General features: G+C 46.3%; 50 protein-coding genes (2 of these 50 only partly in view). 20 read left to right on the top strand and 30 right to left on the bottom strand.

What is annotated here, in order from left to right:
* The 3 genes from U2F10_RS20345 to U2F10_RS20335 form a co-directional block, all read left to right on the top strand.
* Nucleotides 1–501 carry the 3' portion of a DUF1995 family protein gene (locus tag U2F10_RS20345; protein ID WP_163662560.1) on the top strand. It extends 213 nt beyond the left edge of the window, so only the last 501 of its 714 coding nucleotides appear in the window; its start codon lies off the left edge, out of view; the stop codon is at nucleotides 499–501.
* A gap of 119 nt (nucleotides 502–620) precedes the next feature.
* Entirely contained in the window at nucleotides 621–1,160 is a 540-nt protein-coding gene (locus U2F10_RS20340) for a DUF456 domain-containing protein (protein WP_499873143.1), read from the top strand.
* 31 nt (nucleotides 1,161–1,191) lie between these two features.
* The gene (locus tag U2F10_RS20335) at nucleotides 1,192–1,719 is read left to right on the top strand and encodes a pentapeptide repeat-containing protein (protein WP_163662562.1); all 528 of its coding nucleotides are present in this window, start codon (nucleotides 1,192–1,194) and stop codon (nucleotides 1,717–1,719) included.
* 223 nt (nucleotides 1,720–1,942) lie between these two features.
* On the opposite strand, the gene U2F10_RS20330 is transcribed toward U2F10_RS20335, so the two are convergent.
* The 3 genes from U2F10_RS20330 to U2F10_RS20320 form a co-directional block, all read right to left on the bottom strand.
* Nucleotides 1,943–3,142 carry an aspartate aminotransferase gene (locus tag U2F10_RS20330; protein ID WP_163662564.1) on the bottom strand — a complete coding sequence of 400 codons (1,200 nt, stop codon included), beginning with the start codon at nucleotides 3,140–3,142 and terminating at the stop codon, nucleotides 1,943–1,945.
* A gap of 11 nt (nucleotides 3,143–3,153) precedes the next feature.
* A complete protein-coding gene (locus U2F10_RS20325) occupies nucleotides 3,154–4,308 on the bottom strand; it encodes an iron-containing alcohol dehydrogenase family protein (protein WP_499873142.1) in 1,155 nt (384 codons plus the stop codon).
* A gap of 135 nt (nucleotides 4,309–4,443) precedes the next feature.
* Nucleotides 4,444–4,959: a DUF2518 family protein gene (locus U2F10_RS20320; RefSeq protein WP_163662568.1), complete on the bottom strand. Its 516-nt coding sequence runs from the start codon at nucleotides 4,957–4,959 to the stop codon at nucleotides 4,444–4,446.
* A gap of 153 nt (nucleotides 4,960–5,112) precedes the next feature.
* Here U2F10_RS20320 and U2F10_RS20315 point away from each other — a divergent pair, with 153 nt between their 5' ends.
* On the top strand, nucleotides 5,113–6,531 hold the full coding sequence (locus U2F10_RS20315) for a phospholipase D-like domain-containing protein (protein ID WP_499873141.1): 1,419 nt from the start codon (nucleotides 5,113–5,115) through the stop codon (nucleotides 6,529–6,531).
* A gap of 77 nt (nucleotides 6,532–6,608) precedes the next feature.
* Here the strand turns inward: U2F10_RS20315 and U2F10_RS20310 are convergent, their stop codons facing one another.
* A complete protein-coding gene (locus U2F10_RS20310) occupies nucleotides 6,609–7,607 on the bottom strand; it encodes a glycosyltransferase (RefSeq protein ID WP_499873308.1) in 999 nt (332 codons plus the stop codon).
* Nucleotides 7,608–7,823: 216 nt separating this feature from the next.
* On the opposite strand from U2F10_RS20310, the gene U2F10_RS20305 reads away from it, so the two are divergent.
* From U2F10_RS20305 to tatA, 3 genes are all read left to right on the top strand, one after another.
* Nucleotides 7,824–8,117, top strand: coding sequence for a hypothetical protein (locus tag U2F10_RS20305; RefSeq protein ID WP_163662572.1), 294 nt, complete (start codon nucleotides 7,824–7,826; stop codon nucleotides 8,115–8,117).
* A gap of 169 nt (nucleotides 8,118–8,286) precedes the next feature.
* A complete protein-coding gene (locus tag U2F10_RS20300) occupies nucleotides 8,287–8,652 on the top strand; it encodes a hypothetical protein (RefSeq protein WP_499867618.1) in 366 nt (121 codons plus the stop codon).
* 67 nt (nucleotides 8,653–8,719) lie between these two features.
* Nucleotides 8,720–8,908: a twin-arginine translocase TatA/TatE family subunit gene (gene tatA, locus U2F10_RS20295; protein ID WP_163662576.1), complete on the top strand. Its 189-nt coding sequence runs from the start codon at nucleotides 8,720–8,722 to the stop codon at nucleotides 8,906–8,908.
* Between the two features lie 183 nt (nucleotides 8,909–9,091).
* Here tatA and purB read toward each other — a convergent pair whose 3' ends face one another.
* The gene (purB, locus tag U2F10_RS20290) at nucleotides 9,092–10,387 is read right to left on the bottom strand and encodes an adenylosuccinate lyase (protein ID WP_163662578.1); all 1,296 of its coding nucleotides are present in this window, start codon (nucleotides 10,385–10,387) and stop codon (nucleotides 9,092–9,094) included.
* 559 nt (nucleotides 10,388–10,946) lie between these two features.
* Complete coding sequence (gene pdxR, locus U2F10_RS20285; protein WP_163662580.1) at nucleotides 10,947–12,404, bottom strand: MocR-like pyridoxine biosynthesis transcription factor PdxR; 1,458 nt, start codon at nucleotides 12,402–12,404, stop codon at nucleotides 10,947–10,949.
* 321 nt (nucleotides 12,405–12,725) lie between these two features.
* Here pdxR and U2F10_RS20280 point away from each other — a divergent pair, with 321 nt between their 5' ends.
* Nucleotides 12,726–13,391 carry a pyridoxamine 5'-phosphate oxidase family protein gene (locus U2F10_RS20280; protein WP_163697591.1) on the top strand — a complete coding sequence of 222 codons (666 nt, stop codon included), beginning with the start codon at nucleotides 12,726–12,728 and terminating at the stop codon, nucleotides 13,389–13,391.
* A 106-nt stretch (nucleotides 13,392–13,497) separates the two neighbouring features.
* Here U2F10_RS20280 and U2F10_RS20275 read toward each other — a convergent pair whose 3' ends face one another.
* From U2F10_RS20275 to U2F10_RS20260, 4 genes are all read right to left on the bottom strand, one after another.
* Nucleotides 13,498–14,664: a class I SAM-dependent methyltransferase gene (locus U2F10_RS20275; protein ID WP_163662583.1), complete on the bottom strand. Its 1,167-nt coding sequence runs from the start codon at nucleotides 14,662–14,664 to the stop codon at nucleotides 13,498–13,500.
* Between the two features lie 30 nt (nucleotides 14,665–14,694).
* Nucleotides 14,695–15,840, bottom strand: a complete 1,146-nt coding sequence (locus U2F10_RS20270) for an HTTM domain-containing protein (protein WP_163662585.1) — start codon at nucleotides 15,838–15,840, stop codon at nucleotides 14,695–14,697.
* A complete protein-coding gene (locus U2F10_RS20265; protein WP_499060496.1) occupies nucleotides 15,824–16,345 on the bottom strand; it encodes a hypothetical protein in 522 nt (173 codons plus the stop codon). The genes U2F10_RS20270 and U2F10_RS20265 overlap by 17 nt, the downstream gene beginning before the upstream one ends.
* Nucleotides 16,346–16,512: 167 nt before the next feature.
* On the bottom strand, nucleotides 16,513–17,709 hold the full coding sequence (locus tag U2F10_RS20260) for a response regulator (RefSeq protein ID WP_163662589.1): 1,197 nt from the start codon (nucleotides 17,707–17,709) through the stop codon (nucleotides 16,513–16,515).
* A gap of 791 nt (nucleotides 17,710–18,500) precedes the next feature.
* Between U2F10_RS20260 and U2F10_RS20255 the strand changes: the two genes are divergently transcribed.
* Nucleotides 18,501–18,992: a hypothetical protein gene (locus U2F10_RS20255; protein WP_163662591.1), complete on the top strand. Its 492-nt coding sequence runs from the start codon at nucleotides 18,501–18,503 to the stop codon at nucleotides 18,990–18,992.
* Here U2F10_RS20255 and U2F10_RS20250 read toward each other — a convergent pair.
* Both U2F10_RS20250 and U2F10_RS20245 read right to left on the bottom strand, forming a co-directional pair.
* Entirely contained in the window at nucleotides 18,925–19,656 is a 732-nt protein-coding gene (locus U2F10_RS20250; protein ID WP_163697588.1) for a ComF family protein, read from the bottom strand. The genes U2F10_RS20255 and U2F10_RS20250 overlap by 68 nt on opposite strands.
* A 193-nt stretch (nucleotides 19,657–19,849) precedes the next feature.
* Nucleotides 19,850–19,999: a hypothetical protein gene (locus tag U2F10_RS20245; protein WP_499873140.1), complete on the bottom strand. Its 150-nt coding sequence runs from the start codon at nucleotides 19,997–19,999 to the stop codon at nucleotides 19,850–19,852.
* A gap of 407 nt (nucleotides 20,000–20,406) precedes the next feature.
* Here U2F10_RS20245 and U2F10_RS20240 point away from each other — a divergent pair, with 407 nt between their 5' ends.
* Nucleotides 20,407–21,756, top strand: a complete 1,350-nt coding sequence (locus U2F10_RS20240; RefSeq protein WP_499873139.1) for a histidine phosphatase family protein — start codon at nucleotides 20,407–20,409, stop codon at nucleotides 21,754–21,756.
* 28 nt (nucleotides 21,757–21,784) lie between these two features.
* Nucleotides 21,785–23,044 carry a dihydroorotase gene (locus U2F10_RS20235; RefSeq protein WP_499060498.1) on the top strand — a complete coding sequence of 420 codons (1,260 nt, stop codon included), beginning with the start codon at nucleotides 21,785–21,787 and terminating at the stop codon, nucleotides 23,042–23,044.
* Nucleotides 23,045–23,105: 61 nt separating this feature from the next.
* On the opposite strand, the gene lepB (U2F10_RS20230) is transcribed toward U2F10_RS20235, so the two are convergent.
* The 6 genes from lepB (U2F10_RS20230) to U2F10_RS20205 all read right to left on the bottom strand — a co-directional run bounded on the left by lepB (U2F10_RS20230) (nucleotide 23,106) and on the right by U2F10_RS20205 (nucleotide 30,455).
* Nucleotides 23,106–23,657 carry a signal peptidase I gene (lepB, locus tag U2F10_RS20230; RefSeq protein WP_163662601.1) on the bottom strand — a complete coding sequence of 184 codons (552 nt, stop codon included), beginning with the start codon at nucleotides 23,655–23,657 and terminating at the stop codon, nucleotides 23,106–23,108.
* Between the two features lie 59 nt (nucleotides 23,658–23,716).
* Nucleotides 23,717–24,265, bottom strand: a complete 549-nt coding sequence (gene lepB, locus U2F10_RS20225) for a signal peptidase I (protein WP_499873138.1) — start codon at nucleotides 24,263–24,265, stop codon at nucleotides 23,717–23,719.
* 273 nt (nucleotides 24,266–24,538) lie between these two features.
* Entirely contained in the window at nucleotides 24,539–25,216 is a 678-nt protein-coding gene (locus U2F10_RS20220) for an HAD-IA family hydrolase (RefSeq protein WP_499873137.1), read from the bottom strand.
* A 157-nt stretch (nucleotides 25,217–25,373) separates the two neighbouring features.
* On the bottom strand, nucleotides 25,374–26,570 hold the full coding sequence (locus tag U2F10_RS20215) for an NAD(P)/FAD-dependent oxidoreductase (protein ID WP_163662610.1): 1,197 nt from the start codon (nucleotides 26,568–26,570) through the stop codon (nucleotides 25,374–25,376).
* A 117-nt stretch (nucleotides 26,571–26,687) separates the two neighbouring features.
* Nucleotides 26,688–27,809 (bottom strand): family 10 glycosylhydrolase, encoded by a 1,122-nt coding sequence (locus U2F10_RS20210; RefSeq protein WP_499873136.1) that lies wholly within the window; start codon nucleotides 27,807–27,809, stop codon nucleotides 26,688–26,690.
* Nucleotides 27,810–28,499: 690 nt separating this feature from the next.
* Nucleotides 28,500–30,455 carry a tetratricopeptide repeat protein gene (locus U2F10_RS20205; protein WP_499873135.1) on the bottom strand — a complete coding sequence of 652 codons (1,956 nt, stop codon included), beginning with the start codon at nucleotides 30,453–30,455 and terminating at the stop codon, nucleotides 28,500–28,502.
* Between the two features lie 278 nt (nucleotides 30,456–30,733).
* Here U2F10_RS20205 and U2F10_RS20200 point away from each other — a divergent pair, with 278 nt between their 5' ends.
* Together U2F10_RS20200 and U2F10_RS20195 are read left to right on the top strand one after the other, a co-directional pair.
* Entirely contained in the window at nucleotides 30,734–31,486 is a 753-nt protein-coding gene (locus U2F10_RS20200; RefSeq protein ID WP_163662618.1) for a 5-formyltetrahydrofolate cyclo-ligase, read from the top strand.
* A gap of 71 nt (nucleotides 31,487–31,557) precedes the next feature.
* Nucleotides 31,558–32,541, top strand: coding sequence for a glutathione S-transferase family protein (locus U2F10_RS20195; RefSeq protein ID WP_163697578.1), 984 nt, complete (start codon nucleotides 31,558–31,560; stop codon nucleotides 32,539–32,541).
* 3 nt (nucleotides 32,542–32,544) lie between these two features.
* Here U2F10_RS20195 and U2F10_RS20190 read toward each other — a convergent pair whose 3' ends face one another.
* Entirely contained in the window at nucleotides 32,545–33,063 is a 519-nt protein-coding gene (locus tag U2F10_RS20190) for a LabA-like NYN domain-containing protein (RefSeq protein WP_006516329.1), read from the bottom strand.
* Nucleotides 33,064–33,916: 853 nt separating this feature from the next.
* Between U2F10_RS20190 and U2F10_RS20185 the strand changes: the two genes are divergently transcribed.
* A complete protein-coding gene (locus U2F10_RS20185) occupies nucleotides 33,917–36,337 on the top strand; it encodes a CHASE2 domain-containing protein (RefSeq protein WP_163662623.1) in 2,421 nt (806 codons plus the stop codon).
* 169 nt (nucleotides 36,338–36,506) lie between these two features.
* Here the strand turns inward: U2F10_RS20185 and U2F10_RS20180 are convergent, their stop codons facing one another.
* Nucleotides 36,507–37,952 (bottom strand): FecR domain-containing protein, encoded by a 1,446-nt coding sequence (locus tag U2F10_RS20180; RefSeq protein ID WP_499873134.1) that lies wholly within the window; start codon nucleotides 37,950–37,952, stop codon nucleotides 36,507–36,509.
* Nucleotides 37,953–38,323: 371 nt separating this feature from the next.
* Here U2F10_RS20180 and U2F10_RS20175 point away from each other — a divergent pair, with 371 nt between their 5' ends.
* Nucleotides 38,324–39,562 (top strand): hypothetical protein, encoded by a 1,239-nt coding sequence (locus U2F10_RS20175; protein WP_163662628.1) that lies wholly within the window; start codon nucleotides 38,324–38,326, stop codon nucleotides 39,560–39,562.
* On the opposite strand, the gene U2F10_RS20170 is transcribed toward U2F10_RS20175, so the two are convergent.
* The 4 genes from U2F10_RS20170 to U2F10_RS20155 form a co-directional block, all read right to left on the bottom strand.
* Nucleotides 39,559–40,626 carry a 3-deoxy-7-phosphoheptulonate synthase gene (locus U2F10_RS20170; protein WP_163662631.1) on the bottom strand — a complete coding sequence of 356 codons (1,068 nt, stop codon included), beginning with the start codon at nucleotides 40,624–40,626 and terminating at the stop codon, nucleotides 39,559–39,561. The genes U2F10_RS20175 and U2F10_RS20170 overlap by 4 nt on opposite strands.
* A 133-nt stretch (nucleotides 40,627–40,759) precedes the next feature.
* Complete coding sequence (locus tag U2F10_RS20165) at nucleotides 40,760–41,053, bottom strand: DUF7734 family protein (RefSeq protein ID WP_499873133.1); 294 nt, start codon at nucleotides 41,051–41,053, stop codon at nucleotides 40,760–40,762.
* Nucleotides 41,054–41,056: 3 nt separating this feature from the next.
* Nucleotides 41,057–41,653, bottom strand: coding sequence for a DUF3177 family protein (locus U2F10_RS20160; RefSeq protein ID WP_163662634.1), 597 nt, complete (start codon nucleotides 41,651–41,653; stop codon nucleotides 41,057–41,059).
* A 196-nt stretch (nucleotides 41,654–41,849) separates the two neighbouring features.
* Nucleotides 41,850–42,074, bottom strand: a complete 225-nt coding sequence (locus tag U2F10_RS20155) for a Calvin cycle protein CP12 (RefSeq protein WP_006516336.1) — start codon at nucleotides 42,072–42,074, stop codon at nucleotides 41,850–41,852.
* Nucleotides 42,075–42,523: 449 nt separating this feature from the next.
* Here U2F10_RS20155 and U2F10_RS20150 point away from each other — a divergent pair, with 449 nt between their 5' ends.
* The gene (locus U2F10_RS20150) at nucleotides 42,524–43,753 is read left to right on the top strand and encodes an FIST signal transduction protein (protein WP_499873132.1); all 1,230 of its coding nucleotides are present in this window, start codon (nucleotides 42,524–42,526) and stop codon (nucleotides 43,751–43,753) included.
* A 48-nt stretch (nucleotides 43,754–43,801) separates the two neighbouring features.
* Here U2F10_RS20150 and U2F10_RS20145 read toward each other — a convergent pair whose 3' ends face one another.
* Nucleotides 43,802–44,365, bottom strand: a complete 564-nt coding sequence (locus U2F10_RS20145) for an anti-sigma factor family protein (protein ID WP_490796312.1) — start codon at nucleotides 44,363–44,365, stop codon at nucleotides 43,802–43,804.
* 487 nt (nucleotides 44,366–44,852) lie between these two features.
* Between U2F10_RS20145 and U2F10_RS20140 the strand changes: the two genes are divergently transcribed.
* The gene (locus U2F10_RS20140; protein WP_006516339.1) at nucleotides 44,853–45,302 is read left to right on the top strand and encodes an HmpF-related protein; all 450 of its coding nucleotides are present in this window, start codon (nucleotides 44,853–44,855) and stop codon (nucleotides 45,300–45,302) included.
* 63 nt (nucleotides 45,303–45,365) lie between these two features.
* Here U2F10_RS20140 and U2F10_RS20135 read toward each other — a convergent pair whose 3' ends face one another.
* Nucleotides 45,366–47,291 carry an ABC1 kinase family protein gene (locus U2F10_RS20135; protein ID WP_163662643.1) on the bottom strand — a complete coding sequence of 642 codons (1,926 nt, stop codon included), beginning with the start codon at nucleotides 47,289–47,291 and terminating at the stop codon, nucleotides 45,366–45,368.
* Between the two features lie 459 nt (nucleotides 47,292–47,750).
* Between U2F10_RS20135 and recN the strand changes: the two genes are divergently transcribed.
* Both recN and U2F10_RS20125 read left to right on the top strand, forming a co-directional pair.
* Nucleotides 47,751–49,469: a DNA repair protein RecN gene (recN, locus tag U2F10_RS20130; protein WP_163662646.1), complete on the top strand. Its 1,719-nt coding sequence runs from the start codon at nucleotides 47,751–47,753 to the stop codon at nucleotides 49,467–49,469.
* Between the two features lie 373 nt (nucleotides 49,470–49,842).
* Nucleotides 49,843–51,855: an EAL domain-containing protein gene (locus tag U2F10_RS20125; RefSeq protein WP_163697556.1), complete on the top strand. Its 2,013-nt coding sequence runs from the start codon at nucleotides 49,843–49,845 to the stop codon at nucleotides 51,853–51,855.
* Between the two features lie 116 nt (nucleotides 51,856–51,971).
* Here the strand turns inward: U2F10_RS20125 and ftsH are convergent, their stop codons facing one another.
* The 3 genes from ftsH to petJ all read right to left on the bottom strand — a co-directional run bounded on the left by ftsH (nucleotide 51,972) and on the right by petJ (nucleotide 56,205).
* Complete coding sequence (ftsH, locus tag U2F10_RS20120) at nucleotides 51,972–53,825, bottom strand: ATP-dependent zinc metalloprotease FtsH (RefSeq protein WP_163662652.1); 1,854 nt, start codon at nucleotides 53,823–53,825, stop codon at nucleotides 51,972–51,974.
* Nucleotides 53,826–53,969: 144 nt separating this feature from the next.
* The gene (locus tag U2F10_RS20115) at nucleotides 53,970–55,544 is read right to left on the bottom strand and encodes an alpha amylase C-terminal domain-containing protein (protein ID WP_163662654.1); all 1,575 of its coding nucleotides are present in this window, start codon (nucleotides 55,542–55,544) and stop codon (nucleotides 53,970–53,972) included.
* Between the two features lie 328 nt (nucleotides 55,545–55,872).
* The gene (gene petJ / locus U2F10_RS20110) at nucleotides 55,873–56,205 is read right to left on the bottom strand and encodes a cytochrome c6 PetJ (RefSeq protein WP_163662658.1); all 333 of its coding nucleotides are present in this window, start codon (nucleotides 56,203–56,205) and stop codon (nucleotides 55,873–55,875) included.
* Between the two features lie 438 nt (nucleotides 56,206–56,643).
* Between petJ and petE the strand changes: the two genes are divergently transcribed.
* Complete coding sequence (petE, locus tag U2F10_RS20105) at nucleotides 56,644–57,048, top strand: plastocyanin (RefSeq protein WP_006516346.1); 405 nt, start codon at nucleotides 56,644–56,646, stop codon at nucleotides 57,046–57,048.
* Between the two features lie 124 nt (nucleotides 57,049–57,172).
* On the opposite strand, the gene U2F10_RS20100 is transcribed toward petE, so the two are convergent.
* Nucleotides 57,173–57,671, bottom strand: partial view of a dipeptide ABC transporter ATP-binding protein gene (locus U2F10_RS20100; protein WP_163662661.1) — the 3' end only. It continues 1,133 nt past the right edge of the window; the window shows 499 of its 1,632 coding nt (coding positions 1,134–1,632); its start codon lies off the right edge, out of view; its stop codon occupies nucleotides 57,173–57,175.

Here is a 57,671-nt window from a genome sequence, read left to right as displayed (position 1 = left end):
GCTAGACGTGACTGGGACAATCCAGACTTCACCATCCGTGGCATCAACGAAATTCAAGCCGCTATTACGCCCGATGATGAAGCCTTTCTAATTGTCAATCCGTCAGCGGTGGAAGTTCAGGATGTGGAAAAACTCTGTAATGAGGCGCAAGATCGTCCTGTTGTTCTGCTTAATCCTCAGTTAGAAGATGTCAGTATTGTCGGCATTGGCTATGCTGCGCGTCAGTTACGCGAACGATTTTTAAGCACCCTGACCTCGTGCTATTACTACCGACCCATGACCGATTCTGCTGTACTGCGTCGCCATCCCCAAGGTTGGCAAGTTTGGCAAGACGTCGGGGATGACTACGAGCTTAAAGCTGAATTGCCTGAACGCCCCTCTAGCGAGGCCTTAGAAAAAATTCTCTACGGTAGCGAAGACACCGAAGGGAAGGCGGCTCCCAAACCCAAGAAGAGTTTACTGGGTGAAGTGCAAAAATTCCTGCGTGCTTTGAGTCAATAGAGAACAACACATTACGGTATCCCCGAAACAAAAACCGTTGTCATGTCTATCAATCGACCGCTAGAGTAAAAAGTAGGCGTGCACTTTTGAATAGATAAGCAAATATGACTATAGGGCTGATGGTTCTTTATTGGGTCCTTCTCATTGTCATGGTAGCTGGCATTGTCGGTGCATTTGTTCCTGCATTTCCTGGCATTGGGTTAATTGTCGCGGCTATTGCAATTTGGGGTGCTGTTTCAGGCTTCAGTCAAGCTGTGCTCCTTGCCCTGGGCGTTGCGATCGCGATTTTTCTAATGACTACCGCCATTGACTACTTGGCCGGCTACCTAGGGGCCAAAAAGGTTGGAGCCAGTAATTGGGGTCAAATTGGAGCCATCATCGGTATGATTCTCGGGCTGGTGGGGCCGCTACCTGCCATTCTTGTAGGCGGTCCTATCTTTGGTCTTCTTTTTGGCTCCATGATCGGGGCTTTTATTGGCGAAATGTTATACCGCCGTGATTTAGCCTTAGCCGCACGCTGCAAATTGGGTGCAAAGGTAAGTTTGGCAATCGTGGTCAGCTCTCTGCTGGGAAACGTGATTGCTGGGGTTTTGTCTATCATTGCAACGGTAGTGTTCCTAATAACAACCTGGCCGACAGCCATGTCACCAGCGTTGTAATCAGTTATGAGCCGTCTACACTGTCACAGATATGGCCCACCCAGAACACCTAGACATCTTGAAAAGCGGTGTCAGAGCGTGGAACCGCTGGCGTCAGCAAAATGCCCAAATCCGACCAAATTTGAGAGCCGCTGACTTACAAGGAGTTGATTTAGCAGGGTTTAACCTACGACTCACCTACCTGAGTGGTGCCAATTTAAGTCGCGCCTATCTTTTTGAAGCCAATCTATGTGAAACCAATTTTCAGGGAGCTAATCTTAGCCACTGCTGCTTGATTGGTGCTGATCTCACCCAGGCCTATTTTGCGAATGCCAATTTGTACCATGCCTATCTGTCCCAGGCAAACCTGACGGAGGCCTATTTTGGGCATGCAAACCTAGAAAAAGCGAACTTAACGAACAGTCTGATTAATCAGACGTATTTTGGTCAAGCCGATGTCAAAGAAACTGACTTTAGTCAAGCTCAAGATTTGGCAAATATACACCTAAGGCTAGCTCGAAATTTTGAGCTAGCCATTTTGGAAACAACAGCAGATCCTCAAAAACGCTTGGTTGCTTAGAGAAGAGGTAAATTTCTTCGAGCTTGAAAGGACCGTTGTATTAGTTCTTGGTTCTTGGTTCTTCGGTTTAAGTTTCAGAAGTTCCTTGTTGTCAAGCTTTTGGAACCGGGATCTGAAGATAAAGGTTTCAGGAATTGGTCTTACCAAGACATAGGCTGCGACGGATTTAGAGCCCAACACAGCCTATATCTGTTGAAGTAACACAACACTTGTGAGGCTAGTGCTAGACAGTCACTGACGATGGGTAACGTACACCCGCATCCTTCAAGCGTTGGAGTGCCTCCTTCAGGCGATCTTCTTCTGCAATCAGGCTAATGCGGACAAATCCTTCTCCACCCTCACCAAAGGCACTACCAGGGGTGACGACTACGCCAGTATTTTGCAACACATAGAACGCAAAATCTGCGGCGGTCATATCGGGAGGGCACGGCACCCATAGATACATGGTAGCTTTGGTTTTAGGTACATCCCACCCCAATTCTGCCAAACCTGAGATCAGGCAGTCTCGCCGGGTACAGTAGCGATGCCGAACTTCTTCCAAGTAGGAGTCAGGCAGATTAAGGGCCGTTTCCGCAGCAGTTTGAATGGCGGAGAAAATACCGTAGTCGAGGTTGGTTTTGAGGGTACGTAATCCTTGAATAATGTGGCGATTACCGACAACAAAACCTACACGCCAACCTGCCATGTTGTAGGTCTTAGATAACGTATGGAATTCGACACTGAATTCTTTAGCACCGGGAATTTCAAGAACGCTGGTGGGCTGATACCCATCAAAAGCTAGCTCGGCGTAGCATAGATCATGCACCAACATAATTTCGTAGTGCTTGGCAAAGGCTACGATCTCTTCAAAAAAGGCGCGGGGAGCGGTAGCTCCTGTTGGGTTATTGGGATAGTTGAAATACAGAACTTTGGCCCGACGGGCAACCGCTTCTGGAATGGTGGAGATATCGATCAGCCAGTCATTTTCTGGCGTTAGCATCAGGGGATGGATAGATGCGTTTGCGATCGCAGGTCCCCGAAAATGAGCCGGATACGAAGGTGTCGGCACTAGCACCGTATCGCCGGGATCAAGATAAGCCAACGCCAAGTGTGTCAAACCTTCTTTAGAACCCAACAGGGGCAGCGCTTCTCCCTCGGGATCAAGGTTCACACCATAACGACGACGGTACCAAGCTGTAATGGCATTTCGAAAACTGGCAGTCCCCTCAAAGGGAGGATAGCCGTGCTGGCTAGCATCAGCCAGGGCCTGCTGAGCCGCCTCTACCACTGGAGCAGGTGTGGGACCACCAGGATTTCCCATCCCGAGATCAATTAAATCAAGGCCCTGGGCTCGCGCATTGGCCTTCAGCTCATCCAGACGCGCAAAGGCGTAGGGAGGTAACTGCTCAAGTCTCTGTGCTTTTTTCATCCAAGCTAGGGTCATGGCCTACCTCCTCATGACTTGCGTGACGGTGATTGGGCTTTGCTGGGCAATGGGGATACGGACGCCTCGGGCGGACTGCGGCGACAGGGGGCCGTGGTTGAAACCATGGCAGCCATTACCTGCTGAGGGCTGACAGCAAATGGCAAATGGTGAATATCTGATTGGGGCTGACAAGCAAACTCGGCAGCCTGCCGTAGCTCCATGACAGACATTTCTTCTAAACCCAGATCGTTTAAGGTCATTGGTAACCCAATTTGGGTATAAAACCGAAGCAATTGCTGGCGAGCAGCTACGGCCAGGGCATTGTTCGCTGCCATTTCCTCTAAGCGCAGTTGCACTAAGATACCATAGGCTACTTTTTCGCCATGGAGCATACTATGGCTCGATGGGATCTGGGTTAAACCGTTATGAACCGCATGGGCAGCAACGGTTCTACATTGAGCACCCCCCATACCACCAATCACACCAGCCATCAGCACCGAAGCATCGACCACCTCACGCCAATCGTCTCCACCAGGATTTTCTAAAGCAGCCGCTGATTTTTGGAAAAGGATATCTCGCAGGACCCGAGCCTGTTGCACTGCACCAATAATTAAGGTTTGAGAAGAATGGCCACTGCTGACAGAGGCTTCGTACCATTTTGCGATCGCATCCCCAATCCCCGCAATAAGTGTGCGTTTAGGTGCGGTTGCAACGAGTTCATAGTCCAACAACAATAGATTAGGACAAACCGGCAGCCCGACATCATAACGGAAGGCCCCCTGGTCAGAATACACATTAGATAGTGCAGTCCAAGCAGCACAGGTCGCCGCCGAAGTGGGGATCGTGATCACGGGTAACTGTGTTTGATGGGCCAACAGTTTAGCTGCATCAAGGGCTTTACCACCACCGACACCAATGATTAGGTCAGCTCCATGATCCGTCACTGCCTGACGCAATTGGGCCAATGATGTTTCACAACAGTCATTTCGGTAGGACGCTTGGACTACCTTCAGACCATGAAGCATCTCAGTCAAAAAGGGAGCTGCCGCCTGTAGAGTGCGATCACCCCCTACTAATAATGGTCGTTGCCCCAATCTGGCCACCAGTGGCCCACTGCCAGATAAAATCCCGGAGCCACGCACCACCTGAGACGGTGCCACCATCAGCGTCGATATCGTAGACATAATTGATTCTCAGCAAATCGATAAAAGTCCTAAGAGATTTAGCAGCAGCTACAAAAATAATCTGTAACGGAGAGCTACATACCAGGGATCAAATTCAGTTATTCCAGAACAGCAGCGACGGCATCCCAATTCAAGCTAACTGTTCTGGAGTGCCGCTCGCGCCCTAGCCAAATCAGAACGAGAAAGGGTAATGGCATAGCCAGATTCTGATTTAACATCTGGCTGAATCTTACCCAGATACAACAAGTCTGAGATACCTGGGTCACGATGCACAATCGTACGAGCCCGGATCATCGGAGTTTGTCCACCACCTAAACGACTAGGGTTAAACGAATTGACCGCCGCCTGCCGCAAAGTCGCTTCCAACTCAGGTTCTGTAATATCTACAGGAACTGAAATAACAAGCTGAGCTGCCCCAGAATCATAAACAGTTGTGTAGGAGACCGAGCCTTCAATCGTAGTCGACACTAAGGGCTGAAAACTCAGACCAAACAGACCTGCTGTCAGCACACCACAAAACCCAGTAACCCCTACTAGTCTGAATCGAATACCCCACTGGACTATAAACGCCAGCGCTGCCAGAGCCGCAAAGGCTAACGTAGTGAGGCCCATCCACTTGGTTGCCTCTAGGAAAAATTCGGGAGTTGGCATAGCAAACTAGCGCTTTTTGTGTGTAATCAGCATAACGTGATTAATCGTATCAGTGGACACGTTTTTGAGCGTGGGCATTAGGCAGCAATCTGCTGCTAATTGGTCAGCTTGGCAGGGCTCACTAAAGACTGTCTAAAGAATTCATCAGGTGCAATGCTCAACCGATTTCAAGTGGGACATTTTGGCCTACTTGCCCTTGCCCTTGGCAGCCTTGGATTAGCTTATCTAGGCTGGAAAAAAAGTAATAGAGATCCCAGCCCTTTACCGCAAGACCCCTATGTTCAAGTTTTTTTTAATCAAGCAGAAACCCATAGATATAAGGATCCCTATCGTCAAATTCGACGGTCTGGTGAAAACTTAGAACAAGTATTGCTTGATGCCATTGACCAGGCAAATATCTCGGTTGATGTGGCTGTACAAGAACTAAACCTGCCATATGTGGCAAATGCCTTGATCAATAAGGCTCAGGCTGGAATAGCGGTGAGGGTGATTCTAGATAATCAATATAGTGAGGGTTGGAGCGGGCGCGATCGCAACTGGATTCGTCAACAAGATAGTTACAGCCGAGGCAAATACGAAAATTTGTTTGCATTTGGTGACATAGATGCAGACGGACACGTTTCCCCCGATGAAGCAGCTAAACGCGATGCCATCCTCATGTTGCACCAGGCTGACATTCCCATCGTGGACGATACTGCCGACGGCACCAAAGGCAGCGGCCTCATGCACCATAAATTTATCGTGGTGGACAATCGCACGGTAGTCACCGGTTCTGCCAACTTTACCCTGTCAGGCATTCATGGAGACTGGTTAATTCCTGAGAGCCAAGGCAATGCCAATGCACTCTTACACATCAATAGTGCAGAGCTCGCCACTGCCTACACAGATGAATTTAATCTGATGTGGGGTGACGGTCCTGAAGGGCAACCCGATAGTCTCTTTGGATCTCCAAAGCCAATGCGATCTCTAAAAACAGTTTCTCTTCCAGGCAGCACAATCACAGTGCAGTTTTCACCACACCGAGCTGATACCCCCAGGGAACAGACGACCAATGGCATCATTGCCCAAGCCCTTAGTCAAGCACAACAGTCCGCTGATCTAGCTTTGTTTGTGTTGACCGATCAAGGCATTGCCAATACACTAGCTGCCAACCCTAAAATTCAACTCCGCACCCTGATTGATCGCAGCTTCATCTATCGCTACCACAGTGAGGCATTGGATATGCTCGGCCTGAGTTTACCCGATCACCGTTGCAAGTATGAAAAAGATAATCAACCGTGGCATGTGCCCATCAAAACCGTCGGTTATCCACACCTAGCTGACGGCGATAAGCTGCATCACAAATTTGCCCTGATTGATGATCGCACAGTGGTTATTGGATCTCATAACTGGAGTAAAGCCGCTAACAACAAAAATGATGAAAATCTCATCATCATCGAAAACGCCACTGTTGCACAACATTTCAAACAGGAATTTGAACGCCTCTACCAAAAAGCTGAATTAGGACGCACAGACTATCTTGTGAATCAGATGAGAAAGATGCAGGAGAAATGTGGCACAAGTCAGTTTTGATTTTTGAATGAGTAGCCTTTGCCTAAGAAATTCCTGACAACGGGTGATCAACTCAAAACTAGGAACTCAAAACCGCTTTATCTCCTTGTCTGAAGCTTTGCCAGTTTTGCTTGCACGCGTTTGTAAAAAAGGTAAAGTTGTCGCTTGCGAGTCAGACCAGGAATATCTGATGGCTGTTTTTGCCGATAGTCAAAGAATTGGTTGAGTTCGATCAGAATAGTTTCCATGCGAGGGACTAACTGTTCAGTACGGTAAGGGTTAAAAAAGGCATCTGGTAAATCATTAGGCTGCCAATTATCTAGCACGGCTGCAATTCGCTGGCAATCATAGCCTGTGGCATAGCCTGCAATTTTGTGACAGTTTATCCCAGGGTCAAGATAATCGGCCAGGGCATGATTGACACTGGAAAAGACCTGACAACCACAGGCCAATGCTTCCATAGGCGGCAAACCAAAGCCTTCGGTCAAACGATACTGCGCCCAGTATTCAGCTGAATCGTAGAGATAAACCTTAGCTCGGTTAAAGAGAGTCATTAAATCATCTACAAAGGAGTCGATCACAACAACATTAAAGCTCTTTTGTAATTCAGGAATTAACTGAGTAGTTAAATATTCTGACGATTTTCTTGCCTGCACTAGAATATCAATATCTCGATTAACCTGATGATTAACAACATTGGCAGGTAACTGATTGGGGAGCCAGTAAATGAGGGAATTTTGCGATCGCATCCCCCAATACCCCATAGTGTTACGACTCACAGAAAGAATCGGCACTTGAGGCGGTAATACAAAACCATACCCCGAGCTATGGGCATGATATACCACATGACAATGAGAAAGTTTTTTAAGTTGTTTAGGAACATCAAACCCCCAGCTAACAACAAAAATAAAACGACTGAGATCATTCTCCTGTAAAAGATCGTCAAGCAAGGGATAAGCGTCTTCTCGCTGCCGATAGGTAACCACGTCAGCCTCACAAATCTGTTGAGCTAATTGCAGAGTATTCAGTTCAGCAAAAAGACCACCACAGTAAAACGTACGAGTAGTTCCAGGCAGGAGAAAATAAAGCTTTCTCATTACAAATGGAGTATGGGCCGCCCAGTATTTTACAGGATGAACGGCAGATACCTGGATTGATTGCATAGTTCCTAAGACTGCCAGAGACCATCATTAAGCCCCAATACTCACCGCTATTAATTTCGTAGATAGTTCCCATCTATCCTATGCTTTGATGATTCAAAATTTCGTACATAGATTAGGGATATGCAATCGCTACTCCATTAGGAGGCTTCCATGAATACTTACCCCTCCAATTTGCAAGAACTTGAAGTTAAACGTCGGTACTTAGAGCGACTGTGGCAGCCTACCCCAATCCAAAAAATCAGACAAACATCCAGCAAATGGCTGCATTCAGCTGGTCAATGGTTAGTGAAATCCCTGACTGAAGGAGATCAGTTACGCATTTGGGTGAAAGAAACCAAACAAGGGAACTACTGGTGCGTACACGATCCCATCAGTGGTAAACATAATCGATTCGATTCCGAAGACGCAATGCGCATTTGGATAGAACAGCGATACAGGCACTAACACTAAAGCCGGGCCTTGCAGTCTGTTACAGACTTAGCAAGGCTCGACTAAGTATTCTGACAACTTCTAAAATGTTGCAAAATATATTGCTTTTTGCAACCGTTACATGCGCGCTCTTAAAGCTAACGATTCAATAGAAATATAAGTAGCTTCAAGGGATGCTGTGACCATGAATATTAAGCTCATCATCAGCAATGCAGTCTTGGGAACATTGACCTTAGCATTAGCGGGTTACGCTCAAAGCAACGTTAGCAACAACAGTCGTCATCTATCAGACATCCAAGCCCAAACCTGTCCCGTCTTTCTGACTGATAGCACATCAGCTGATATTTCCAGAAATCAGCGACTAGCTGTACCCGTACGTCCCAACGAAGTATTGGATCTCACCCTACTGTGTTATAGCGGTCCTGTAGACACTGCTGCATCAGAACGGCTAAGTACAGAAGTCAACAATCATCCATCTGAAACTCCACAGTCAGCGACACAATTTGATCAGCTCCCTCAAGATCGAGTTGAATTTGGATCACCGATTTAAAACTACAGGCTAGTTAAGGCCCCGATTGACTACGGTATAGTAATTGAAACATTCATGGAAAGGTGCCATGTTCGGTTTAGGTTGGCCAGAGGTAGGCATTATTGCCATTGTCGCTGTTTTAATTTTTGGGCCTAAAAAAATTCCTGAGTTAGGCAGTGCTCTCGGAAAAACTTTACGAGGTTTCAAAGAGGAAATGGATGCCGAAACAGCTGACTTTGAAGACGCTGAGTATGTTGAGGATCCAGAGTCGCACTAAGTAATCGGAACAAACTTAGCTTATGACTGTCTGTAGTTGTAGTAGGTACATGGTTGGAGCTACCTACTACTAGCAAGCGTCTAGTGAGCATATAGTAGGCATTTCAGGGAGTGGATTTACCATCTCCCTGTTTTTTTATGCTTAGAGACTCCACTTAGGGGTGCCCCATCAAAGGTCATTCACCTATATCCCCAAGCGCTGGTAAACCTTATCCAGATTTCTCAGCTGGTAGTCAGGGTTAAATGCCTCCTTAATTTCCTCTGGCGACAGCTTTTCCTTCACTTGAGGATCCTGGGAAATCAAGGTATGGAAATCACCACCTTCAACATTCCATGCAGCATGGGCACATTTCTGCACAATACGATAAGCGTCTTCACGGGCAATGCCTTTCTCCACAAGAGAAAGCAGCACTCGCTGACTAAAGACCACACCGCCGTACATGTTCATATTACGCTTCATATTTTCGGGATAGACCAGCAGGTTTTGCACCAGCTTCGTAGTCTCTACCAGCATGAAGTGAATCAAAATACAGCTGTCAGGGAAAATAACCCGTTCCACTGAACTATGGGAAATATCACGTTCATGCCACAGGGCAACATTTTCTAATGCAGCCAGGGCATTGGTGCGAATGATGCGAGCCAGCCCCGCCAACCGCTCAGATTTAATTGGATTACGCTTATGGGGCATAGCTGAAGACCCCTTTTGACCCTTGGCAAAAAACTCTTCAACTTCGAGCACGTCAGTACGCTGTAGATTCCGAATTTCGACTGCAAACCGCTCAATGGATGCAGCCAGTCCTGCCAATGTCGTCATAAACTCAGCATGGACATCTCGAGAAATCACCTGAGTCGAAGCAGTATCAGGCTTCAGACCCAGCTTTTGGCAAGTCAACGCCTCAATTTCTGGATCAATGTTGGCGTAGGTGCCAACCGCTCCCGAGATTTGGCCAACGGCAATTTCATCTTGAATACGGCACAAACGTTCACGATGGCGAAGCACCTCAGCCAACCAACCAGCTAACTTGAAGCCAAAGGTCATAGGCTCAGCATGAATGCCATGGGAACGACCGATCATCACGGTATTACGATGTTCCTGAGCTTTATTGCGGATTGCCTGAATTAATTGCTCCACATGAGACAAAATTACCTGATGACTAGCGACAATCTGTAGAGACAGTGCCGTATCCAGCACATCAGAACTAGTCATCCCTAAGTGGATATAGCGACCTGCATCGCCAACGTATTCATTAACATTGGTCAAAAATGCAATGACATCGTGACGAACCTCAGCCTCAATTTCCAGAATTCGCGCCACATCAAAATTGGCCTTGGCTTTGATTTCGTCCACCGCTGCTTGGGGAATACGGCCCAGTTCAGCTTGGGCTTCGCACACAGCGATCTCAACCTGTAGCCAGGTCTTAAATTTGTACTCGTCGGTCCAAAGTTCGCCCATTTCGGGCAGGGTGTAACGTTCAATCAAAACTAGTGTCGCAGGATACAACCGATCTATTGTAAAGGTGTAGCCGCAAGTTACTAAGTCGAAATTAATAATAGTGAGGATTTGATTACACGCCTTTTAGCGATAGGCACCCGTTAGAAGATAGCGCTGTTGTTCCAAGCATCACATTATCCGCCCAAACGATTACCCCTAGTAGGTTTGTAAATCATCTACTAGGGGTAATCGTTTATTAGGCTGAACAAAAGACAAGTGCACGCACCACTGACTAGAGTAGTTAGTCGATTTCTATCGATTCAAACGCATTTAACACAGACCAAGATAGACGGGTTGCTACAGTAGCGAGTGCGATAATCAATACCATGGTCATAACTACATAGGGCATATGTAACCCAAATAAAACCATGCTGATAATTAGTAGGGCAAGCAGTGTAATATCCAAAGCCTTGTCCTCAAATGTTGCTGTCAACTTTAATAGTAGATATTTCGTCAAGGGAGTATTAACCCTGGCAAAAAACTTATTAATGATTCACGTTCCTGTCAATTCAAGTATTGAGGAGTCAGTCTCGAAAATGGGCATTAACTATGTCCATAATGCCTTAGCAACCCGGTGTATTCCCTCTTCTATTTGCTCTTCAGTGAGATCCGTGTAACCAAACACAAACTCTCCTGTATTACGCGGCACTTCATATTGAATGCAAGCACTACATATTTCTACACCAACACGAGCGGCTCTTGCGACTACTTCATCATCCCTGAAGCTCAGGGGCAGCTTTGCCATCACATGCAGCCCCGCGCTATCTCCCAAAATTTTCACCTCTTGGCCAAAGTATTTGTATAAAGCCTGCAGCAGGGCACGACGGCGATGCTCATAACACAGGCGCATTTTACGAATGTGGCGTTCCAAATGCCCAGCTGAAATAAACTCTGCTAAAGCATATTGAGTCAGCGTGGGGGGTTGGCGATCGGCTAACCACTTAGCTTTACCAAATACCTCTACCAAAGACTGAGGCACCACCAAATACCCTAAGCGAATACTGGGAAACATGACCTTCGAAAATGTGCCCACGTAGAGCACAGAGCTATGGTTATCCAACCCTTGCAATGATGGAATAGGTCGTCCTCCATAGCGATATTCACTATCATAATCGTCTTCAATAATGAGTGCACCAGTCCTCCATGCCCATTGCAACAACGCCAATCGACGAGGTAGCGACAGTAAAGCTCCCGTCGGAAACTGATGAGACGGTGTGACATAAACCAATCTAGGAGGATTGTCATAGGCCAATAACGTATCAACCATCAGACCATCATGATCTAACGGCATAGGCAATAAGTTTGCACCACTCGCTTTAAAGATATGACGGGCACCTCGATAGCCAGGCTCTTCAATAGCCACACTGTCATCTGGATTCACCAAGAGCTGGGTAATTAAACTCAGTGCTTGCTGACTACCATTAGTAATAATCACCTGATCATGCGTACAACGTACCGCCCGTGCATGCTGTAAATAATGGGCTACAGCCTTTCGCAACGGCCAATACCCCAAAGTCTCTCCCGCATAATTAAGCCATTGTTTCGTTTCGCGACAATGTTTTGACAACAGTTTTCGCCATAGCTCTACTGGGAACAAATCTAAAGCAGGATGACCATAGCGAAAACTAATCTCATAAGACTCTCTCAATGGGCTGAGGGATACCTGCTTTACCCGTTTGCCGTAGTCTGACAGAGGGGCCTTAACAACAGGCTGAGGCGAGGACTTTACTGGCTCATCAGCTTCTAACAACATTTCTGGCAGCTGAGCACAGACGTAAGTGCCTGCTCCTCGTCGGGTTTGTAAGTACCCTTCACTAATCAACTGATCGTAGCCTTGGGTCACGGTAGTCCGTGATAACCCCAAGGTTCTTGCCAAAGTACGTGAAGCAGGTAGACGCTGTCCCGAGACTAATCGCCCCGAGAGAATTGCCCAACGCAGTTGACTATATACCTGTTGATGCAAAGGTTCTGACAATGCAGCATCAATCACTAAGGCTAATTCCATCGGTACTTGTTAAAGGTCTATCCTAAGAAATTGGACTTATAGTTTAATTCTAAATTGGCTCTAGACGCATGCCAATCTACATCGGTAAAGTAGCAATATCGCTGGTAATTCAACTGGTTTTAGTCATATGAAACGGCCCCAAGCCCTTTCCAAAAGAGGCTTGGGGATACATTTTGGCATTAGCAGTTATGCACCTGCTGCTCAAACACTTTTCCGAAACAGGAAAACTCGCTCTTCTCTTCGGGAATCTATTCTGAGAGAGGACCGAAGGAGATCTATTCAAACTTAAATAATTTGATTCACTGGAAAGGAGATAGCATTATGAAAACAACACGGACTCAGGTAAAGCGTATACCTAAGCGTGGTCATTATGATCTGAAAACGGTTTACTCGATTTTAGACACAGGCCTTATTTGTCATGTGGGGTTTGCTGTGGATGATCAGCCATTTGTGATTCCTACGGCTTATGGGCGCATGGATAATCGGTTATTTATTCATGGTTCACCGGCCAGCCGTATGCTGAGGTCGCTGCAACAAGGGATTGAGATTTGTGTAACGGTAACACTCCTGGATGGTTTAGTATTGGCGCGATCAGCCATGCACCATTCGATGAATTATCGGTCTGTGGTGCTATGTGGGACTGCAGAATTGGTGAGTGAACGAGAAGAGAAAATGCAGGCACTCTATGCGTTGACAGAGCATGTGATGCCGGGCCGTTGGGCTGAAACGCGCGAGCCAAATGAGCAGGAGTTAACGGCGACAACTGTTTTGGCATTACCGATTGATGAGGCATCAGCGAAGATTCGGACTGGACCACCGGTAGATGATGCAGCGGATTATGGATTGCCTCATTGGGCTGGGATAATTCCTTTAAGGATGCAGGCGGGTGAACCGATTGTGGATCCAAAGCTGGCCGAAGGAATCGTGATGCCAGCACATGTAAAACAATATTTAAGAAAACGGCGTGAGTTTTTGGAGGTTGTGTGAAATTTCTAAACGCTTCTCCACACAAACCCTCTTACCTCGAGAACAAGAGGGTTTGAAACCTTAAAAATGTGCTGCCTTAGTAATTCATGAGGTTGGGAAAAGTAGTTTAGGTTAGCGGAGGAACAACTAGACCTTTAAGTGAAACATTACAGTCGATACCTTTGCTTTGAATTAGAACCCCGAAAGTTCCGAGCCCCATAGGAGTCATGTCCATGAGTTGGTGAAGAGCTTGGCGACGTTGGATGAGGTGGTTGAAGCCGTCGGGTCCGGGAGTTATAGTTTGGGTAAGATTGGCGAGTCGATCGCCAAGCCCGAGAGCCATGAGGAAGAGCCCCTGTTGGGTGAAGCCTACATTAGTAAATCCCACCTTTTCGCCATAGCGCTCTAGAGCAGTGAAGTCTACGTGGGCGGTTAGATCTTGTTGACCAATGTTGGTGTACGGATCGTCATGGTGTCGGTGCTGGTAATAGCACTTAAGAGTTCCCCTATGACGAGCAGGACTATAGTAACGCTGGGCAATATGGCCATAATCGATGGTGAGAAGAAATCCTTGAGCGATACGGCTGGCGACATTAGAAAGCCAGTCTAGAGCAGCAAGATTAACTTCAGTGCGGTAGCCATCTGAGTAATCGTCAGCAAGGAGATTAATCTCGACTAGGTCAAAGTATTGTGCGAGTTTGTCGGTGGAGAGAGAACCTAGAGTCTCTTTCAGACTATTGTCTTTGGTAGTGACATAAACTTCTTGAAGTTGGTTGTTGTTCTTTTCAATAATGTGAACAGGAAACGCATCGACGAGTTCGTTGGAGAACAAGCAACCGGTAATGGGTGGTAGAGCGTCAAGGGTAGTCCAACTGACCTTTTTGTGCTTTAAGCGCTCTTGCTGAACTGACCGCAGTGCAGGGGATCTTTCGATAATGATGTAGTTGAGTGTGGCATAACAATCAGGGAAATGCTGTTGCAGATATGAAAGCACATCAGCAGCAATAAGTCCCTGACCGGCCCCCATTTCAACTAAATGAAATGTTGTGGGTTGCCCCAGGGCACACCACATGTCAGCAAATTGATTGGCAAGAAGCTCACCAAAATCGCGACTAAGATGAGGAGAAGTTATAAAGTCACCGCTAGGGCCAAGGATGGAAACTTTAGTGGTGTAGTAACCATGTTGAGAGTGGTAAAGGGCTAAATTCACATACTCCCTAAAGGTAATGCGATTTTTTGGAGCAGTCTGAATATGCTCAGTGATAATGGTAGTGAGTGCAGAGGTAGACGTCATGTCAGAATTGCAAGAAGTACGGTCCTAGAGTCAATTATTCAGGTTGGGATCGAAAGACTTGAGTGCATAATTAAGTTTGCCAGTTGCTATAACCCAAATGAAAAGAGAAAGGCAGATAATCCACAGGACACAACTTATCACTAGTCCAGGAATAGGAATATTGAGTAGGTCTCCAAGAGAGTAAGCTAAACCAGAAAACGAACTACCTAGGGAGAAACTCAGCGCAAGAGCAGTAGCCCACAGAGCTAGTAGTAGCCATATCCATCGACGAAACGTATGGAACGAGAAACGATCAAACAGACCTAGTTGTGACCAAGGGATAAATGCTAAATATGCGATCGCATTCGTATTGAAAGGAATATTAAGTAGCAGACTGTTCGATAAATGAAAGAAGCACCCCAAAGCAAGCCATACATACCAAGCCCTACGCCAAAACATAGCCAATAAAAAGCCCAGCTCAAAGAGGACTGCCGAGTAATCAATGAGTTCCCATAGCAGTGGCAGATCCAGACCGACAATAAACGGAGCTAGTAAATGCGTACGCCCATAGCTAAAATAACCGGAATACAGCCAGCTGAGAAAGCCACTGGTAGACAAGTCAAAATCGACCCATGCAAGGGCTTTACCAAAGCCAGCTGTAAAAAAGCTAAAAGCAATTAAGAGAGCCAAAAAATAAAGATTCTTATGTGGTTTAGAAGATTCTTGATGAACTTGTCGTCCATAAAACAACAATGAATCAACTGAGAAGTATCGTCCCCAATCCTGAAAAGACATGACTAGAAGCACACAAAGATAAAGCACTCCACCATGGTCGATTTTCCCCAAAGAGTACTGAAAGCTATTGGCAACAATCAAGGTAGTCAGAAGAGCAACGGTTGCGAATCTTGTGAACAGACCAATTAGAAGAGCGACAATGAAAACAGATAGACAGAAATCGATACCATAGAACACAAACGCATGGGGAAAGCCTGCCAAAAAGGACGATAGGCTGAAAATAGGTGGATTATAAAATGCGTCAGGAACAGTACTGAGCCAACGAAAACTCGGCCATCTTAAAAAGAGGGTAAATAGCCCAAAGACAACTCGAAACAAGCATAGTGATGTAGCGTCGATACGGGTTGACTGTTTGATCTGTGCTTCCAGAGAGTCCAGTGAGTTACTAACGAAGTTCAACATTTGTTTGTTCAGTAATCTCACTTTTTACGGCTACTCCTTTGTCAATATCGAACCAGGTTTTGACTTGTCGCACTTGCAGCTTTTCTACATCAGACATACCTAGCATCTGCAAACGGGTAGTCATCCAGTCCAAAGCTGCCTTTCGCTCCGTAGGAGACGCTTCTAATATTGTGGTAGCACTCAATGTCCAAATCCCGAGGGAAACACTTCTAGTTTTTGCTTCTCCTAATCCAAAACCATTACGGGCAATATGGGACCAATATTGATTAGGAATTACATCAAAAAACTCCCTTGGATCTAGCGGCTGTTCAGTGCCAGCATGACTAATAGCAATGAGCTCAGTTCTAGAAAACCTTAGTATCCCGTCGGATGCAGATATTTTTGTCGCGCCTGATGGCTGCAGAACAGCCGGATAAGGTTCAAGGCTATTGCTGGCCTCTCGTAAAAGGAATGGGCACAATAGCCCCAACAGAATGAGCAGTCGTAGCCCTAGCTTTTTGATCACTACCTATCTCAGTAAGTCGACTCTGTATCATCTTAGGTCCCCCATTGATGAACATGCAATTTGTCTGAGTCGCCGCAAATTAATACGTGTGTTCTACCTTGTTTTTAATAAGGATAATCTAAGCATGACACAAGCTCCAGTGAATCATTAAACAGAGTCAGGTATACCTAATTCTCTTCACCCTCAGTTTCCATATTCGATAACTGAGCTCTCACCACTTCAATCACCTTAATTGGATCAATAGGCTTTGCCATAAAGTCTGTGGCTCCTATCGCCTTAGCCCGCATCCGATCTACAATGCCGTCATTCCCAGTCAAAATAATAATCGGCGTCTTCCTGAAAGCCTTCACCCGACGAATCTGTTTACAAATCTCATAACCATTCGCCACAGGCATCACCAAATCCAAGAAAATTAAACTTGGCTTATGGCGAATAATTTGCCCTAAGGCCTGAACAGAATCCTGAATATTAATACATCTATACCCAGCTGGACGTAACACCTCCTCCATCAGATATCCCACCTGAGGGCTATCATCCACACAAACAATCAACGGCAGTTTATTCACCACCTTATGCGGCACCTTCTGCGCTGCTGCCGCATAAGGATTCGGCAAATCCTCAATCCGATTCAGCACTACCATTCCTCGCTCCACATAGGCAGATATCATACAGCCGAGGGAGGACACCTCATGACCTGTAATCTGGCTCAGCTCCCGTAATGAGCGCGTCCCCTGCAACAACCGCTTCAAAATCTGGTAAGTGCGCGGTTGAGTACACTGCTTCAGCCGCTCCGTGTCCACAATGATCGGAGCCAAATTAGGGGATGCTTTACCTAGCTCAGCATTTTGCCAAGATTGCAAGTCCGTCCTTACCCGATAAAACAACGCTGTACTACTCAAAATCGCCATCGGTTCACTTAACCGCGATTGATGATCCGTAGAATGCGCGACGTGGGTAATGCTACCCACCACCTGACAAATGTCAAACAGCACTTCTGTCAGAGTAGCTTGGATAATTGAGATCGCAATCTCCCGTGTAATCTGCTGCCGCCGTAATAGCACTAAAAGTGCCACATACTCCCAGTGATCAAATATCTCCGCTTCTCGCAACCGCAACTCAGTTGGCTGCAAATCTGGACAATAGGTCTGAAGCAAACGCTGCCATCGCCGAAACCGATGTTGGCCACCACCGGCCCACAATAGCCGTCCTACCCGAAAATCAAGCCACCATTGCTCCCCAGAAATCGCTTTTACGTGAATATAGCCATTTGTCTGAGCCTGAATAATTGCCTTCATTGTTTTAATCAGCGAAGCCACTGAAAAACCATTTTCTAGCGGCAGTATATTCAGTACAGACTCAGTCATCTTTTTGATTGCCCAGCGATGATTTTAACGCTCTCGTAAAGGAGGACATTGGTACGTTCCAGTGCCGTTCTCAAAAAATATTTAGAGATACTTTTTGCAATGGAACATCTTATGCAGCTTCCAATTGCTGGGCTAGACAATACAGTCTAATCCCAACAAGGCAGCATTGAGCAAGTGTCTCTGGATGCTCTCTTAAGTTTCCCGAACCCCCAGAAACGATAACGATCTTTCTACAAAAGCCATCTGTGTCTGTACTAAAGAGTGAGGATAGATGATGATCTATCCTCACTTTCACCCAGAATTAGTATTGATAAATAGAAAATGAAAGTAAGCATTAAAAGCAAACCTCTGCCAATGAAACCAGACATTTTCTGTCAAAGCTGCAAAACTTTCAGAAAAGTAAAGCTCAGCCATGGGACTGAACAGTATTAAGCCAGCAGAGCTACTCACCATTAGGATCATATCCTCGCCACAGATAATATAAGAAAGTATGATGAATAAAAAATAGTCATCACTACGTTTTCTCGTATTGACAGAGTAAGGTCTTCTTCATCTATTATGAAAATTAAATATTAGAGTTATGCTAATTAGGTTTAATTAGGCTATTTTTCTATTGTCTAATAGAAAACCTAATCATCGTTTTTGCCAGTCATTATTCCCGCATTACTCGTTCTCAGGTGTAAATACCTAAATCAGTATTTAGGGAAATCAATAATTCTGCATTTCACGCTCTGATTTATCTGCCATAACAGGCTAAACGAACTGCTAATTTTCAGGTTCTAAGCATAATAATGGACATCCAAAAACGTATCACCCGCCAGCGCGTGAATCATATTGTTGATATCTATCAATTAGATGGCAATGATGGTGATACATTTGCAGACTATTTGGCCAAGCTAGTAGAGACTTATCCCCAATCTTTAATCGAACTTGCTCTAACAGAAGCTCTTGTCAAAGGTTGGTCTAAGGTGCCCATGCAAAAAGGTATGTCATTTATTTACGATGTTCATGAACGTCTTCGAACTTGGCAGCCTGATCCAGAATCATCGCCCCAATTACCCAGCGCATTTAAGCCCCCTCACGCTAAGTCGTTGGGGGTAACTTCTCTGGATGTGAAAACGGTGCAACCCAGTTCAATCGATCCTGCATCCATAGATGTAAAGCTGACACCTAGCCAATTTGAGCAAATTACAGGATTAGACGCGAGCCTGGTATTTAATGAGGAAGATCAGATCTTCCTGACCCCGCCAATGGGGACGATAAAATCGCTTGAGCAACGGTAGCAATGCCGACAATGCAATAACCAGCCCGCATCAAGGGAATAGCTGCTGTTTTAGCAGTGGTACCTGTAGTATAAATATCGTCCATGAGTAAGATGGGCTGTTGCTGGGATGGCAACTTCTTACCCAATTGGAATGCATCTATCAGATTTTTGTGCCTTTCGTGAGCTTTCAAATGATACATTGCCTCAGTGGCTTTAATCCGCCTCAGACCATTTTCTGCTAACGGCAGACCTGTAACACGACAAAATCCCTGAGCAATCAGAGCAGCTTGGTTATACCCTCGTTGATTGAGGCGCTGACGATGCAACGGGATTGGGACAACAACGGGCCGATGTGTCCCTTGAAGACCACTTTTTTTCCATTGCTGCCCTAATTGATAACCCAACCAAAGCCCAAGCTCAGCCTGGTTGCCATACTTGAGCAAAGCCAATAGCTGCTTGAGAACACCCTGATATTTTCCCCAGGAAAAGACTAATAGTGCTGGCTGTTTTGATGTAGCAGGCATCTGATGCATGGCATGAGCCTGGCCAGAAGACCATTGGCACGCACACATCTGCCCATAACAATCGGCACACAGAAGCGATGAAGCAGGCCGCTGACAAAGTGGGCATGGCACCGCTAGAAAAACCTGGGTGAGTTGGCTTAAAAGTCTAGGCAATGCCATGGCAAAAAGGGATGCGAGTAAAGGCCTCTACATGAAGGTGCCCTATAGTTCAGGTGCTCTACATATTTCTATATCAAAAGAAATTAGCTACTGCTGAATAGGAGAAGGGATTGACCTAGTTAGGATTGCCTTACCTATATCAGCATTATTCAGATTAAATCCTCCCGAAAGTCAGCAACGCTGAAATGATTTATCACTTCTGACGTACCTTGACGTTCTTCACTCGACCATCGGGATAAACCAAAGACATCGTATTATCTTGATGGGGCTCAGAAGAAGACTGGCTCTGGCTGTGATTTTGATCGTTATTTGCCAATCCTAAAAGGTTCTTTTTAGAATCCATACTGCTTATCTCAGGGACGTATATAGTTAATTGTTTATCAGAGTGAACAGGTATCATCAGGGTGAAACTATGGATTTTGAATGCCTGAATTTGGAAAATACTATAAAGACTCTGAATCCCTTTAATAGCAAGTTTTAAGCAAGCACCCATAGCACTTACTGTCATCGTAACGGCTAAAGATAAAGCTCAGAAAGACAAGTTTTTTAAGCTTGATAAAAGTTTTGTTGTCTTGAACTTATAACAGCTTCAAAAAACATGACAAGCATCAGCCAGAGATCTGGTTGGTTTACGCAACTTGGCATAGCACTCACTTGCTATCCAGTTTGAGAAATCTCCCATGGGTCAGTGGATATCACGTACAATCACACTGTTTGATCTAGCGCAGTAAATCGAGAGAGGACAGAACCTTGAAAACGCGAGTGATTGTGGTTCGGCACGGTGAAAGTACATTTAACGTAAAGCGTATTGTTCAAGGGCACCATGATGAGTCGCTCCTCACAGAAACAGGCGAAGCTCAAGCACGAGAAGTAGGCATATTTCTAAAGGGTATTGCCATCGATACTGTCTACTGTAGTCCCTTGAAGCGGGCAGCTCGCACAGCTGCATTAATCACAGACACACTAAATCAAGGTCATACACCGCAAGTAACGGATCTACTTAAAGAAATAAGCCTCCCCCTATGGGAAGCAATATCTTTTGCAGATATTGAAGCCAAGTATCCCGAAGAATATCAGGCGTGGCGACATCAGCCGAATGACTTCAAGATGGCCGTACCTCAAGCAAATGGCACTGTCAAAGATTTTTATCCCGTTCGGGCGATATGGCAGCAGGCAGCAGAATTTTGGCAAGGATTATTGGATAATCACCGGGGGCAAACTGTTTTAGTCGTGGCCCACAGTGCTATCAATCGTGCTTTAGTTGGCACAGCTATTGGTCTTGGCCCTGAAGCGCTGAACCGTATGTATCAGGCCAACTGTGGCATTAGCGTTCTTAATTTTCCAGGCGTTTGGGGAGAGCGTGCTCAGCTAGAATCCATGAACTCTACGAGCCATACAGGAGCCCCCATACCGACATTACGTCGAGGATTTAAGGGACCGCGACTACTGCTAGTTCGCCATGGTGAAACTGAATGGAACCGAGAATCACGCTTCCAGGGGCAGATTGATATTCCACTGAACGACAACGGTCGTGCCCAGGCCGATCAAGCCAGGGAGTTTCTAGCAGATGTTCCCATTGATGGGGCTATTTCTAGCTCCATGATGCGCCCAAAGGAAACCGCTGAAATTATTTTACAAAAACATCCTGATGTTTCCTTGGCGGTCACTGAGGGGCTATGGGAAATCAGCCATGGTCAGTGGGAAGGAAAATTTGAACATGAGATTGAAGCAGGATTTCCAGGCATGTTAGAAGCATGGCAGACTAAACCTGAAACAGTTCAAATGCCTGGTGGTGAAAACTTGCAAGATGTGTGGGATCGAGCAGTTAAAGCCTGGAATGAAATTGTTGCCCAGTATAGTCAACAGGAAGCTCCTCAAACTGTATTAGTCGTCGCTCACGATGCCATCAATAAGGCTATTCTCTGCTACGTCACTGGCCTCGGGCCCGAGACATTCTGGCAGTTTAAGCAGGGCAATGGGGCCGTTAGCGTCATTGATTATCCGGATGGTGTGGGTAGTAAGCCAATGCTCAGTGCTGCTAATATCACAGTCCACCTTTCAGGGAGCATATTTGATACAACAGCAGCGGGAGCGCTGTAACGCAAAGGTTTATCAGACCTGAGGAAACATGAATAGCTGGATACGACAGGTACGCATACTGGATCCGCTAACTCAGCGGGACCAGATCAGTGACGTGTTGATACGGGAGGGTGTCATCCAGGCAATGGGTGACTCCCTTGATGTATCTGGTGATGATGTGACGGAAATAAATGGCCAGGGCTGTATTTTGGGCCCAGGGCTGGTGGATCTGTATAGCCAGACTGGGGAACCGGGCCATGAGTCTAGGGAAACCCTAGGGCAGCTTTTGGCGGCAGCAGCCCAGGGAGGATTTACACGCATTGGGATCTTACCCAACACCACACCAGCTGTGGACAACCTGGCTCAAGTACAACAGCGGTTAGCTAACCAATACAACCACCAACCACAAATTTTGCCTTGGGCAGCCATTACTCAGGGGACTCAAGGTGGACAGTTAACTGACCTAATGGAGCTAGGTGAGGTCGGAGTAGTTGGTTTTTGTGACGGTCAGCCTATCACCAACGGACTGATGATGCAGCGCTTGTTGGACTATACCCAGTCGCTGCCATTACCTATAGCCCTGTGGCCTTGCGATCGCAAACAAACCGGTACCTGTCGTGATGGGGCCGATGCGATCCGTCTGGGGCTATCTCCCTTGCCAGCGACTGCCGAAACTATCCCGCTATCAGCCCTGTTAGAGGAGGTGGTTACGACCCAACGCCCAGTACATTTTATGCGCATTTCCACCGCTCGCAGCGTTGAACTCATTCGTGCAAGTAAAGCCCGTGGATTGCCTATTACGGCTAGTGTAACCTGGCTCCATTTACTGTTTAGCACCGCCGACCTAGACAGCTATGCACCTAGTTTGCGCCTTGAACCACCCCTAGGTAATCCTACAGACCAAACGGAGTTAATTAGGGGATTGGAGGATGGCACTCTGGATGCGATCGCAGTTGATCACTGTGTCCACACCTACGAAGAAAAAGCGGTTCCCTTTGGCGTCGCCCCTCCAGGAGCCGTTGGTCTACAGTTGGCCCTGCCCATTCTTTGGCAAACATTTGTCGCCACCAATCGATGGAGTGCCCTACAGCTCTGGAACTATCTCAGCCTGCAACCAGCCCAATGCTTAAATATTGAGCCCGCCCAAATACAAATCAATAGTCCAGCCAACCTTGTACTCTTCGACCCTAGCCACAGCTGGACCGTTAGTACAAAGAACTTAGGGTGTGACGTTATCAATTCCCCCTATGGTCATCAAACTATTCAAGGTAAAGCAAAGCATATCTGGCTACCCACCGTGGGACCATAGGGGTTTACTCCAGTAAACCCCTATGGTCTTGAACTCACCATTAAAAACTTAAAACTCTACCTTAATTTCGTTTGAGTAATCCCACTCGACCAGGTGGCCAAAACCGCACTACAGCTTTGCCAATGATCTGATCTTCTGGCAAAAATGGACGACTCCAAGCGTGACTATCGACGCTGTTGTTACGATTATCACCAAAGACAATGTAGCTTTCTGTAGGTACAGTTTCAGGCCCCCACTGATATGTGGGTGGCGCTTTAATATAACGCTCATCAATGGGCTCGTCGTTGATCAATACCTTGCCATCAGTGACTTCTACGATATCCCCTGGCAGCCCAACCACCCGTTTGATAAACGCATTGCGAGGTTGGCCCTCAGGGGTTAGTTCTGCTGGGGGCCAAAACACAATAATATCGCCCCGCTCCGGTGAACTTAGGTGATAGCTAAGCTTTTCAACCACTAAGCGATCGTTCACCTGCAAGGTAGGCTCCATGGAGCCAGTAGGAATATAGCGAGCTTCTGCGACAAACTGACGAATTCCTAGGGCCAGCACTACGCTAAGCCCAATCGTTTGCAAACTTTCAACCCAAATATTATTAGTATTTTGATCAACCACAACAACTGGCCCCAGCGAAGTAGGGGCACCCTAGCACATCTGAGGAAATCATAATCAATTTAATTTAAACCACCAAGACGGGTGAGGGGCCAAAATCGGACAACGGCCTTACCAATAATCTGATCCTCAGGCACAAATGGTTCAGAAATATCCCATGCATGGCTGTCATAGCTAGCATTACGATTATCGCCAAGCACAAAGTAACTTCCGTCCGGAATGGTCAGTGGTGCTTGTTCATAGGTAGGTGGCGATTGAATGTAGCTTTCATCTAATGCATCACCATTGACTAGAACAGTGCCATCGGTCACCTCTACCGTATCTCCTGGCAACCCAACAATCCGTTTAATAAACGCATCCCGTTTTTGCTCATCTGGCACAATTTCTAAGGGTGGCCAAAAAACGACAATATCGCCTCGCTGAGGTTCTTGAAACCGATAGCTAATCTTTTCAATCACTAGACGGTCATTGACCAGCAAAGTGGGCTTCATTGACTCAGACGGGATATAGCGGGCTTCTGCTACAAATTGCCGAATACCTAGAGCGAGAGCAATACTAAGTCCAATAGTTTGAAAACCTTCGATCCAGGGATTTTGTTGTTTTTGAGACACAGTTGACGACTAGAAACAGTGTAATGATGCTGACACAAGCGTAGCGTGAGATCAGGGGTAGAACGTATAAGTCCTTAAGCCTTAGGGTGAATCATTTATCCGCTAATGAAGGTAAAAATGCCCTCAATTTAAAGTTCCACACTCAAAACGCATTCGCTCCTAGTTTAAATTAACGATGACGTTGAGCCATCTATTTTTAGCAAGCTCCCCCTTTGGCACACTAACCTGCTGGATCATAGTAAACTTAGGACGTTAATGCCAGTGGGACGGCTTCTAGGCCACAATGGGGGACTGTATTTGGTTCTGACTAGGTCTTTTTAACCAGATCCCACGTAATCCTGCGGATTGAGCCCCCTTAATGTCATCTTTTCGACTGTCACCAACGTGCCATGCGTCCTGAGGGTTACAGTCATGCTTTTGCAATGCCGTCTTAAAAATCAAAGCGTCAGGCTTAGCAGCCCCTGCTTCAGTGGAGATAGTAATCGTCTGAAAATATTGCTTCAGATTTAGAGCATCGAGCACCGCATAAATACGGGAATCAAAGTTAGAAATAATACCTAAGGATATCCCCTTACGTTGCCAACGCTTTAAAGAATGCACCGTGTCTTGATACACCATCCAGGGTGCAGCCGTAGCAAAATGTTGATACAGACCTTCAAAGAAAACTTCAAAATCAGAAAATTCCTGGAAAACACCTGCTCGTTGGAATGTATCTTTTGCGATCGCTAACCACCACAAATACTCCTGATGGGGAATCTCAACGTCAGGGACACCAGGAAATGCCATGGCATTTGCAACAGCAAAGCTTCGATAAAATGCTTTGTCCAGTTCATGGGCTGAAGCTTGCACCCCCGCTTGCTGAGCCAGGGTCTGATACACCTCCCCCACACTACCTTTGACTCCAAAGAGGGTGCCGACGGCATCAAGAAAAATGACTTTAGGTATGGTCATGGGGTAAGACGGGGCACTACAGAAAAACTTTCAAGGAATTTTGAGTTTTGAATTTGAATGATTGGGGGGACACGCTTTGCCAAGAATCCAACACCGTCGTTGGTAGACAACTCAACCCTAAAAATTCAACAATCACCCCCCAAAACTAAGACAAACCTTATGACGCTGACAACAATTCTCGTAAAGGTTGACTAATCCAATTCAGCCCTACTCGGAGCTGATGCTCAAACGTAGGCATGCGATACAAATAGGTTAAACGACGAACAATGTGAGCAGCTGTACCATCGAGTTTGAGCCCTAGCCCGGTCAGTGTTGCAGTATCGCTACCAAGGGTCATCATTTCGCCAAGATGCTGGTATCGAAACGGGAGAGGGGGTCGCCCAGTTAAGGCCGCCCAGATATTCCATGCGGTGTAATCAGCCTGTTGTAAGGCGGCCTGGGCCGTTGTCGGCACCTTATTACCATCAGCATCTTGGCCGTCTGCTAAATCACCCAAGGCAAAAATATGTCCCTGGTTAAGCAACTGTAACGTAGGCTGAATTTTGAGCTGCTGGTGTTCATTTTTATCAAAAGGCAAGCTGGCTATTAAAGGATTGACCTGATTGCCCACGGTCCAAAGCACCAAGTCTACCGGCAGAACATCCACCTGATCTTTATACTTTAAAGAAATAGTATCTACATCAATTTCAGTTACCGTCGTTTCATAATCGATCCAGATACCCTTATCGGTCAGAGCATCTTGAGCCGCTTTCTGATTGAATTCTGGAGAATTTTGCAGAATAGCGGTACCCCGTTCGACAATGCGCAGTCGACCTCTCTCACCAAGGCGTTCCGCCAATTTGCAGACGAGTTCGACACCACTGTAACCACCGCCTACAACCGCCACACGAATCTGATCGGCGTCAGAGGCTTCTAGTTCACGTAACCGTTCTTTGAGGGCATAGGCATCGCTGAGGGTGCGAAATGCTATCGCATATTCTTTTACCCCTGGAGCCATGTCCATGGGAGTTTCACCCCCCAGAGCCAAGACTAGATAGTCGTAAGGCAGTACCGCATCATCCTGCAAACACACCGAATTTGCGACAGCATCAATGCCAGAAACACCACTCTGATGAAACTTAATTCCTGTTCCTGCTAAGAGTTCGGCATAGGGTGGCGCAATTTCCCAAGTCTGGAGTTCATCGGTCACCAGCTCATACAGTAAGGGAGCAAACAAGAAGCGATCGCGCTGATCAACTAACGTGATTTCTGGCTTGATCGCTTTGTCCCATGGCAACTTACTCAGGGCCAAAGCGGTGTAGAGACCACCAAACCCTCCACCCAAAATCACAACACGTTGGTTTGATACTGCCATTGAGCTATCACTAATAGTGTGGGTTATCGGTTATTAGGATAACGTGGCTAGCAAAATTAGCGAGTTTGAGTTTTAACACCAAATGCGAATCTATTCAAAACTCAAACCCCATTACCCTTACTCACTCAAAGCACCAGCAGGCACCTCTGCGCTATACTCTGCCCGCTGCATGGGTGTGGCAAACAAATCCCTGAAACTAGCCTGACGGGTATCAGCCGGCTCAGGCGCATCCTCCCAAAGACTTTCGTAAAAGAAGAAAGCCATACCCATCCCAGCAGAACGAGCAGACTGGGCTTTAGCCTCAATCAAGCTAATTGGGACAGGAGAGTTACGCAGTCCAGTCAGAATACCTGCCGCTGTGGGAATAGTGCGCTGAGCTTCACGCATAGATGGGGTATAGAGGTGTTGGCGAAAAACGCCTAAGTTGTTGCGATAGATTTGCACAATCAGCTCATCTACTACCCCCTGGCGCACCCAGGTAAGCCAATCCTGGAGCTGCCCCTTATAAGCAAAGTCGTAGGGATTTGGAGCAACTGAGAAAACAATATTGCGGCGTCGAGCTTTAAGATCTGCATTCAGCGTTTTGACAAACTCTGTTAGCTTGTCGGCGCGCCATTTCACCCAGTGGGGGTTATGGGGATCATTAGGCACATCTCTATCCGTTTCCTCTTTATATAAAGCACGGGTATAGCTGTCATAGCCAAAATTTACCGGCAAAATAAAGTGGTCATCAAACTGAACACCATCAACGTCGTAACGACTGATCAGCTCCAACAGCATGTTAGTAATAAACTGCTGCACCTCAGGTCTAAATGGATTGAGCCAAACCATATCGCCACCCTCGCGGCTCATATCTACTCGACTCCCATCTTGTTTTTGGGTTAACCAGCTGCTATGCAACGTAGCCAGTTCGGAAGTAGCTGGAGCCATAAAGCCAAATTCAAACCAGGGGATGACTGACATCCCTTGAGCATGGGCCTCAGTTGTCAGCTCCGCCAGAATGTCGTAATCCTGGATGCCACGCCGCACAAAATGCTGAATGCCTTCCCGTCGGGCTGTACCACTATCAAAGAAGGTATAGCCGCCATTCCAAACAACAGGATAAAGAGTATTGAAATTAAACTCGGCTAGTTCATCAATGGCCCTGTGGAGCTTTGGGCGATCGATCAACACATCCGTATCGTTGGTGGTAAGCCATACACCACGAATTTCTTGGGGCACAGGCCTGACTAACGCCATTGCCGGAGTTAATAATTGCAGAGTAATAGCAGCGAAAAACGATAGTCCAAAGAGTAGAATTGACAGCGGCTTCCAGCGCCAGGTGCATGAGTCCATAATCTTTCAGGCAGCATCCAAAGAGAGGGCTTTTACTATTCCATAGGGCGGCTTGTACCCATGGATATAGCCGATATACTTTTAGTTATTCATGAACCTGCCACTTGTTTCAGAACATCCTAAAAGTCGTCAGCATGAAAATTCTACAGCTATTGCGACACTGAAATTTCAAGTTTTGGGTAAGAAGACCACCTAGCCCAGGCAAAATACAATCCTAGCCATAGAAGATATCGTTCAAAGGAAAACTCATATAATCACAGGCAGCCAGGTCCAACTATGTCTCATACCAAATCCGAATTCATTAAACTCGATTAACAATGGACAATCCTGTAGGGGTTACTCCCTGGTGGATGCCCTGTGATACTGAACGCTATCAGTCAGGATTTCGTATCCTAAATCCATATCAAAAAATCATAGAACAGTCTCACACTTTGTGTGAGACTGTTCTATGACCATCTTAAATTGTTGCTATTTTGCCTCAAACGAGCAGTTGTTTTTCTCTCAAATAGACCTTGTTAAAAATGGTGTATTCATTGTGGCATCTATCTCTTTGAGATAGATAGAGGTGTTTGAGAGAAAACCTGAGTACCCATATCATTTGCGTGCCCCAAACCCCAACTGACGTAGCAGTGGATGCTCTTTCACCATGGGCAACACTTCTTGGAACCAAAGACGAGCCATGTCTTCTTTTCCTTGCAACATCAGTAAACGACTTCGGGTTAGCAGCAGGCTAACTAGCGCATCTTCGGTCAAACAAGAGCATCGCAGCACTTCATTCAAAACCGCTTCAGCTGCATCCAAGTTTGTTTCTTCAAGATAGATTTGTGCGATCGCAACGCGACTATCAATATCCTCAGGATACTCATCAACAATCTGCTGAGTCACCTGACGCGACTCGATTAACCGTTCTTGATGAGAATAGGCTAGTGCCAGATTATTGAGTAATACAGGATTGTTAGGCTCTATTTCTAAGGCTTGTTTCAAATACACCTCAGCCGTTTCTGCTGCCTTAGCAGACTCCAGCGCGATCTTCTTCAACGCCTTATGCAATAATTGCTCGGCCTCAGGTGACTGGAGAACAACCGGATCAGGCACAATCTCATAAGTCGCCAGTAGCGGATTTCTGTGCCATTCACCATAGAGCCAGATTTTTGGTACTGTCAGCTGGTGCCGTTGTGCAAAATAGGATGCCATGTGATACCTCTGGGACTCACTACCGTCAGTGCCAGCAACAAATTCATTAACAGCTGCAACATGGGCTTCATTGGGGCACCTCTTGGCAATGATCATGGCTAACATCCGTGCCCTTGGACTCCCTCGCTTAAGCCAGACTGGCACTAGCTCACTAATAAATGGATAATCTGTTAATAGCGTCTCAACGGCCGCTATTAGAGCGGGCTGGGGCGTACGCTCCGGAGTCATGGCAATGGCCACCTGACGCAGGTCTTGATAGGCCCCATTCTCTACCCAACTGTTGAGTTCAAACGGCCAGGGCCCCTCCTTAAAGGTAGATGTCATATCAAAGTCATCCAAGTTTTCCTTAGCTACCGCTAAGTCTGGATATAGTTCTAGTGCCAGGTTCCACTGTTTTCTAGCAGCCTTGACATCCCCTTGACAGACAAGCGCCACGGCTGCCAAATGGTGAAATAGACCTGAGACCAAGGGTCGATTGTCTTTTTCTAAATCTGGGGGAACGGTCGCTAATAAATCTACGATGGCCGCCATATCATCTAGATAGGCTAAAGCCTCGGCTTTACGAGTCAGATCATCCAGATCGGTGCTGGCATTAGCCAACAGTTGGGACTTATGGGTTTCAGCTTCGGTAAAGTTTCCCCGCAAGGAGAGAAATCTGATTAGATTAGCTCGTAAAAGAATGCTGTCTGGGTGTTGTTTTAATTGAGATTGTAGCGTTGCGATCGCATCCTCATACTGATCATTAGCCAGGTAGGCTAACGCCAAAATGTTGTACCCAGCCAAAAAATCAGTGCGTTTTTCAATCAGAGACGTTGCCGATGTAATCGCTTTGGCCGCTTGTCCTGTTTCCGTATATGCCCGAGCTTGCTCGTAAAGTAGACCCACTTCCCAGTCATCGGGATTTTTTAGCCCCATAGAGTCTAAAACCTCTGATAAATTGGGTTCAATCATGGCTAAATGTTCTTTACCCTCGACGCTACCTGGATGATCAGGCCAACGCTCAATGGCATATCGATATTGCTTTATCCCCAATAGCGGGTAGTAATTGAGAACATAAGCATAACCCAGCAAAAAATTGACCCGTGCATCGTTGGGCTTAATGGCTAAAAAGTCTTCGCAGGTGGCCTGGTACTGTAGCAGATGCCCTAACTCGTAATGCACCTCTAACAAATAGGCTAATATATCCAAATTATTAGGATGGGAAGCTTTCAGACGGATAAGAAGAGAATGAGCTTCTAGCCACTGTTCTCGACGAAGTAAAGCCTCTACATGGGCTAATTCGGTTGTTAATGATTGACTGCCAAAACCACGGCTGAGTACGGTCTGTTTCTTTTTCTTCTTTGCTTTCTTCGCCATCGGGAATCCCCAGTAGATTCATCCACATTAGAGTCAAGCTATCCCAGTTATCCAAAAGATTTAGAAAACATTTAGTAAGGCGTGAACGAGTTTGAAGTTGTAGGTTGCAGGGAATTGCTCACGCCAGGCCCTCTACAGGAAACGAAACGTTCTAGAAACTTCAGCCATTGCTGAGCCACATTCAGAGTTGAAGCCTGACTTAATGTTGAATAAGCTTAATGTTGAATCAGGTATCAGCACGTCAACTTTTATTGTCTTTCTCCTCTCCTCCCGTTGCCATGTCTACCTCAACTTGGTCCGGTCGCCACACCGGCAAAGATACACTGCGGCAACACATCTGGGCCACACTCAAAATTCACAAGGCGACTCGTCGCGATCCAGTAGGTCACATTCCCAACTTTATTGGAGCTGGCATTGCCGCTGACAATCTGGCCAACACGGACCTATGGCAGCAGGCTCATGTGATTAAATGCAATCCTGACTCTCCCCATACAGCTGTCAGACTCAGGGCATTAGCTGATGGCAAAATCCTTTATATGGCAGTCCCTCGACTATCTCGCAAAAAGTGTTTTGTTGAACTCACAGCAGCTGCCCTTGCAGCAAAAGGAGTTCCCCTGAAGGCAGCGGCTTCTATGGGAGGAGCCATGGCCCATGGGCAATTAGTGTCCTTTGTCGAAATGCAGCCCATTGATTTGGTGGTAGTAGGCTGTGTAGCTGTAGCCATGAACGGCGGCCGTACAGGTAAAGGCGCAGGATTTGCCGATTTGGAATTAGCCATGCTGCGGCAGTGCCAACTCATTTCAGAGGAAACCCCCATTGCCACCACCGTCCATGATTTACAACTGGTCAATGCCGCAGACCTGCCGATGCAAGCCCATGATTGGAGCCTTGATTTGATTGTGACGCCTACGCAGTGTTTCACGACCGAGAATCATTATCCTAAGCCCCAGGGTCTAGATTGGGATACAATTCAACGGGATCAGATTGCCAGCATTCCGATTTTGCAAGCCTGGTCGAAACAACTCGATTAAACACCGAGCTATAAATAGGGTGGGTGGTGCTCACCTGCACCTACTCACCTTCTGTAGACTCTCTTCTTCCCATGGCTCTCCCCCCCAGCCTGTTGATCCGTACTGCCAAAACGATCTGGACCACACTTTGGCGCACTATGATGTCCCAAATGGCCCCGAGCGATCAAGGAGGGGCCTATCAGCGACCTAAAAGTGAGTTTTGCGATCGCATTCCATCTGAACACTTTCCACCTGAAGCACAACGTTATCGCCTCATTGTGGGTATGGGGTGTCCTTGGGCCCATCGAACTCTAATTGTTCGCGCCCTTAAAGGGTTAGAAACCGCTATTCCGATTACAGTGGTCTCTCCCTCCGGTAATGAAGGCTGTTGGATATTTGAACAGCCCAGCCAAACAGACTCTTTAGGCTGCCGCACCCTGCCACAGTTTTACGCCAAAGTTAAGGCAGGTTATCAGGGACGTGCTACCGTACCAGCCCTATGGGATAGCCATACAAGCACCCTTGTTAATAACGAAAGTGCCGAGATTATTGAAATCTTGAATAGTGCTTTTAACGCTTGGTCAACCCAGCCTGACCTCGATTTATATCCTGACAAGCTCAAAACAGACATTGACCAATGGAATACTCGCATTTACAACACAGTCAATAATGGAGTTTATCGTTGCGGCTTTGCGCAAACCCAAACCGCTTATGCAAGTGCCTGCAATGAATTATTTGATACCTTAGATACTATTGACCAAACTCTAGCCCATCAGCGCTATCTCTGCGGTCATCAGTTAACGCTAGCTGACGTGCGCTTGTTCACTACCTTAATTCGCTTTGATATTGCCTACTATTGTCTATTTAAATGCAATCGCCATCGTATCGCCGAGTATGAACATCTCAGCGGTTATGTACGGGATATTTACCAACTTCCTGACATCGCTGCCACATGCGATATCAACGCCATTAAACGAGACTACTTCGGCAATCTATTTCCTCTAAACCCAGGGGGCATCATCCCCCTAGGACCAGACTTAGAAAACTTGAACGCTCCCCATGGACGAGGGAATTAGCACCTAATCCTTCTCGATGTAGCGTCTGACTGAATTTAGATCAATGTAGCGATCGGTTGCATTACGTAATTCTCGAGCAATCATACCTTCAGTCGACACTACCGTAATGTGAGTATTTTTAGAGCGCAGCAATTCAATCGCCCGCTCAAAATCACCATCGCCACTGAACAAAACAACTCGATCATATTGAGCCGCTGTATTGAACATGTCAACGACGATTTCAATATCTAGATTAGCTTTTTGGGAATAACGCCCAGAATTATCGTCATAATATTCTTTCAAGATTTTTGTACGCACCGTGTAGCCAAGACTAATGAGGGCATCACGAAAGCCACGCTGGTCTTGAGGATCTTTGAGACCTGTATACCAAAAAGCATTGATTAACGTAGACGGAACTGTTTCATGGGTAAAGTACTCAAGGACGCGCTTAGGGTCAAAAAACCAGCCATTCTTCTGCTGGGCATAAAACATATTATTGCCATCTACAAATATAGAAAGTCGACTTAACGGTTGCGTATGCATAGAAGTAAAAACAATAACAATAACTGGAAACTAAATAGCTATAACCGAAGGTAAATAGTCGGCTCAACCACTTAGTAATAGTCCAGAAACAAATATAGAAAAGCAACTATACGGTTGGACTCAACTGTCCGTGATCTGTACGTAAACCTTAACGTCAGGAAAGATACAGAATATAGCCCAATAGTAGGTAATTAAAACCAACTTATGTAGAGCTTGAAGGTGACGATATATAAATAATCAAAACTGTAGATGGACTTGATTGATGCAACTTTAATTGACTAGACGTTTTTTACTTGCCTCATATGTAGAACACTTATAAAAATTCATAGAGCTTTATATCCATACCTTTTCAATTAGAATACGCAATTTCAGCACATAAATAATCATCGCTGTATGGAACTATTTACGGCAAACAATGACAATCATCTAAAAACGCTCTAATACTTAGATAAGTCATGGCTTGAGCTAAATCTTTAACCTCGTTTTAAAGGGTCAAGTTACTACTATAAGGCAGATTTGACTATCATGCGGGGCAACCCAGAATTCCTCTAACTTTCAGCAAATCCTACTAGTGACACAGACCTACCCTTTAAAACATTCACGTCAGTACAAGAAAAATCGCTAGTACTCTCAGTCAGAATAGACTACTAGCAATAGCTTCAAGCTATTATGGTTCTAGATTGTTCGATGACCGTAATACTATCCCACAGTTTATGTAATTTTATACACCATGATTTATAAATACTGAAATTATTCAGATTGAACTACCTCTAAAGGTAGTCCCTAGTTTCATTCAGGTTGCATCATCTACTGCTTTGATTTGTACCGTGTCTAAATACCCACATTTATACGAATGAAACAAGATGGGGCAGATATCACAGCTACGCTGACATCTCAGGATCGTCTGCGTCAATTTATACCTACCATCAATTTTGCACAGCGATGGCGTGCTTGCATAAATGGCCTATTGATTGGGACAACTGCACTAGTGACTGGGCTAAGTCCTGGATTTGTTCGTTCATTAGAGCATCAGGGGCAGGCATTGATGTGGGAATTACGAGGTGAGATCGCAGCCCCAGATGACATCATTATCTTAGCTATAGATGAAGAATCTTTATCCCAAGGGCAACATTTTTTAGATCAGCCTGAAGCATATCCAGAATTAGCAGCCATAGGTTCATGGCCGTGGCCACGGGCGACCTATGCTTCAGCAATAGACAAAATTTTAAACGCTGGCGCAAAATCTATTGCTTTAGATATTGTCTTCGCATTACCCAGCAGCTATGGTCCTGAAGATGACAAAGCCTTTGCTGAAGTTCTAGCTGATAAGGGGTCACAGGTAGTGTTGGCTGCAGAGTATGGTGATATCGATCTGCGGCAAGGCTCATTACTACAACCAACGTTACCCTTGCCAGACTTTCGAGAAATGCCAGTTCAAGTTGGTGCAATTAACTTTATCTTGGAACCTAACGGCAAGATTCATCGTCTCAGCCGTGAATTTCTTAAAACACTTCAGGTCGTCGAAGCAGAACTCTTAGGTGAAGATTTAGTTCTAGAAAGTAGCTCAGACCCTTCAGTTTTAAGCTTTGCCGAAGCTACCTTAAAGGCATCTCAAGTTGACTATACCAACAGTAGTGGCGATCACATTTTCTTTCATGGTCCGGCAAAAACCTTCCAACATATTCCTTTTTGGTATCTGTTAGATGACGAGCTGTGGAAATCTCAGTTGGATAATGGTCGTTTTTTTGAGGACAAAATTGTTCTCGTAGGCTCTACAGCTTCACTACATCAAGACTTTCATGCAGCTCCTTTTTCTAAAAGTTGGTTACATTCTACGCCTATGGCTGGGGTGGAAATCTTAGCCAACACTGTTGCAACGCTCAGAGATGACCTGGCACTATATTCTCTGGTGCAAAGCCCCCTACCCAGTGCTTTAATTGTGGCTGGATGGTTAGGAGGAATGGCCATAGTCATTGGTAGAATCTCATCTCGAACACCATTTCGCCGACTGGTGGGAGCTACTGCATCGGGCTTGGCTTGGGGACTCGTAAGTTTTGTTGTCTTTACGACAGGAGGCATTTTTGTTCCCATTGCCATGCCAATTTTAAGTGTATTGGGATTTGCCATGGCTGACTTTGCCATTGGCTTCTTTAGTGAGCAGCTACAGAAAAAGACATTACGTAGCACCTTGGCACGTTATGTAACGTCCCCTATTGTTCAAGAAATTATTAGTCAACAAGATGACTTTAAAGATTTGCTGGCGGCCCATGAGAGTGAGATAATTGGCACTCTCTTAAGCGAACGTTATCGCATCAGTAAGATTTTGGGTTCAGGTGGATTTGGCGACACATATCTTGCAAAAGATATGCAGCGTCCTGGCAATCCTATCTGCGTTGTCAAACAACTAAAAATTGTTAGTGATAATCCCAGAGCTCACCAACTAGCCCAACGTTTGTTTGCATCAGAAGCTACCACCTTAGAAAGGTTAGGTGAACACGATCAAATCCCACGCCTGTTAGCGTATTTTGAATCTAATTATTCCTTCTATCTAGTTCAAGAAATGATTGAAGGGACATTACTCAAAGATAAGCTCAATCCACAGCGGCCAATGTCACAGCGCTCAGCCGCCCAGTTTTTACTGGATTTATTGCCAGTCATTCAAACAGTCCATGCCCAGGGCGTTATTCATCGTGACATCAAACCATCCAATATCATCTCTCGTAATAACGATCAGCGGTATGTTCTAATTGATTTTGGCGCTGTCAAACAAATTTCTAATCGTCTCACGGATACCAATGCTCGCATCACTTCAACTGTTGGCATTGGTACTCAAGGCTATATGCCCAGCGAACAATCGGCTGGTTTACCAAATTTTAGTAGCGATCTCTATGCTCTGGGAGTAACAACGATAGAGGCCCTCACAGGGTTACCCCCCCATGCACTTCAGCGCGATTCTCACGGAGAAATTATCTGGACCGATAAAGTCCCAGGCTTAGATCCTGGTCTGGCTAACGTTATCGATAAGATGGTGCGATATGACTTTAACCAAAGATACGCAACAGCTCAAGCTGTTCTTAAGGATATCCGAAAATTAAAGCTAGAGTTTTTATCAGAAGCAGCCCCTGAGAAAGAAATTCCTGCTCAAAGTCTTCCTGAAGATGACGAAGAAGCTAAGCTATCTACGGTCATTTTGCCAACTGATTGGAACCAAAACTATAAGCTACCCAATGCAACTACGGTGCTGGATAAGCAGGATGAGTTAGATGTTGGTTAATTTTATAGCCACACAGAATTACGCCGCTCCATTCCACTCAAGCGCATTATTAAGTAATTAATACTCAAAATTAAAGGCTTTTTCTTAAGAATGCTGAAATAGCGATTTTGTCAGTACGATTCATCCCCATCCATCAGCAATGGCGAAAAAATATTGCAAACTAACAATATCAATTGACAGTTGAGCCATCAATTGAAAAATTAGGCCCCTGCAAGACGTCAGGATCGTTAGCACCAGAGGGTTGTTGCCAGTTAAATTCTTCAGAATCCACAGGTACCCGATCAGGTTCTAAATCAGGTGTTACGACTTCTGGCGGATTAGTGACCACTGGCGTAGTCGGAATTTCAGGCGTAGGCTTGGAAATCGGAGTTGAGGGCACCTCAGGCTGTGTCGGTGTTGAGACAATTGTGGGCACTTCGGGTTGCGTTGGCGTCGTTGGTACCGTTGGAGTAGAAGGTACCTCAGGCTGTGTCGGTGTTGAGACAATTGTGGGCACTTCGGGTTGCGTTGGCGTTACCGTTGTTGGCACCTCCGGAGTCGCAGGAGATGACACACCTACAGTAGGCCCCCCCGATGAGATACCCCTATTTGTATTATTGAAGGCCTCTCTTACAATGGCACTAGTTACAGTTGTGTCAACTTCTCTTGGCACCTCAGTGACCGTCACCGTAGCAGGATCCTCTGATTGAGAAGTTGCAACTTGCCCACTTGTGCCGTGGAAGGCAGCAGCAGGTGAAGATGCGAACGGTGGGAAATCAACAAAAAAATCGTCTCCTGCGGTTTCATTTAGCTCATCATAAAAAGCATGGACGACTGGCGCAATAAAACCAGGGTTCTCAACTATTTCTTCCACTAAACCCTGATTATCAAAATCTCCTTGAAGTTCTAGAGCATCCTGAATCTCTTGCCAGACTTCCTGAAGCTCCAAAGGCAAATTGGCAGGAGGAGTAGAACTATCAAGTTGCAACCCCTCTACTAACCCACTTGTCTCGTAAAAAGTTTTTAAATCAAATTGGTGCCGCTGGGTGATGACATCACCCTCAATGACCACCATTTCTCCTGCATAAATAGGCTGCTGTTGAAAGCCGCTTCCACTGTAAGCAACCATGGGACCAGCAGGATTATTAGTTAGAGCTCCAACTAAAGTTACAGGAGATGGACAGTGGCCTTCAGATGAAAGTTCTGCTAGACAACGCACACGAACAAATAAAGCAGAGCCCTGAATCCCGGTAACTGCATTGGGCGTTTGTATAGTGGTGCGACCACGACCGGGCGGAATCAACAATAGGACAGTCCCATTGGACAACTGAAAATTACGGGTATTGGGAGTGAATCGAAAGGTAGCTTGCTCGCCAACCCGCGCCAGAGAACCATCGTTGAAACTTAGCTCAGCTCGCGATGATGCAGCTGTACGAAGAGCATCACCTACACCCATAACGTCCGCAACTCTTGCACGTCGGGCATTACGATTATTAGGAATAAGGTGTACCCGGTTACGCAATCTCTCAACCTTAGCCCAAGTAAGAGTGGACTGAGCTAAAGCGGCGCTTGGCAGCCCAAAAATTAGAGCAGCACCCAGTAAAAGCGAATACCAGCGAGCAGAAACTTTGCACATAGTGAAGCAAGGGCTAATGGGCAGAAGTACTGGGCAAATACACCGGGCAGAAGCTTTTCCTCTGCTCCATTAGTAATAGTACCTAACTTTCCAGCATCATGGCCATAGTGTATTCATACTTTCTTTAAATTGCTACCCAAATTTTGTAATTTACCTGGTCTTTATCCTGATTGTTCGGTATTTTTTTGAGTCTGGGAAGAATGCTTTAAGTATTTAGACAGACGACATCAATCCATAGTGGTAGTTCTTGTGAACTATAGTTACAAATGCTGCGCTTTTCTGGGGATATCAAGACTCAGCTCAGTCTTTCATGTTGGGAAAATTAATTCGATATACAGATAGGTTAATTAGTATTGATGGAAAATTAGTTGATGATGAGGCTGTTTTCTGGGCCATTGGCGAGCATACAGTTTTTGGCAGTGTGCCTAGGAAGTTGGGGAGGACTGAGCCATCAAGCGGATGCTCAGTCGTCACTTCCATTAAAAAGAGTCATTGATAGGCGACCAGCAGCTACAGAGCTACTTGAAACAACGGGTACACCTGTGCCTTTAACAGAGCCATTCACCTATCTAGAGCATAAGCAATTCTTGACCGCCAGGAAGAATGTTACGGGTGTTAGCTTTCCGTCAAAGCTATTAGAGCAGTCTTCCGAAATATCTTTTGAGGATAGCGACAACGATCGCAATATTGGTAGCGTCAGCCTGGAGATTGCAGAGGATGAAGAACTCGGCACTGAAGATGAATCACAAACTGACGAAGATGAAGATGAAAGAAACGGAGCAATTGATGATGAGCTAGGTATTTTACGGGTGCGATCGCAACCCATTGGCATTGATAGTGAGCTAGGGATCCTGCGCATTCGCCCCACTGAAGATGTGCCCCTGGAAGTAGAGCCAGAACCTACACGGCAAACAACCGTCTTTCTAACAGGTCGAGCTAACGTCTACGGAGGCAACAACCTCTTCCGCACTCCCAACCCCATTGACGATCGCATTTATCAAACAGGAATCGGTGTTTTCGCATTTCCACGCATTGCAGACGGCACTAATTTGTTGCTCAGCGCCGAAGCCAATCTAGCTCGCTATGAAGACCTATCTATCGTCGATTACAACGAATTACAGTTTCAAGCAGGCATTCGTCAGCGTTTAGGGCAAAGCAGCTATGGACAGCTGAATTGGCGTTATCAGGATCTCAGCACCCCTGGTAGCGACTCATTTTTTCAGGCCAACTATGTCGAGTTGCTGCTTAGTCGGCGTGACATTCTCAATAACCGCACCTGGTTAGACACTTACTATCAGGCTCGTTTGAGCATTAGCGATCCAAAAGCATTCAGTCGCTTCACTCAGATCGCCACTGGCTCTATCAACTACGGTTTTGATCCTCAAACTCGCGTAAGCTTCTTATATCAGCTGTTTCTCGATGACTACACAGAAATAGAGCGCCACGATACCTATCATCAGATCCTGGCTCAGTTTAGCCACGACCTATCAAGTACAACTCGATTGAGCTTATTCACTGGATTTCGATTTGGTCGATCTTCTCTGTCGAATGTCGACTTTGATGACATTATTTACGGTGCAAGTATTAACGTCAATGTGCCTCTTTTTTAAAGGGACGCAGCTGAGAGATGCGGTTCAACAGCGGCAGCAAGCTGTTCTAGCATGACTTGGGTTGTTTCAAAATCAACACAGGCATCAGTAATGCTTTGACCATAGACGAGGTCATCTAAATTTTCAGGAATTGATTGACGGCCAGCTTTAATGTGGCTTTCTATCATTACCCCAAGAATATGGCGAGAACCGGTTTTGAGCTGGTCTGCTAAACTTTCGAGAACCACAGACTGCTGTTGGTGTTGCTTGTTAGCATTGGCATGACTACAGTCCACCATCAAGCGGGGATTGAGGCCTGCTTTGGAGAGCTGCTGCACAGCCTGTTGAACATTTTGCTCATCATAATTAGGTCCATTCTTGCCACCCCGTAACACCAAATGACCATCGGGATTACCTGTGGTTGCTACGATGCTGGCAAGGCCGCTGTGGTTGATCCCCAGAAAATGGTGAGCGCGACTGGCTGCCATCATGGCGTTGGTCGCAGCCTGCAAACTACCATCAGTATTGTTTTTAAAACCAATGGGCATGGATAACCCCGACGCCATTTCGCGATGGGTTTGGCTTTCGGTAGTACGAGCGCCAATGGCTGTCCAAGAAATGACATCAGCAATATATTGAGGCGTGATTGGATCTAATAGCTCGGTTGCCGCTGGCAACCCCATCTCCGCAAGATCAATCAACAACTGACGGGCCAGGCGCAACCCCCGGTTGATGTCATAGCTGCCATCCAAGTGGGGGTCATTGATCAGCCCTTTCCAACCAATGTTGGTGCGAGGCTTTTCAAAGTAAACTCGCATCACAATTTCAAGCTGACCTGCTAGAGCTTCCCGTAGTTTCACTAACCGGCGGCCATAATCATGGGCAGCATCTACATCATGCACAGAGCAAGGCCCCACAATGACAAGTAGGCGACGATCTTCGTTGTAGAGAATATTGCGGATGCGATCGCGAGTTTGGGCGACCAGAGCCGCAGCCGATTGAGTTAAAGGCAGCTCCGCATGGAGCAGAGCGGGACTGATCAGTGGTCGAGTCTCAACTACGTGTAAATCTTGCGTTTGATACATAACCAGGAAAAATCGCGATGTAAAGCTAGCAAAACAGCCAGTCCCACACAGGATTACATTGGGGACGACCTAGGATACCGCAGCTTGTATCTATTGTGACAGGTCTTGAACGTAACGCGTGTGACCTGAAGGATTAGTTAGGAGTTAAACGTTGGGAAAAGTCTGCCCAACTAATCTGCCGTTCTAGATAATTTGGACAGTCAGGTTGATAGGGACTCGCCAACCGGTCAATCGTAGTAATGACAGCATCATCAGGTAACACTGGCACATCTGGGTCTGCGGCAGTTGGTCGCATCAGAGAGCTAGAAAAGCCTCGAAAGACAAGAATTTCGTCTATTTCTCCATCGATCTCAACAGTCACCAATAAAACCTCTTGGAGGTTTTGCAACGTATATTGCTCAAGTTGTTTCTCAATTGAAATAGCCATGATCTACTGGTTGAGTGCTGACCGTCCTTGACGTCCTAACTTTACAAAAATAAAGTAGCTCAGGGTTAGCAGGTAAATGACTAACGCTAAAATTGCCCAGAATCCCAGGAATCCAGGAGTAAAGCCAGTATGAAAGGATTGCCTAAATAACTTGGGAGCCTCCAACCAAACTTGGCAACTTTCAGCGGCAAAAGCAGCACGAGAAAAACTACACCGCAAAAAGGGTAGCTGGAAAAGCAAACCTAAACCGCAGTAGAACGTTAGCGCCCAGCGCCAAGATGTAAACACAAGTTTTAACCCAGAGAAGGGTTGCTCTCGAAGTTCTTCATTGAGATCGGCCCAGAACCACAAAGATACGGGCATCATGACCCTCGCCATGACAGCAGTCAAAAAGCTGAAGGGTAACCCTGCAATCATCAGATAAACGGTAATTGCCAGCAGGCTAGAGACTTTCCAATAGATCACTAACAGCTGCTGAATCACTTCCGCTCGGCCAATGAGTCCCCATACTAAAAGGAGTAAGGGGAATAAAACCGTGAATATTACGGCCAGGCGATAGTCCATCCAAACCAATGACTGTAGGAGTTCAGAACTCGGCATAGAAATTATGGCGTGCTATCAAAACGCTCTCTAGGTTAACACCGTTGGGCTGCAAGAATAGAGAGCCATCCCCCCTCTTCTAGCACTATTAAGGCCGAGCTCCTTTTATGGGAGCTCGGCCTAATGTACCCAATCAGACTAATCATTCAGCTCTACGGCATTAAATTATCAGTCTTACAAGAATCACAGCCTGTGCTTAGTCCTCATATATGCGGCACTCATCTGCCTCGGGGTTTTCATCGCAGTAGGTTTCAAAATTGGTCTTTGGCTTCTCAGATTCACGCTGGTGAGAGGCTTCAGCTTGAAGTTCTTCCACAGCATCCCAAGCAGCTGCACATGCATCAGAACCGCTACCGTCAGTGGTGCAGACATCTCGAGCTGCTTTGATTTCTTCAGAGATCTTTTCTTGAATATCGCTCATAGCTTTTAATTATCTACCTTTACTTTCAACGAAGTATTTGATTTGAAAGTGTGCTTATAGCAGTTGCCAGTGGCCTGCTTAGAGTTCCCCACTGAGAACAGCATTGCATGGAGGTGGTTTACCCTTCTATGTTAGCTTCGGTTTTTTCAAACTCGTTGTATCTAAAGAAGCATTTTGCAATTAATGGAACTGCTCCAGCAGCAAGGTATGCTTTAAAACCGCAGATATACCTAACACCTGGGTAAGGTTAGCTTGTAAAGCCTAGCTTTATAGCCACATTATGTAGAATCTTGTAGCCAAGACAGTCTAAGTCCATCGGATGAAGGCATCAATAGAGTCGTTGCTCCCCTCTGGAATTTAACTTAACGGCAATAGGCTGGAAGCTAGACTATTAACATCTTGATTTATTTTTGAGAGTATTGAGTTTGCCATCATCGCCACCAAACGCTATGAAATGGGCTAGTGCCGTCTCTACCCATCCTTCACTGGAATTAGCACTGCGGGAGGTGATTGAGCGGGTATTAACCCAGCTAGAAATGGCACCTAACTTAGCCATTATCTTTATTTCATCAGCCTTTGCTAGTGAATATTCCCGTGTATTGCCTTTACTCAAAGGTCCTCTGGGTGGTGCCCACATCGTTGGCTGCAGTGGCGGCGGAGTGATTGGCAGAAGTAATACAGGTGAGTTAATTGAAGTCGAAGAAACCGCAGGAATCAGTCTAACCGTTGCCTATCTTCCCGATGTCAACATCCAGGGATTTCATTTGTCAATTGATGAACTCCCTGATTTAGATAGTCCTCCTAGCGAATGGACTGAAATCATTGGCGTGTCACCGGCAGAGAAACCTCACTTTTTATTGATGGCCGATCCCTTTGCATCAGGAATGAATGACCTTCTACAAGGGTTAGATTTTGCCTATCCAGAATCAGTCAAGGTGGGAGGACTCGCAGGCATTGAAAGTATTAGCCGTAGCTGTGGACTCTTCTGCGGGCAACAGCTCTATCGCCAAGGCGTCGTGGGGGTAGCCCTGTCGGGCAACATCGTCATTGATGCCATTGTCGCCCAGGGATGCCGTCCCATAGGTCCCACCTTTCGCGTAGTCGAAGGGGACCGCAATGTCGTGACGAAAGTAGCAGCTCAAGCCTCCCAAAATGAAGCTGATACCCAAACGCCCTTGGAAGCACTCCAGGAATTGTTCCAGGATTTAGATGAAACTGATCGACAGCTGGCTCAAGAATCATTATTTATTGGTCTTGCGCAAAGTAGCTTTAAACAAGCCTTAGGACAGGGTGATTTTCTTATTCGCAACCTGGTGGGAGTAGACCCAAAAGTGGGTGCCATTGCCATTGCCGATCGAATTCGTCCAGGTCAGAGAATTCAGTTCCATCTGCGAGATGCTCACACGGCTAAAGACGACTTGGTAGCACTGCTGAAAACCTACCGATTGGAAAATCAAGCACGATCTACTCCGTCAGGCGCATTGCTGTTTGCCTGCAATGGACGAGGTACCAGTCTATTTGATACGCCTAACTGTGACACAAAACAGTTTAGTCGCCAGCTGGGACCAGTGCCGCTGGGAGGTTTTTTTTGTAGTGGCGAAATTGGTCCCGTTGGAAATACAACGTTTCTCCACGGTTTCACTTCAGTATTTGGGATTTGCCGAGAATTGGACAAGTAAGTTTTTACTGGCTAACTCCAGACAGTTTCTCATGACGTATGCTCACACTTACTTATCAGGATTAGAAGATAGCTCAGTCACAGTTGCAGCAATTTCCCATAAGGTCCCCTGGGGTAAGGTCTTAATAAATTGCCAGGCCTCTTGTAATTGCTGACGTCCGCAAGCAGTGCCCAACTGACTAAGACTGCTAAACAGTGCGATCGCAATGGCACAGACCAACATTCGACGCATTGGCCATAGGGACCAAGCTCCCCACGCCGGTTGTGATGAGTTAGGCACTTGCAAGGATGGTTGGGATGGTACCGGCGCTGTTCGAATTGCCTGACGCAACATCAACAACCTTTGATACATTTGCTGGGTATTGGGATCGTCCATCAGCCACTGAGCTACAAGCTTCCGCTCTTCAGCAGTGACTTCGTCATCTAGATAGGCACTGAGAAGTTCAAAACGAGCTTCTTCGTCATAACTGTCACGATTAGACGTCCTTTGGTCAGAGGCATCAACCGCAGAAAACTCACGATGTTCGCCACCGGCATGCTTTTGTGAACCATCCAAAGGTTCACAATTACCAGACGAGCCACTTTTATGAGGCTGAGCATGATGAAAGGACATAATTTGGACTCTACTTAATTAGTAACCCTAAACTCTGAAAGCAAATCCCCTAAGAGATATAAGCGTAGCGTCTGTTCCAAAGACCCTCGTCTTTCCCCAAGGCGAAAGGAAGGTATTTGAAACCAGACGATCTACATTTGTAAACAGCGTCTTAACTATTGCACTTGAGATATCAGACGTTGGGCTTAGCAAAAAGTATCCGGAACGCAAAGACTTTTTTGACGGAATTTAAATCATATTTAAGTAATCCGAACGCGGTCCTTGATAAAACCCACCCTTATTTTGAGCTGAGGCTGAGAGCAGTAGCCGAATAAAATTATTCATCGAATTATGACTCGCTCAATGGTAATCTGAAGACCCCATAAGTTCAATTTTGTGTCCCTTTATACGAGACAGGTACGAAATCTTGACGAACCTCCCCGACAGAGCAGATAAACGTCGTAGGGGGTAAGGGTATACTAGGTTTTAGCCGTTTGCTTATCCAACCATGCAGCACTTGGCCAAAGTTTGCCACACCACGTCTGAGGGCGCGCCTGTCTTACAATTTCTGGCGCGTCAGCTCGAAGACTATCTTTGGGAATTATCTATAGGTGATCAAGAAGTCGTATCTACTCTACCTGTAACTTTTAATGAAGGCACCCTAGTTTTAGTGGAGCTAGATGCGTCAAATCAAGTGGTTGATATCCAGGAAGCAACGGACTGGATTTTAGATTTAGTGTCTCAATTTTTGACCCAGGGGGTGACCCCACAGTTTTTCCATCAAGAAGTTGAGCGGGCCGAACAGTGGCGTCAGTCGCTAACGTTGCAGAGCCAGGAAATTCGTCGTCGAGCTTTAGAGACTGCTGCTCGACGCGACGAAATTCAAGCATTAGAAAAAAAACTCAGGCTGGAACAGGAAGAAATAGAGCGACAGAACGAAACTCAATCAACACAATAGGGGAGCCGTCGCTGTTGCATGCTGACTCGAATCAGGCCTTAGCTTTACCTAATACGCCAAATTTTATGCCGACTTTTGGGCGGATAAAAGAGGCGCACTGACAGAAACCGACTGCGGTTGAGTCGTCGTTTGCAGAAAAATACCGCGAAGTAGCCTAGCAGCCGCACGCTGTGCTAGATTTCGAGCCACGCGCTGCCCCATCTGACGAGTCTCTGGTTTAGAAAGGACTTGAGGCACTAGTTTGACGACAGTGCCACCACTCACCCCCTTAGTTTCTCCCAAAAGACCTACGATACGGCTGATATGCTCCCAATCTTTGGAAGATGGACCGACAGCAACAGTGGGTTTAGTAGGCTCACTCTTGACTGCGATTTGCAGACGTTGGACTAAGCTATGGCCAAACTGATCAAGACTTTTAGCCAACTCATCCGCAAGATAGTCACGAATGTGATCGCCACGCTCTGAGAACAAATAGTCAATGGTTTGCTGTAAAACCTTTTCCAAGTCGTAGTCCTGACTCGAACGAGCATTGCGCAAAAGATTTTCCAGACGGTTCCAACGGAAATCACCATCCTTAAACAAAAGCTCTTGCAGGGATCGACGTAATTCTGGAGAGGGATCAGTCAGCAACCGCTTAGCCACATAGGGATAGGCCTTACTCAGCACCTTAAAGTTAGGATCAACGCTAATAGCGATACCATCCAGGGTGACAAGGGAACGAATAATCAGGGCGTAATAGGCAGGCACCCGAAATGGATATTCATACATCAGGGCTGAAAACTCATCCGTGATGCTTTTGAGGTTAAGCTCTGCCACTGAAGCACCTAAAGCATTGTTAAAAACAGTGGCCAATGCCGGAATAATAGGATTTAAGTCAGTTTCAGGCGTAAGAAATTCTAATTTGACGTAATCGTGAGCTAAACCATCAAAATCACGATTTACCATATGAACAATCGCTTCAATCAAACCGTAGCGCTGATAATCCTCTACGGTACACATCATGCCAAAGTCAAGATAGGCCAATTTGCCATTGTCGGTTACTAGTAAATTGCCAGGGTGAGGATCAGCATGGAAAAACCCATGTTCCAACAGCTGCCTGAGGGAACATTGCACTCCAATTTCAACAATTTCAGTCGCCTTTAGTCCCTTAGATTCAAGTGCCTGGGGTTCGGTCAGTTTAGTGCCATTAATCCACTCCATGGTCAGCACCCGACGAGCCGTCAGCTCAGTGTAAATCTTCGGCACAATGATGTCAGGCATATAGCCATAGAGGGCCTCAAACAGCTGGGCATTTTCTCCTTCATGGTTATAGTCCATCTCCTCAAAGATGCGGGTGCCAAACTCATCCATGATGCTGACTAAGTCACTGCGCACCACACTCAAGTTATTACACGCCCACTGTGCTAATCGTCGTAACAGGTAAATATCACGGGTAATTTGGGCAGTCAGCCCTGGCCGCTGCACCTTAATGGCCACATATTCACCCGTTTGCAATTTACCTTTATAGACTTGTCCCAGGGAAGCCGCAGCGACTGGATTTGGTGAGATCTCACCATAGATAATGGATGGGTCCTGGCCTAGATCTTCTCGAATCAGACGAAAAGCAATTTCGTTTGAAAAAGGAGGAATCTGATCTTGCAACTTGACTAGTTCCTCCATAAAAGCAGGAGGCACCAAATCAGGCCGTGTGGATAGGGCCTGGCCAATTTTGATGTAGGCAGGCCCTAGTTTAGTCAACGCTTCCCTAAGCTGGACAGCACGTTTAACTTCATTCTTAGCTTGACCGCCAGTTTGCTTATCCCAAAGAGCGGCAAGACCCAATCCAAGAAATGTCCAAACGAGCTCTAGCAATCGCAGAATAATTTGGAATGGTCGAGAGCGATAGTAACGTTCAATCGCCACCGGATCATAAGTGAGCAGCTCATCTAAAGATCGTACTGGCGACACCATAGGATCATTCAGGCTAGAGGACATTGACGCAGCACGCATAGGTTATATCTCTATTATCTATAAGCTTTTAAATAAGTGCGATCGCGACTTAGCGATATATCACTTGGCTGAATGAAACTAACACCAAGCCTGGCATACTTGTTAACTATTGTAACAAGTCCCCCCGTCGTTCCTCATCCCTACCGTCAATATCAGCATAATTTGCTCGGCAGGAAAGCGACAGTCGAAGAAACCGAAGTTCCTACCCACTACTTTCCTTCAAGCTGCATCAAAATGTCCTTAGCGATCTTCAGTGCCATAATTGTCGCCTAAAAAAGCGTAAGGATTTTATATGTCGGCAGCAACTGGCACTTCACCGATGATTTTCACAGTAAAAAATCCACAGTAAAATTGATTAGCTCGCCGACCGAGCAGTGCCGTTATTTGGCTGTCCCACACTGTGATCTGGTTTAGTCGTCACATCTCTTTATTAACACTTGCATCCAGGAGGCAATGGCCATGCTAACCTCCTTAAAAATCGATAATTTTACCCTGATCGATCAGCTTGAATTATCGCTACAGCCTGGCCTCAATGTACTGACCGGAGAAACAGGAGCCGGTAAATCTATTATTCTCGATGCCATTGATACAGTCCTGGGAGGAAAAGCCAGTGGGCGGTTAGTGCGTACCGGCTCGAAAAAAGCCGTAATCGAAGCTACTTTCCATGCACCTCCTGCCGTAGCCGACTGGCTCACAGCCAACGATATCCCGTTCAACGGCGATGGCTTACGATGTACCCGCGAACTCACTACAGGCAGAGGCAGCGTCCGTAGTCGTAGTCGCCTCAATGACGTTGTCGTCAAAAAGAATCAACTAGAAGAGCTGCGGCGCTTATTAGTAGAAATTACCGCTCAAGGGCAAACAGTCCAGCTCGGGTCTGTAGATGCTCAGCGCAATTGGCTAGATGGCTTTGGCGGTAATCCACAATTACAACAACGCCAGGTAGTGGCCCAAGCTTACACAGCCGCCAGCAATGCACAACAGGCTCTAGACCGTCGTCATCGCGCTGAACAACAACGGCAGCAGCAGCTAGATTTATTTGAATATCACGCCCAAGACCTGAGCGGAGCTAACTTGCAAGAACCAGATGAACTAGATCGCTTAAAGCAAGAGCATCAACGCCTGAGCCATAGCGTCGAGCTACAAAAACAAAGCTACGAGGCTTACCAAGTGCTCTATGAAAGTGACGGTAGCTTTGACAGCTGCTCTGACTTACTAGGACGAGTAGAACAGCTACTCAGCTCCATGCAGCGCTTTGATGAAGACGTCACACCCATACTGGATCTCGTCAGCGATGCCCTGGCCCAAGCAGAAGAAGCAGGTCGTCAAATCAATACCTATGGTGAAAATTTAGAGACAGACCCAACTCGTTTAGCTGAGGTTGAAGAACGCATGAGTTATCTCAAGCAGCTATGTCGGAAATATGGGCGTGATTTACCCGAGTTAATTGAGTATTACCAAGAAATTCAAGTGGCTCTAGATGCGCTCAATGGTGACGGGCAAACCATTGAAGCGTTAGAAGCAGCGAATGAACAAGCCCAAACCACATTAGAAGCTGAATGTGCAAAGCTCACCAAACTTCGCAAGAAAGCGGCAAAACGATTGGAATCACAGCTGGTTGAGGAACTCAAACCCTTAGCTATGGAGCGGGTCAAGTTCAAAGCCGATTTGAGCCCCCTGGAATCCCCACAAACCCATGGAGCCGATGTGGTTGAATTTCTGTTTAGTCCCAACCCCGGCGAACCCTTACAACCACTGACAGAAACTGCTTCTGGTGGAGAAATGAGTCGTTTTTTACTAGCTTTCAAAGCCTGTTTTACCAAAGTAGATCCGATTGGCACCCTCATATTTGATGAAATTGACGTAGGTGTTTCAGGACGTGTTGCTCAGACAATTGCAGAAAAGCTTTATCAGTTAAGTCAGAATCGCCAAGTGCTCTGTGTTACTCATCAACCCTTAGTTGCAGCTATGGCTGATGCCCATTTTCATGTTGACAAACAAGTCGTCACAAACGGCAAAAAAAAGACCGATGAGCGAACAGTTGTTAGGGTCACTGGCTTAGATGAAGATGCCCGTCGGGAAGAGCTTGCCCAGTTAGCTGGGGGTCGCTCCCATCAGGAAGGCATTGCATTTGCTGAATCGCTTTTAGCCCAGGCAGCCTCTATCCGTGAAACTTAAGCAAGAGCCACACCCATGGGCAACGGTAACTGACTCATACGCAAGGGGCATACTGTCATCTGGGTATACGTCAGTTACCGTTGCTGAAAGGACACATCGATCCGTAAAACTCCCTAACAGCTTAGATCTAACAGCTGGAACCATCCCGAGGTTCAGCAACACCTAAGTTATACATTCCGCCACGGCTTGGGTATGTTGAACCCGAGTTCAACCATCGATTCTTGAAGGCCAAGGCAACATATACGATATTCAGCACATGCACACCGTGGGTGATAGTTGATATCAATAGGGAGTAACCGGTTACTTATCGACTCTTCATTGGCAGCAATAGTCAACATTATTGCCAGCTTATAGCTATTATCTGCTCAAAACCGTGATTAATCCTCCTGTTATTCCATGGCATGCCCTAAAGATTCCCTGGATTGGAGCAAACGCTTGTGCTTTATGGCTAATCACCTCCAGTACAACACCTGCTAACCAACTCACCAGAGACATCATCCCTAAATATGGCCCAACTTTATTACAAGCCGAGCTACAGACCAAGACAGGGTTATCTTTTGAACAGAAAGGCGTGAAAATAGGAAATACATATTTTTGGGCACAGTTAGCAAAGCAAGATACTAGATTTACTTCAGCAATCATGTGGCTGATCGTTTGCCTATGCTTAGAAAGTCTTTGGATTGGCGCATTGCTGATTGTCATATATCGCTGTCACAATCAACATACCTATCTTTTACAAGAAAATGAGAAACGATACCAAGATCTGGCGACATTGGGAGCTGATTTATTTTGGGAGTTAGATAAAGATCTCAAAATCTCCTATTTGTCTGGGAACTTTCACTATCTGCAATGTGAAGGATTAGAAGGTCAAGCCTTGGGTCAAGCCCTAAAAACTATTTCTAATTTGGAGGCCAACTGGGAGCAACTGAACGAGCGATTACTTCAGCACCAACCTCTGGAAAATTTCACTCTACGATTACACACTTCCAACACAACGCTACGCATCTTTAAACTCAACGCCCATCCTTTATTTGATGAGCATCATGTTTTTCAGGGGTATCGAGGTTTACAACGGGAAATTACAGAAGAGTACAATCTCACCCAGACAATTGCCTATCAAGCTGCCTATGACCCGTTGACGGGTTTAATTAATCGTAACGAGTTTGACACCCGACTCAGGCAAGCTATTCAGCGCGTACGTGATCGTGGGATTCAATCAGTATTGGGCTATCTGGATTTAGATCAGTTTAAGATCGTTAATGATACAGCTGGTCACCTCATCGGTGACCAGCTATTGACAGAACTTGCACAGCTGCTGCAACAAAATATTCGTAGCTCTGATAGTTTAGGGCGACTTGGTGGTGATGAGTTTGGCTTATTGCTGGAAGGTTGCTCTATAGAGCAAGGCCAAAAACTGTCTCAGCATCTCGTCGACAAAATTAAGGACTATCAATTTGTATGGCGTGGCCGCCAATTTCAGGTGGGGGTAAGTATTGGACTAGTGCCCATATTAGGTGATGCCTCTAATGTGATTGACCTACTTAGCAGAGCTGATTTAGCCTGTTATAAAGCCAAGGATCTAGGGCGAGGTCGCGTTTATTTAGCCGACCAAAATGATACAGAACTTGATCGACAACATCTTGAATTAGTCCATATCGCTAATATCCCTCAAGCAATTGAAGAAAACCGGTTTTACCTGATGGAACAACCGATCATTTCACTGCTCAATGACTCATATCAACATGTCGAAATTTTGTTGCGATTGACTGACGAGAACGGGAATATTGTTCAGCCAAATCTGTTTATCCCCATGGCAGAACGCTATGGAATGATAGGTCTTATAGACCGCTGGGTAGTGAAAACTGTGCTAACAAACTACCACCACTACTATCCTGAAGCAAACACAATAGTAGCTATCAATCTCTCAGGTAGTAGTTTAAGTGACGAGAGATTTACTGAGTTTGTGACACAGTTGTTGCAACAGTCTGCTATGCCAGCAGAACGACTATGCTTTGAAATAACTGAGACAACAACTATCTCTCAGCTCGATCAAGCACTTAAATTTATCAACACCTTGAAAAAGCTTGGTATCCGCTTTGCTTTAGACGATTTTGGCAGTGGCGTTTCTTCTTTTGGCTATTTACGACGATTACCCGTTGATTACCTCAAAATTGATGGGGATTTAATTCGGAACATTGATGAAGAAGAGTACATTCGAACAATTGTAGATATGGTCAATCAGGTGGCTATCATGATGGGCATGAAAACTATTGCTGAGTTTGCTGAAAACGATGCCATTTTAGAAAGACTGCGCACTCTGAACATAGGTTATGCTCAGGGTTACGGTATTAGTAAGCCCAGGCCCTTACCATCGATCAGCGCATAGCCCTTATACCAGTTTTTGATTTATGGTATTTGGACTAATGGAGGTGACTTTCGGAAACTTGCTGATGGCCCTCTCTGCGCACCCTTTTTGCAAGAGAGGGCCATCAGCAAAAGTTTTTATACCAATACCTCTAAGGGTTGAACTTGTGCCAGCATTTCCCTTAGCGTGTCTCCTTCAATCACTTCTTCCTCTAGCAGCTGTTGAGAAATACTCTCTAATAAATCCCGATTAGTCCGCAGAATTGTCAGAGCTTGCTCATGGGCTGCTTCTACTAGTCCTTTGACTTCTGCATCAATTGCTCGCGCTGTCTCTTCACTCATATTGCGTCGAGCATTGGGCATACCACTGTCTAGGAATGAGCTTTGTTGGCCTTTGTCGTAGGCTAATGGTCCTAAGACATCACTCATACCGTAGGTGGTGACCATTTGCTCAGCCACTTCTGTTGCCCGCTGTAGATCATTTGCTGCCCCCGTTGTAATGGAGCCAAACACAACTTCTTCCGCCGATCTGCCCCCCAACAATGTGGCAATTTGACCTTTTAACTCGTCAGAACTGCGGAGAAATCGGTCTTCCGTGGGGAGTTGAAGCGTGTACCCTAGCGCCGCCATACCTCTTGGCACAATAGAGATTTTCTCTACCTGCCCACCCCCTTCCATGAGTGAGCCCACCATGGCATGACCAACTTCGTGGTACGCGACTATTTCTTTTTCTTTTGCATTGAGGACACGACTCTTTTTCTCAAGCCCCGCAACAACACGCTCAATAGCTTCAGCAAAATCAGTCTGGAGAACTGCCTGACGGTTATTACGGGCGGCTAACAGGGCAGCTTCATTCACCAAGTTGGCCAGATCAGCCCCTGCAAATCCAGGGGTACGTGTAGCAATGGCATTGAGATTCACATCGTCGCCCAGCTTGACTTCCTGGGCATGAATTTTGAGAATCGCCTCACGTCCTTTGAGGTCGGGGCGGTCGACCAGTACCTGACGATCAAATCGGCCTGGACGTAGCAGTGCTTGATCCAATGTTTCAGGTCGGTTAGTGGCTGCCAGCACAATGATGGTATTATCATCGGCACTGAAGCCATCCATCTCTGTGAGCAGCTGGTTTAGTGTTTGTTCTCGCTCATCGTTACCACCATAGAAACCACCGGAAGCACGAGATTTACCAATGGCATCTAGCTCGTCAATAAAGACAATACAAGGGGCCTGCTTTTTCGCTTGGTCAAACAGGTCACGCACCCTTGAAGACCCGACACCTACAAATAGTTCAATAAATTCAGACCCCGAAATACTAAAGAAAGGGACTCCGGCTTCACCCGCTACCGCCTTAGCCAATAGGGTTTTACCGGTTCCTGGTGGTCCCACCAGCAATACCCCCTTAGGGATCTTGGCTCCAATATCGGTAAACCGCTTGGGTGTTTTCAAAAAGTCAACGATTTCTACTAATTCAGTTTTGGCTTCTTCAACACCAGCGACATCCTCAAAGGTAATTTTGGTGGCTTCGTCTTCTACATAGACTTTGGCTTTACTTTTACCAATAGAAAGTGCACCCTGAGGACCTCCACCTCTGGCTAAGAAAAAGCGCCAAACCGCAATAAAGATTAGTGGCGGAATCACCCAGCTTAGTAAACTACCAATCCACTGATTTTGAGCCGGGGGAGTGGCCGCAAATTCCACACCGTTGGCTTCTAGCAAATCCGGTAGCTTCAAATCAAAAATTGGCGTTGTGGAATATATCGCACCAGGCTCTCCTAGCTCATTTTTCACCTGGTAGCGAATTTCATTTTGCCCCACCGATGCTTTGACTACCTCATGCTCTTGTACCTGATGGAGGAACATACTGTAAGGAGTACGTGGGGTACGCTGAATAGGTAGGAAAATATTTAGGACCAGCAAAACTGCCCCTAGCAAAAATAGCAAATTACCAATTTGTCGAGAGCGTGGCGGGCGTGGGTCCTTATTGACTGGCATGGGCTGAAATTCCTTACAGATACGTCCTTAGCTTTAGCCTATCAACGCAGCTGAAGAAAAAACTTGATTGAAAACCGTACACCAGTGGTCGGGTTTTCAACGCTTTGTGAGCAGGTCTGAAAGCAACCTCGGTCAAAGGTGTCATTACAGACGAGCTCTAATATGCAATGCTACGGCCTGTTGAGGCGCTACATCGAACTGAGCTCGACCCTCTGAATCTACTGTAATCAAGCGTTTACAACTGTCTAACGTTTCGCTAGGTGTTTCACCAGATTCGGCCATCGATGTCTCAGACAAAACATTGCAGTAACCACCCGCTGGCAATCCTGTCATCAATATTTCACTGAGAGTATTATTTTCGTTATTAATAACTACAAACCCCCGATTGCCACGGGCAAATGCGATTTGGCTCTTGCCGTTATCCCACCAATGGTCAATGGTAGAAACACCTTGGGTCACATTGCGAAACTCCACCATACTGGCAATGTCAGACCAGCGATGTTCACACACCCAGCCATCACCACAGCTCACTGGTAAGGTTTGTCCGTTTTCATCCGCAGGCGGTCCTACCCAGTTGCCCTGCTCTCGCGGCCAGTCATAGCTGGACATAATTTTTGGAGTGCCATAGGGCCATGCCAACATGAATATATTGGCTAGCCGATATCGTGCTCCGCCATCGGTTGGTGCATAAAAAGTGATTATGTTGCGATCGCGACTACGCTGAGTTTTGTGGTTATCCGTAAAAACAACAGCCTTATGACTCGGTATTAATCCCCAGGCTTCCCCAAATAGCACCAAGTTTTTTAGTTCACCATGGCGCACTTGCTCACCCAGATTACGACCATAGCGGACCTCGGTAACCGCACCATTGCTAAAGTAATCGCTGGCTTGAATAGCGTTTGTTCCGGGGCTCGTGATTTCCTGGTAAATAAATGGACGCCCTCCATCGGGATAGAATCGGGGGCTTAGGGGATGCAGACGCCGCAGAATCTTGGCAATGTGCTGTGGTGGAATATGTTGGGCAGCATCAATACGAAAACCAGCCACACCAAGGGTTAACAGTTCATTCATGGCAGCTGAGATCGCAGCTTGCACCGTCTCACTCCCCGTATCCAAATCCTGACGCCCCTCCACCTGGCAGTGCTTTACCTGCCAGGGGTCTTCAACATAGTCCCGAGGCGCAATCGTACATGGGGCATTAAAGTCTGCCTTAATGTACGGCACCTCGCTGTAGGAAAACGTCGCTGTATCGAAATCACTGCCGTCACTGCCTTTGCCAGCGCCAGCACTAGCCATATTATTGATCACCAAATCGGCATAGACTTTGATACCCGAGTCATAACAGCGCTTGATCATATCTGCTAGCTCAGCTCGACCACCGCTACGGCTTGACAATTTATAGCTAACCGGCTGATAGCGCTGATACCAAGGAAATGGAGTGGGGTCTTGAGCGATTATCCGATGTTCATGGGGGGGAGAAATTTGCACAGCCCCGTAACCCTTTGGCCCTAACCAACTTTCACACTCCTGGGCAACATCTGGCCAACGCCACTCAAATAGCTGAACGATCACCGAACGGGAACTCGTAATCTGTCGTCCACCCGCTGAGGGGGGCAATTGGGCAGCTACCTGACATCCTCCCATTCCTAAGGCACAGGCTATAGCTGCCGAGCGCCTGGCAAATGATGCCAGTCGTCCTGAACTCACCAAGGAACCCACTGGACTGCACCACCTGCGATCGCAGGGAGACTCATTGTTTCAACAAGCAAAGCGAGCATTATATAGCCTCACAACTGTGTCCAGTATCGGTCACGTATTATCCACGATTAGCACTCCGCCAACCAAGTAATATTTTTTACACGGATGTGATAGCGCATTCAGAGTTCTTGAGATTTTTTTAGGCTTCAGAACTACGTTACCTAATACAAAAACCTGCTTCCAGGGGGGGAATCCCCCTAAAAACAGGCTTTATTAATTCAAATTGAGGATTAGGCTAGGTGAAAGCCAAGGCTAATCAAAATATAACTGGTTCAAAAGTAGGACGTGACTACCAGCCCTTATCGGATTGAGCCAATACATAAGATGCAACGTTCTCAATCTGCTCAGGTGTCAAACGACCACCGAAAGAGGGCATACCAGCATTACCATTTGTTACCTGAGTCGTAATTGCATCAACAGTATCTTTGCCATTAGCAACCAAGTCATCCTTCTTTAGAGTCTTAGCAGGGTTAACTGCGTTACCACCACCAATGTGGCAAGCCGCACAGTTAGCAGCAAATACCTGAGCACCAGCACCAGCATCAGCAGCCATAGCAGGAGGCGCAATCAAGAAAACTGCGCTTGCTACAAACGCTACAACAGTAGCCAAAATAGACTTCATCGGATACTCCTCTCAAAAAAAGTCACAGTCTAATAATCAAACGATTTCAGCCAAAAGCTTAAAGTTTGACTAAAGATGATCGTCTCCAGTTTTTTCAGACCGCGTCAAATGACAGCAGGTCAAACATTAACAACTGTAAAGAGCCTTGCCATCAGCTTTAGCCAGCCATAGCTAAGCTATTAGGCCATGGCATATGTCTTTTGGAGATCGACTCAAACCTATATGCTGAAAGGAATTCCCTGGTTTTAACATCTAGCGAAAGAGACCATTAGACGTGTCCGAAACGCTATCGAATAGTTGACTAGAGGTCTGGTACTGCTGAACAACGCTTTATTTTTTGTTTATTTGTCTACGACGACATCCGGCATTCTAAAATAACTAAGCATGTTGTAGTTAAGAATGCTTAACTACCTCTAAATTCAACCTTGAGAAATCACCATGACCTTTATCAATCGCGCTTTGCGAGCCATGGGTGCGCTATTAGTAGCGGCTGCTCTGGTTTTTGCAGGCACTGTTTTCAATGCAGCTCCTGCCTACGCTACTGATTACCAAGTAAAAATGGGTTCCGATGCAGGTCTGCTGGCGTTTGAGCCTGCAACCCTCACCATTAAGGCTGGCGATACAGTGACTTGGGTTAACAACAAAATGGCCCCCCACAACGTTATCTTTGATGCAGCTCAGGTTCCTGGCGGCAAAGACGTTGCAGATGCCTTATCCCAAGAACAGCTAACCTTCTCCCCTGGTGAGTCCTACTCCTCCAAATTCACTGAGCCTGGTGAGTACAGCTACTTCTGCGCCCCTCACCGTGGTGCTGGCATGGTTGGCAAGATTATCGTTGAATAGACGATGATTGCTAATCAAGTCGTTTGAATGTAACGCAAAAGGTCGGGTCAATGGCCCGACCTTTTTGTCGTTCTCAAGAACTCTCACTGGACACAGCAAGGCTCAGAGATCGCTAAAATCATGTTTATTTTGCCAATAAAGGGGCAGCCGACAAGAGCGTTTTCGTATATGAATGCTGCGGTGATATGAAAATCTGCTCTGTTGGTCCAATTTCAACGATTTTGCCACCATTCATGACAGCTATGCGATCGCAAAGATACCGCGCCACCCATAAATCGTGGGTAATAAATAGATAGGTTAAGTCAAGCTCTTCTTTCAGCTCCAGCATCAGCTCTAGGACCTGGGCCTGAACGCTCGCATCTAACATGCTCACTGGCTCATCACAAATCACCAGCTTAGGTTTAGTAATTAAGGCACGGGCAATAGCAACGCGCTGCTGCTGCCCCCCAGACAAATCACCAGGATAACGGCCATAATAGTCTTCGGTCGGCGTCAGTCCCACCCGCTTCAACATGGCACGGACCTGCTGCTTGGCATCCGACGCATTCGCCAAACCATGGATAATTAACGGATCAGCAATCCCCTGCCCCACGGTCATCATAGGATTGAGACAAGCATGGGGA

Source organism: Leptothoe sp. EHU-05/26/07-4 (assembly GCF_043421015.1).
GTDB classification, from domain to species: domain Bacteria; phylum Cyanobacteriota; class Cyanobacteriia; order Phormidesmidales; family Phormidesmidaceae; genus Leptothoe; species Leptothoe turfae.
Note: the sequence above shows the minus strand (reverse complement) of the source record. Positions and strands in the feature narration are given on the sequence as shown.

Bases quoted from the DNA above. Each gene is read 5' to 3' on its own strand.
- U2F10_RS20340 (WP_499873143.1), top strand. From the start codon at position 621: ATGGTTCTTTATTGGGTCCTTCTCATTGTCATGGTAGCTGGCATTGTC.
- U2F10_RS20335 (WP_163662562.1), top strand. From the start codon at position 1,192: ATGGCCCACCCAGAACACCTAGACATCTTGAAAAGCGGTGTCAGAGCG.
- U2F10_RS20330 (WP_163662564.1), bottom strand. From the start codon at position 3,142: ATGACCCTAGCTTGGATGAAAAAAGCACAGAGACTTGAGCAGTTACCT.
- U2F10_RS20325 (WP_499873142.1), bottom strand. From the start codon at position 4,308: ATGTCTACGATATCGACGCTGATGGTGGCACCGTCTCAGGTGGTGCGT.
- U2F10_RS20320 (WP_163662568.1), bottom strand. From the start codon at position 4,959: ATGCCAACTCCCGAATTTTTCCTAGAGGCAACCAAGTGGATGGGCCTC.
- U2F10_RS20315 (WP_499873141.1), top strand. From the start codon at position 5,113: ATGCTCAACCGATTTCAAGTGGGACATTTTGGCCTACTTGCCCTTGCC.
- U2F10_RS20310 (WP_499873308.1), bottom strand. From the start codon at position 7,607: ATGAGAAAGCTTTATTTTCTCCTGCCTGGAACTACTCGTACGTTTTAC.
- U2F10_RS20305 (WP_163662572.1), top strand. From the start codon at position 7,824: ATGAATACTTACCCCTCCAATTTGCAAGAACTTGAAGTTAAACGTCGG.
- U2F10_RS20300 (WP_499867618.1), top strand. From the start codon at position 8,287: ATGAATATTAAGCTCATCATCAGCAATGCAGTCTTGGGAACATTGACC.
- tatA (WP_163662576.1), top strand. From the start codon at position 8,720: ATGTTCGGTTTAGGTTGGCCAGAGGTAGGCATTATTGCCATTGTCGCT.
- pdxR (WP_163662580.1), bottom strand. From the start codon at position 12,404: ATGGAATTAGCCTTAGTGATTGATGCTGCATTGTCAGAACCTTTGCAT.
- U2F10_RS20280 (WP_163697591.1), top strand. From the start codon at position 12,726: ATGAAAACAACACGGACTCAGGTAAAGCGTATACCTAAGCGTGGTCAT.
- U2F10_RS20275 (WP_163662583.1), bottom strand. From the start codon at position 14,664: ATGACGTCTACCTCTGCACTCACTACCATTATCACTGAGCATATTCAG.
- U2F10_RS20270 (WP_163662585.1), bottom strand. From the start codon at position 15,840: ATGTTGAACTTCGTTAGTAACTCACTGGACTCTCTGGAAGCACAGATC.
- U2F10_RS20260 (WP_163662589.1), bottom strand. From the start codon at position 17,709: ATGACTGAGTCTGTACTGAATATACTGCCGCTAGAAAATGGTTTTTCA.
- U2F10_RS20255 (WP_163662591.1), top strand. From the start codon at position 18,501: ATGGACATCCAAAAACGTATCACCCGCCAGCGCGTGAATCATATTGTT.
- U2F10_RS20250 (WP_163697588.1), bottom strand. From the start codon at position 19,656: ATGGCATTGCCTAGACTTTTAAGCCAACTCACCCAGGTTTTTCTAGCG.
- U2F10_RS20245 (WP_499873140.1), bottom strand. From the start codon at position 19,999: ATGGATTCTAAAAAGAACCTTTTAGGATTGGCAAATAACGATCAAAAT.
- U2F10_RS20235 (WP_499060498.1), top strand. From the start codon at position 21,785: ATGAATAGCTGGATACGACAGGTACGCATACTGGATCCGCTAACTCAG.
- U2F10_RS20220 (WP_499873137.1), bottom strand. From the start codon at position 25,216: ATGACCATACCTAAAGTCATTTTTCTTGATGCCGTCGGCACCCTCTTT.
- U2F10_RS20215 (WP_163662610.1), bottom strand. From the start codon at position 26,570: ATGGCAGTATCAAACCAACGTGTTGTGATTTTGGGTGGAGGGTTTGGT.
- U2F10_RS20210 (WP_499873136.1), bottom strand. From the start codon at position 27,809: ATGGCGTTAGTCAGGCCTGTGCCCCAAGAAATTCGTGGTGTATGGCTT.
- U2F10_RS20205 (WP_499873135.1), bottom strand. From the start codon at position 30,455: ATGGCGAAGAAAGCAAAGAAGAAAAAGAAACAGACCGTACTCAGCCGT.
- U2F10_RS20200 (WP_163662618.1), top strand. From the start codon at position 30,734: ATGTCTACCTCAACTTGGTCCGGTCGCCACACCGGCAAAGATACACTG.
- U2F10_RS20195 (WP_163697578.1), top strand. From the start codon at position 31,558: ATGGCTCTCCCCCCCAGCCTGTTGATCCGTACTGCCAAAACGATCTGG.
- U2F10_RS20190 (WP_006516329.1), bottom strand. From the start codon at position 33,063: ATGCATACGCAACCGTTAAGTCGACTTTCTATATTTGTAGATGGCAAT.
- U2F10_RS20185 (WP_163662623.1), top strand. From the start codon at position 33,917: ATGAAACAAGATGGGGCAGATATCACAGCTACGCTGACATCTCAGGAT.
- U2F10_RS20180 (WP_499873134.1), bottom strand. From the start codon at position 37,952: ATGTGCAAAGTTTCTGCTCGCTGGTATTCGCTTTTACTGGGTGCTGCT.
- U2F10_RS20175 (WP_163662628.1), top strand. From the start codon at position 38,324: ATGATGAGGCTGTTTTCTGGGCCATTGGCGAGCATACAGTTTTTGGCA.
- U2F10_RS20170 (WP_163662631.1), bottom strand. From the start codon at position 40,626: ATGTATCAAACGCAAGATTTACACGTAGTTGAGACTCGACCACTGATC.
- U2F10_RS20165 (WP_499873133.1), bottom strand. From the start codon at position 41,053: ATGGCTATTTCAATTGAGAAACAACTTGAGCAATATACGTTGCAAAAC.
- U2F10_RS20160 (WP_163662634.1), bottom strand. From the start codon at position 41,653: ATGCCGAGTTCTGAACTCCTACAGTCATTGGTTTGGATGGACTATCGC.
- U2F10_RS20155 (WP_006516336.1), bottom strand. From the start codon at position 42,074: ATGAGCGATATTCAAGAAAAGATCTCTGAAGAAATCAAAGCAGCTCGA.
- U2F10_RS20150 (WP_499873132.1), top strand. From the start codon at position 42,524: ATGAAATGGGCTAGTGCCGTCTCTACCCATCCTTCACTGGAATTAGCA.
- U2F10_RS20145 (WP_490796312.1), bottom strand. From the start codon at position 44,365: ATGTCCTTTCATCATGCTCAGCCTCATAAAAGTGGCTCGTCTGGTAAT.
- U2F10_RS20140 (WP_006516339.1), top strand. From the start codon at position 44,853: ATGCAGCACTTGGCCAAAGTTTGCCACACCACGTCTGAGGGCGCGCCT.
- U2F10_RS20135 (WP_163662643.1), bottom strand. From the start codon at position 47,291: ATGCGTGCTGCGTCAATGTCCTCTAGCCTGAATGATCCTATGGTGTCG.
- recN (WP_163662646.1), top strand. From the start codon at position 47,751: ATGCTAACCTCCTTAAAAATCGATAATTTTACCCTGATCGATCAGCTT.
- ftsH (WP_163662652.1), bottom strand. From the start codon at position 53,825: ATGCCAGTCAATAAGGACCCACGCCCGCCACGCTCTCGACAAATTGGT.
- petJ (WP_163662658.1), bottom strand. From the start codon at position 56,205: ATGAAGTCTATTTTGGCTACTGTTGTAGCGTTTGTAGCAAGCGCAGTT.
- petE (WP_006516346.1), top strand. From the start codon at position 56,644: ATGACCTTTATCAATCGCGCTTTGCGAGCCATGGGTGCGCTATTAGTA.